The organism is Bradyrhizobium sp. LTSP857, from assembly GCF_000938285.1.
Lineage (GTDB): Bacteria > Pseudomonadota > Alphaproteobacteria > Rhizobiales > Xanthobacteraceae > Bradyrhizobium.
Map to the genome: position 1 here is coordinate 85,542 of NZ_JYMS01000020.1, position 56,706 is coordinate 142,247.

The following is a 56,706-nucleotide window of genomic DNA, read 5'->3' on the forward strand; positions in this document are numbered from 1 at the left end:
CGATCTCAACAACAATGGCGGCCGCTATCCGCAGGCAGCAGTGCCTGCACAGCCGGCCTATCCGCCGGCCCAGCCCGGCTATCCGGCGCCGGCTGCCGGCGGCGGTGTGACGACCCTGCCGCCCTCGGCAACGCCGCGCGACGAGTTCGACCTCGGCATCGGCTACATGCAGCGCAAGGATTATGCGCTGGCCGAGCAGACCATGAAGGGCTTTGCGCAGAAATATCCGAGCGACCCGCTGCTCGGCGACGCGCAATATTGGCTCGGCGAAAGCTATTTCCAGCGCCAGCAATATCGTGACTCGGCGGAAGCCTTCCTCGCCGTCACCACCAAATACGACAAATCCGCCAAGGCGCCGGATGCGCTGTTGCGGCTTGGCCAGTCGCTCGCCGCACTGAAGGAGAAGGAGGCCGCCTGCGCCGCCTTCGGCGAGGTCGGCCGCAAATATCCGCGTGCGTCCGCCGGCGTCAAAGCCGCCGTCGACCGCGAGCAGAAGCGGGTGAAGTGCTGACGAGCCTGACAAGACCGATGGAGCTGCGCTAAACAGGCGGTCCATCCGCGGACGATTGCAGCGTCATGTCAGACGACGACAACTCACCAATCTCGGTGCGCGAGGCGAGGCGGCTCTTCGCCGACCTGAAGCACACGCCCGCGCTGGTGCTCGCAGTCTCCGGCGGACCCGACTCCGTCGCGCTGATGTGGCTTGCTGCGCGCTGGCGGCGCAGCCTCGCGCGCGGCCCGAAGCTCGTCGTCGTCACCGTCGATCACGGCCTGCGGCCGGAGGCAGCGCGCGAGGCACGCGAGGTCAAGCGGCAGGCGACTGCGCTGGCGCTGACGCACCGGACCCTGCGCTGGCGTGGTGCAAAGCCGAAGACGGGTCTGCCCGCCGCGGCGCGCGACGCCCGCTACCGTCTGCTTACGCAGGCCGCGCGCGCCATCGGTGCGACCCATGTGCTGACCGCGCATACCCGCGACGACCAGGCCGAAACCCTGTTGATGCGGCTGTTGCGCGGCAGCGGCATCGCAGGCCTGTCGGCGATGGCGCGCGTCACGATGCGCGACGGCATCGTGCTGGCGCGGCCGCTGCTCGATGTCCCGAAGTCGCAGCTGGTCGCGACCCTGAAGCGGGCCAGGCTCGGCTTTGCCGATGATCCCACCAACCGCGACGCTGCATTTACGCGGCCGCGGCTGCGCGCGCTGTTGCCGCAGCTCGCGAGCGAAGGCGGCGATGCGCGTAATCTGGTGCGGCTCGCAGGCAGGATCGCCAGGGCCAACGCGGCGGTCGACGTGTTGACCGACGGCGCCGAGCGCTTCCTTCGCCTTCGGGATCGTGGTCTTGAGGATCGCGGCGATGCGCCGCATGGCCCGGGCGCACGAAGCTTCGAGGCTAAAGCCTTCGCCACCCTGCCGGAGGAGGTCCGGCTGCGGCTGCTGCTGCGGGCCATCGACGCCCTCGGGCATGAGGGACCGGCGGAACTCGGCAAGGTCGAAACCCTCCTGGCCGCGCTGGATCAGGCCATCCTTGATCAGACCATGGCCGGGACCCGCCGCTCACCCGCAAAGGGCCGTCCCATCCTGAAGCAGACCCTTGCGGGAGCCTTGATCAGCCTTGCCGGGGGGCGTATCCACGTCGTGCCGGCGCCGGCCCGGCGGCGCAAGAAGGCTGATAAGAAGGCTGACAAGGGCGGATCATGACACCGGCCGGCTCAGTGGCGCGCCGTCAGGCCACCTTAACCAGGCGGGAAAAACCCCGAATCCGGCGCCATTATTTCAGCGGGAATCGCTCTAAGATGGGATAAATAGTCCCATCTCGTTCCCTTGGCAGCGACCGGGGCGGCACCTAAATTGTATCCGTCTAACAGAGAGGATTCCTTGGGGATTTCCTCGTACTGCACAAACAACGACCCAAGATAACGACCCAAGGATCAGGCCGCGATCCGCGCGACCACGAAGGAAGATCGATGAACGCCAATCTGCGCAATTTCGCCCTCTGGGTCATCATTGTCTTGTTGCTGCTGGCGTTGTTCACGCTCTTTCAGAATCCGGGTCAGCGCGCCTCCTCGCAGGACATCGCCTTCTCCCAGCTCCTGAGCGAAGTTGACCGCGGCAATGTGCGCGACGTCGTGATCCAGGGGCCGGATATCCACGGCACCTTCACCAACGGCTCCAGCTTCCAGACCTATGCGCCGAGCGACCCGACGCTGGTGAAGCGCCTCTATGACAGCAAGGTCCAGATCACCGCGAAGCCGCCCGGCGACAACGTGCCGTGGTTCGTCTCGCTGCTGGTCTCCTGGCTGCCCTTCATCGCGCTGATCGGCGTCTGGATCTTCCTGTCGCGACAGATGCAGGGCGGCGCCGGCAAGGCGATGGGCTTCGGCAAGTCGCGTGCGAAAATGCTGACTGAAGCGCATGGCCGCGTCACCTTCGAGGACGTCGCCGGCGTCGACGAGGCCAAGCAGGACCTCCAGGAGATCGTCGAATTCCTGCGCGACCCCGGCAAATTCCAGCGCCTCGGCGGTCGTATCCCGCGCGGCGTGCTGCTGGTCGGACCACCCGGCACCGGTAAGACGCTGATCGCACGCGCGGTCGCGGGCGAAGCCAACGTGCCGTTCTTCACCATCTCCGGCTCTGACTTTGTCGAGATGTTCGTCGGTGTCGGCGCCTCGCGCGTGCGCGACATGTTCGAGCAGGCCAAGAAGAACGCGCCCTGCATCATCTTCATCGACGAAATCGACGCCGTCGGTCGTCACCGTGGCGCCGGTCTCGGCGGCGGCAATGACGAGCGCGAGCAGACGCTGAACCAGTTGCTGGTCGAGATGGACGGCTTCGAGGCGAATGAGGGCGTGATCCTGATCGCCGCGACCAACCGTCCCGACGTGCTCGATCCCGCGCTGCTGCGTCCCGGCCGCTTTGACCGTCAGGTCGTGGTGCCCAACCCGGACGTCGTCGGCCGCGAGCAGATCCTCAAGGTCCACGTCCGCAAGGTGCCGCTGGCGCCGGATATCAACCTCAAGACCATCGCGCGCGGTACGCCGGGCTTCTCCGGCGCCGACCTGATGAACCTCGTCAACGAAGCAGCCCTCACCGCCGCCCGCCGCAACAAGCGGATGGTGACGCAGGCCGAGTTCGAAGAGGCCAAGGACAAGGTGATGATGGGCGCCGAGCGCAAGTCGCTCGTCATGACCGAGGAAGAGAAGCTGTTGACGGCCTATCACGAGGGCGGCCACGCCATCGTCGGCCTCAACGTCGTCGCGACCGATCCGATCCACAAGGCGACCATCATTCCGCGCGGCCGTGCGCTCGGCATGGTGATGCAGCTGCCCGAGCGCGACAAGCTGTCGATGTCGCTCGAACAGATGACGTCGCGTCTCGCCATCATGATGGGCGGCCGTGTCGCCGAAGAGCTGATCTTCGGCCGCGAAAAGGTCACCTCGGGTGCGTCCTCCGACATCGAGCAGGCCACGCGCTTGGCCCGCATGATGGTGACGCGCTGGGGCCTGTCCGAGGCGCTCGGCACCGTGTCCTATGGCGAAAACCAGGACGAGGTTTTCCTCGGCATGTCGGTGTCGCGCACCCAGAACGCCTCGGAGGCGACGGTCCAGAAGATCGACACCGAGATCAGGCGTTTCGTCGAAGAGGGCTACAACGAAGCGACGCGCATTCTCACCGAGAAGCGCGCCGATCTTGAAGCGCTCGCCAAGGGCCTGCTCGAGTTCGAGACGCTCTCCGGCGACGAGATCATCGACCTGCTCAAGGGCAAGAAGCCGAACCGCGAGTCCGTGCTCGAGCCGACCACGCCGCGCGCCTCCGCCGTGCCGCCGGCCGGCAAGTCGCGCCCGCGGCCCGATCCGGATCCCGGCCTGGAGCCGCAGCCGCAGGCGTAACATCTCTCGCGCCGTGGCCGGCTATTCCGGCAAACCGTTAGTGCAAAAGCTCGGCATCAAGCCGGGCTTTTGTATTTTTGTGGATGGCCTCTCAATTGCCTATGCCGATGTCGTCGGTCCATTGCCTGACGATGTGAGGATTGCAACCACCGCCAAGGCGCCGCTCGACATGGTGCATGTCTTCGCGACCGAAGCCAAAGGCCTCGCCGCCAAATTGCGCGGCTACCGCAAGGCGATCGCGCCCAATGGGATGATCTGGGCGTCATGGCCAAAGAAGGCTTCAGGCGTTGTGACCGACGTGACGGAAGCCCTGGTGCGCGAGACCGCGCTCGCCAACGGCCTCGTCGATATCAAGATCTGCGCCGTCGACGAGATCTGGTCCGGCCTCAAGCTCGTGATCCCCGTCAAGGACCGCAAGGCAAAGTAGGGTGGGCAAAGGCGCGAAGCGCCGTGCCCACCATCTCACAGCGCGTCCGGGACACGAGACCGTTCGCCGTGCCCGCCATCTCTCGGCAGTCGCGACAGAAGTGGTGGGCACGCTTGCGCTTTGCCCACCCTACGATAGCTGTCACTTATAATGAGTGGAGTCAGTGCCGATGTCGTGGCATGCTTCCCTCAAATAAAGGTGCGGCGCGATCGCACCAGCAAAGGGGAGGGGAAGCCGATGCGTTTGGCATGGAGCGCGCTTGGCGCCGTTTCAATCCTGCTATTACCTGCCGCGTCGCTTGCCGCCGAGATGCGCGGCGTCACCGCGACCGAAATCAGAATAGGCCAGACCATGCCCTATAGCGGGCCGGTGTCCGCCTTTGGCGCGCTCGGCAAGGGCGAGGTCGGCTACTTCAAGATGTTGAACGACAGAGGCGGCATCAACGGCCGCAAGGTCAATTTGATTTCGCTCGACGACAGCTACGCGCCGCCGAAATCGGTCGAGCAGACCCGCAGGCTGGTGGAGAGCGACGAGGTCGCGCTGATCTTCTCCTCGATCGGCACCGCCCACAACACCGCGATCGCGAAATATCTCCAGAGCAAGAACCTGCCGCAGCTCTTCATAGGCTCCGGCGCCTCGAAATTCGCCGATATCGCGCAATATCCGCAGGCGACGATGGGCGTGCAGGCGCCGTTCCGCTACGAGGCGCGGCTCTATGCGCGGTATGCGCTGGCGAAGAACCCGAATGCGAAATTCGCCGTGATCTCGCAGAACGACGATTACGGCCGCGACTATCTCGCGGGCCTCAAGGATGTGCTCGGCGAGAAATACGACGCCCTCGTCACCAATGCGACCTACGAGATCCAGGACCCGACCATCGATTCCCAGATCGTGAAATTGAAAGCATCAGGCGCGGACGTGTTCGTGATCGCGGCGACGCCGAAATTCGCGGCCCAAGCGATCCGCAAATCCTTCGAGATCGGCTGGCGGCCGATGACCTTCCTGTCGAATGTCGCGGTCTGGATCTCGACCGTGATGGAGCCCGCAGGCCTGGAAGCCGGCACCGGCATTCTCTCCACCGCCTACGTGAAGGACCCCGACGATCCCGCCTGGAAGGACGATCCCGGCGTCAAGGACTGGCACGCGTTCATGACGAAATATGTGCCGGAGGCCGACCAGCACGACACCAACTACGTCAATTCCTACAACAGCGCGATGGCGCTGGAGGTGGTGCTGAAAGCCTGCGGCGATGATCTCTCGACCGAGAACATCTTGAAGCAGGCGTTCGCGATCCATGATCTCGAACTGCCGATGCTGTTGCCCGGCATCAGGATCAACACCAGCGCGACCGATCACGTCCCGGTCGACCAGATGCAGTTCATGCGCTTCAACGGCAAGACCTGGGAGCGCTTTGGCGAGTTGCAGACGGGGAATTGATAGCTAACGCGGAGGCCTGCATGGTTCGAGACGCCCGCTTTGGCGGGCTCCTCATGAAAAGTCCATGAACTTGATCAGCTATCCGGAGAGCGGCGCCGTGCGAGGCGCGGATTGGCTGTTGGGGGCATGAGTACGATCTTCGAAACCACCAAAGCCGCCCTCTGGTCGGTGTTTGACTACGAAAGACCTCCTGAGCTTCAGCGATGGATATTCAAACAAGTGCCACGAGATCACGGCTGCCATTAGCGTGAGTGGAAACCCGGCAAAAAATAACGTCCACCATCGGTCACCGATCCAGGCCTCGGGGAAATAGTGGATCAGCAATTGGAGGAACGGCGTATGGTAGAGATATAGCCCGTATGAATAGTCACCGGTCCCGAATCCGGGAAGACGAGGCATCGGCGAAAGCCCAATCATCACAGTCAAATATCCGATGAGCGGAAGCATGATGGAGACGATCGTGGAATTGCTAAGCAAGACCGCAGCATCGCCAAACGCGCTCACCAGGATCGCCACACACACTAAGCCAATCGCGATCGTTCGGGAGAACGGCACGTAGTACCGCAGTTGGTAAAGGACAATTCCGATCAAAAAAGAGGGCCAAAGTAATGACCCGAAGGAAGAGAAGATTTGCATCGCAAGGTTTTCGAGAATCGATACATGATCGCCTACCAGATACGATGTCGCGAGCCTGAGCGGAGTCCCGACGATCAAAACGGCGTAAGTGAACAGTAATACCAATGCTGGGCGTTTGATTGCTCCGGAAATCATCAGTCCGGCGATAATGGCGTAACAACCGATTTCGAAGGGGATCGTCCAAAGCGCCCCATTTACCTCTGGCTTTGGATTGCTCTCAAACACACCCGGAAGGGAGTATTGCATCCAGCCCGTGAGATTGAGGAAGTAGGTAAAGAAATTTGCGTCCGTAAAATACTGCCTTGCAGGCAGTGTCGTCACCAGCGGACCAATTAGAAGTGCTGCGAAAACGATGTCGGCAAAGAGTGCTGGCAAGATGCGCGCCGCACGGTTCAACAGGAAGCTTTTCGTAGAGAGGCGCATGCTGCTTCCCGCTACGAGAAATCCGCTTAAAGCAAAAAACATGGGCACTAGCATGTATTGGGAAAACCAAAAGGCGGAGGCCTTTGCCGTTTCCACATGCCCGGTCAGCCACGCGGTGTGCCAGCCGATGATGCCGGCCGCCAAAAATATGCGCAGGAAATCGAACCCTTGGGCGAAACCTCCTTGCTCGTCCAGGGCGGAACCCAAGGTGCGCATCCAGTACCTTTCCGGGCCAGGGGGCCGCGTAGAAGGGGGGCTTGGTCACAACCTGGACGGGCGCGAACTAAAATTCTCTTAAGGCCTCTGACAAGAGTCGCTGTGGTTGCATCGACGGAGCGAACACGACCAAGCGTGCAGGCGCTGGAGATGGTCCTGAAAGCCTGCGGCGATGGTCTCTCCGCCGAGAACATTTTGAAGCAGGCGTTTTCGATCCGCGATCTCGAACTGCCGATGCTGTTGCCCAGCATCTAGATCAACACCGGCACGACCGACCACATCCCGGTCGATCAGATGCAGTTCATGTGCTTTAACGGCAAGAGTTGGGAGCACTTTGGCGAATTGCAGACGGGGAATTAATGGCTAATGCGGGGTCAGTGACCTCAAGGAAGGCTTCAATGATCCTTGGGCTTCAATGCTCCTCCCCCTTGAAGAGATGCCCGCCAGATCACGAACAGGGTATCGTGGCGGGGCTAAAATGCCTCTTGCTGGCCATGATTTCGAGCGTACATTCGACCGATCTGGGCGATGGCAGGGCAGTTGCAATGACGGCTCAGTCCCACAAGACGGCAGAAGAGGAGTACGAGGAGCAGGTTCGCATCCTCGTCCGTATCGTTTCAGCCTCTACTTTGGGGCTTCTCGCTTTCGCTGGGGGCCTGCTGATCGGGACCTTTCTGTTTTCGTGATCGAAGATGAATGACCGGCTCTCCTTGAGCTGCGTCTCACTTCGACGTCGTAGCGGCCGTGCCTTCCGCATTGCCCGCACATGGATCACCGCGATCTTGTCACCATGGACCCGCTTCCAGCCCTTGATGCGATCCAGGATCTGGGCGGCGGGCGAATCCGCGGTGAGCAGCGTCGCGTCGATCCTGTTGTGGTCGAGCCTGCGCAGCAGGCCGGGCGCGTCGACCGCCGCAACCGGCGTCTGCGCCGCGGTGAGCGCGATGGGCCCGGACGGGCGATTGGAAGGTGTGGTTCGCGCTCTCTTACCTGCGCACGCGCCAGACAATCCAGCCGGGTTTCGACACGGCATGCACTGGCTCCAGATAGTCTGGAGCCTCGCCGCGGCCGAGATGCGCGGCGAGGCCTTCCGGCGCGATGCGGACGAGATCCTCCTGATCGAAGGAGCGGTTGCACGTCAGGATGTAGTCGACCTGTCGTGCGCGGAGCATTTCGCGCGCGGCCTCAGGTGTTCCCGCCATCGTATGCACCATGACGAGGTTGCCGTCATTGTTGCGGTGGTAGGGACCAGCGAAGACGGAGTGTTCCGTCGCGGCCAGGATCGCAGGACCCGAATCGATCGGCGCCATCACTCGCCCGGGCGGCAGGTCGGCGAGCGGCGCGGCGCTGGAGATGGTCTGGCAGGAAGCGGCGGGATCAGCGAGCGCGATCTCTTGTCCGCCCGTGCCGGCGGCGAGCGCCGGCCAGACCGCAAAACCGATGCCGCCAAGTGTGGCGGGCGACACGAGCAGCGCCACACGTACCAGCCGCCAACCGGCTACGACATTCGTGCGAAGCCTGGCAATTCCGACGACGCATAGTGGGGCGGCAACGATGTTAGCGGCAGCGGCGCCGCGCAATTCCCACAGGCTCTCGCCGAACAGCGCTGCGAGCGTGACGGTCGAGACGATCCAGCGAAAGCGCGTTTGCGGCGTGCAGCCGATCATGGCAGCGACACACAGGCCGAGCGTCAGCAATGGAAAAGCATAGTAGCCCAGCAGCTTTTGTGGCTGCATCTGTGTCAGTTCCGTCACCGGCATGGTCTCGGCGACGCGGCCAAGCCAGAAGCTGACGAGCAGGGGATCGACCTGCGCATAGGGCGACGCAACGCAGCTCGGGTATGACTTGAAGAATGCGCCCAGCAGGAGCGCACCGGCGAGCGCGCTCGCCGTCAGCCGCGTCCACAAGCACTCGCGCAGGCGGCTAACACCGGCAACCGCGAGCAGCGCGATGCCGCCGCCCGCGCACAAGAGCAGGATGGGTCCTCCGAAGGCATCACAGACCGGCCTGAGGAGACTGTCTATCGGGAGCAGCAGCAGCGCCAGCAGCAGTGACGACCCGGCAAGGCCTGCACCAAAGGCGCAGGCGGGGCGCAAGACTTCAGTGCCTTTCCACACCAAGAGTCCCACTACGGCCGCGCTCGCCACGGCGATGGCGGGCAGCATTTCCAATCCGACCGACAGCGAAAGCGCCGCGAGGAATCCCGCCAAAGCCGCCTTGGCTGCATGGTGCTCCAGATCGGAGACGCAGAGCACAAAGCCGAGCAACAGCACGATCTGTAGATTGTGATGGTCGATCGCGCCGGCGCGGAAGTGGATCAGGGCAGGAATCGACAACGCCGTAACCAGAATCGTCGCAAGCAGTGTCCGCGGCCGGTCTGCCGGGGCGCTTGCCTGACTTGCGATCGTCGCTGCGAGCCATAGCGCTGCGCCCATCAACAGCGACGGCCACAGCACCAGCGTGAGCGCTTCGGCATGATGCTGGCCGAGCAGCGGCCGGAACAAGAGGATCAGCATGGCCAGGGGCGCATCGACGATGCGGGACCAGTGCATGACAATTCCGGGCGGGTCGAGCCGGTATTGGGTCAGGTCAAACCAGCCTTGGCCGGCCAGAAGATCGCGCACTTCGACCAGACGCATGGCGTCGTCGGTCGACAGCGCGTCGAACACGCCGGTCTTGATCGCAGGAAGTCCGAGCGCCACCACGATCACCGCCCAAGCCATCGTGAGCACGATCGCAGGCTTCGGCCCCGCGGCCGATCGTTGCGCGGTCGGTGGGATGAGCGGCGACATTGTCCGGCGTCTCAATTTGAGTGCGCGGGCATGGGCGTGTTGCCCGTACTCGGCTGGTCATCGCGAACATGGATCACGGCGATGTCGTCGGCGTAGAGCCGCTTCCAACCCTTGATGTGATCGAGCACTTGGGCAGCGGGAGCGTCGGCGACCATCAGCGTGGCGTCGATCTGGTACTCCTCGAGCAGCCGCGTCAGATTGTCGAGCTTCTTGACCTCGACAGCCTTGAAGAAGTCCATCACGAATTTCTCGCCATAGAGCTCGGCGCGGCCGTCGACGAAGACCGGGATGTCGCGCGAGATCAGATAGCCGCCGAATTGGTAGGCGTTGAAGATGCGCTGCGCCTTGCGCTGCTGGAGCAGGTCGACGGCGGCGACCGGTGTCTGGCCCATCGTGAAGGTGAAGCGATGATGCGACATGTAGATCGAGGTCGAGGTCCAGGCCGCGGCCGCGATCATCAGCGCACCCAAAGCGGTGACATAGCGGGCCGGCCAGCTCTCGGTGGCTTGCTCGGTATCTTGCGCGTCAGGTTGCGGCAGGGGCGATTTTTCGCCGAGCGGCTTGGCCAGCACCAGCGGCACCAGGAACGCAAAAGCCTCGATGCTCCTGACATGGGTGAGCCCCATCCAGGTGAAGAGCAGGATCAGGAGAATGCGCGGCGGCGATAGCGTCAGGCCACGAAACAGGCCGATTGCGATCAGGCCGAGCAGCGCGCCTTCGAACGCGGAAAACGTGGCAAAATTCGCCGGCATCCATTCGGAGATGACCGACAACAGCTCGCCGAGATTGAGGATGTTGGTGGCGCCGAGCAGCGTGCGCCAGCCATAGGGCGTGACGCAGGCAGCAAGCATGGCCGCGACGCCGAACAGGAACCAGCGCGCGAGCAGCCGCACCTGCTTGCCGGAGGAATCGAGAGTCCAGATCGCCTCGAGCGCCATCGGGCCGATCAGCGCGAGGCCGAGCACGAAGCCGCCATGCAAATTCGCCCACAGCGACATCAGCGGCAGCCAATACCAGGACGGCGTGCCCTTGCGGTCGGCCGCCGCCATCAGCATACCGACCCACGCGATCATCACGGGCAGCGCCAGGATATGCGGCCGCGCCAGGATGTGATGCAGCGACAATACGACCGCCAGCATCGCGAACAGCACGGAGCGCGGCATCTCGAGATGCGCATCGAGCAGACCAACGAAGATCGCCGCCGACGCTGCAATCGCAAGCGCGGTGAGGATCACCGGCCCGGCCCAGTCCCATTGCGCATAGGAGAAGGCGAACAGCACCTGCGACAGCCATGACGTCGAGATCCAGGGCGCGCCCGGCCGCGTGAAGGAATAGAAGTCGGTGTAGGGCAGGGCGTGGTGATCGAGGATCCACTGCCCGATCTTGATCTGCCAGAACGAGTCTGAGTCCTGCAGCAGCGTGTCGCCGATATAGAGGAAGAAGAGATAGGCGCCCGCGCCGACGCACAGCGGCACCAGCGCGCGCGCGCGGCTCTGTACTGCGATGCTGTTGGTGAAGGAAAGGGACATGCCGCCTCGTCTTGTTCTTGGTCCTGTTGGCCGAGCGGGCGGCATTGGACCACGGCCGGTTATAACTTCCAGTAAATCGGCGGAGCTAGAGCGTTTTCGAGCGAAGTGGATGCCGGTTCGCGTCAAGAAAACGCGTCAAAACCAGAACCCAGAGCCCGTTCCGATTCCATCGGAACGGAAAGGGCTCTGGCACTGCTTGATGTCCTCGCAATTTAACCGATTGTTTTATATTTCGGTTTACCATCGTCGAATACACGCAAACCGCTCTGTGTTTACGCAGCCGAATTAACTGCGGCGCAATTCTTTGCCCCTACGTTCGGTTCCATGGTCGGGCGGCGCTGGGAAGCCGAATAAGACCAGACCAGTTGTAGCCTCGTGTCCTCTTTGGGAGCAGTTTATGAAGAACCTCGTTTCGCGTTTCGTGAAGGATGAATCCGGCGCCACCGCCATCGAATACGGCCTGATCGCTGCCGGCATCGCGCTGGCGATCATCACCGTCGTCAACAACCTCGGCACCACGCTGAACGCCAAGTTCGGCTCGATCTCGTCCAGCCTCAAGTAAGAGCTGACGAACCTGGAATAAAAAGAGCCTCGTCATTGACGGGGCTCTTTTGCTTTGTCCGAAGCGTTTTCGAGCGAAGTGGATACCGGTTCGCGTCAAGAAAACGCGTCAAAACAAAAAGAACGATCGGCGCGCGGCATTCGACAGTCAGGCTTAAGCCTCCTTCAAGTCACTCGGGTGTACGGGTTGGATGCACCTGCGTCACTGCGTTGCGTCAAAGGAAGCCGCAAAGGAAGCCGAATGGCTGAAGTCTCGTCCATCCCGCCTGCTGTCGGCCATCACGGCGCGGTTCCTGCGACGCTCATCAAGATCTCCTTCGTGCTGGCGATCGTCACGCTGGCGTATTTTCCGTCGGCCTATCTCACTCACGTGTGGATCTTCGGCGCGGACGGACGCGGAATCCCGACCGACTTCGTCAACGTCTGGGCGGCCGGAAAATTGGTGCTCGAGGGCCATCCCGCGCAGGCCTGGGATTGGGACATCCAGAAGCAGGTCGAGCTCGACCTGCTCAAGCAGGATTTCGTCGGCCATTTCGCCTGGCACTATCCGCCGCCCTTCCTCTTCGTCGCATCGTTCCTGGCGAAGTTTCCTTATGCCGCGGCGTTCATCGGCTGGGCCGCCTTCAGCATGCTGCCCTATCTCGCGGTGATGCGCGCGATCATCGGGCGCAACGCCGGCCTGGTGCTTGCGATTGGATTTCCTGCGGCGTTCATCAACATCCTGGTCGGGCAGAACGGTTTCCTGACGGCGTCGCTGATCGGCGGCATGCTCTACCTGTTGCCGACGCGGCCGGTGCTGGCCGGAATCTGTCTCGGCCTTCTGAGCTACAAGCCGCAATACGGACTGCTGTTTCCACTGGTCCTGATCGCTGCCGCCGAATGGACGGTGCTCGTCACCGCCGCAATCGTCGCCGCCGCGATCGCTGCGGTGTCGTGGCTGGCCTTCGGTACCGAAAGCTGGCAGGCCTTCTTCCACTGGATTCCGATGTTCTCGCAGGCCTTCCTCACCGAAGGCCGCGCGCCCTGGTTCAAGATGCAAAGCATCTTCTCGTTCGTGCGCTATGTTGGGGGCACCGAGCAGCTCGCGTGGATATTCCAGTGGGTGTTGACGGCCGCGGTTGCCGTCGTGCTGGTCGTGATGTGGCGCAGCAGGCTGCCCTACGCACTGAAGGCCGCGATGCTTGCGGCGGCAACGCTGCTCACGACACCGTATCTCTTCATGTATGACCTCGTGGTGCTGGCCATCGCGATTGCCTTTCTCATCCGCGCCGGACTCGACGAAGGTTTCGCGCGCCACGAGGTGATGGCACTGGTCCTCGTCTTCGCGCTGCTCGCGACCTTCCTGTTTCTCGGTCAGCCGGTGGGCTTCCCGGCGATCCTCATCGTCTTCGGGTTGATCCTCGGCCGTTGCGCAGCGTGGCGCTCGGCCGAGGCCGCATCGATGCAGCTCGCCACTACACGAGCGTGATCAGCAGAGCAGCGTCAGCGCATTTGCTTCTTGTCATCCTCCCTGAATAGTTGTTCAGTCCTTGCGGGACGATTTGCGGCGAAATCGGTGACGAAGCGTTGGTCCGCGGGGGCGTGAGACTGGCGTCGAGTGGGACAGGAAGCGCGCCATGGTCTATCGGCGGACGCATCAAGTGGTTAAGCGTCTTGCGGCTCGGCGCAGCGCCATTCTGGCGGCGGCGAGGGAGGCCGCGGCGGAAGGCGGGATGGCGGCGGTGCAGATCGCGCCGGTCGCAGTCCGGGCCAGTGTGGCGGCCGGCACCGTCTATCGCTACTTCCCCTCCAAGGCCGAGCTGATCTCCGAATTGATTTCCGAGGTGTCCCGCGACGAGCTCGCGGCGATCCGCCGGGCAGCCGATGCCGCACCTGGCCCGTCCTCGGCGCTGGCGGCCGCCGTGACCACCGTGGCCGTCCATACCCTGTCGCAGCGCCGGCTGGCCTGGGGCATTCTGGCCGAGCCGGTCGATGTCGACGTCAGCGCCTCCAGGCTTGCCAGCCGGCGCGAGATCGCCGGCGAAATCGCTGGCCGGATCGACGCCGCCGTGCGCGCCGGCCATCTGCCGGCGCAGGACACCGCGCTCGCCGCGACCGCGCTGCTCGGTGCGCTGCATGAGGCGCTGGTCGGGCCGCTCGCGCCCGACAATCTCGAAGATCCCGCCAAGATGCGCGATGCCGTGCAGACCGTGACGCTGCTCGCACTGCGCGCCGTCGGCGTCATGGACGCCCGCGCCCGCGGCCTGGTGGTGCAGCAGACGCTGTTGCCGGCCGCGAAAGCGCTGGTCGGAGCCTGAGCCGAGCCTGATCTAGGCCCGGTGCGCCTCGCGGTCTGATCGGCCCGACGTATCAACGGCTTCGCTCAATCCACCGCGCATGGCGCCGCCTTTCTGTCGCCTCTGATACGTTTTGCAATTCCATGAGATCGCACGAATGGGCGATCATCCCATTTTTGATGTTTTAGGAAGCTGGCCAGGCCGGGTTCCGACTCAGCGTGCCTTCGAGGCACGTGGCTTCCTGATCCCGGCCGCTTGGCAGAACAGGATGATCGAGTTCTGCGGAGCCAGCCAGGCGGATTTGCTCAATCGTTATTGGGATGAGGTAGCGATGGAGACGATGCGATCTATCGGAAAGGTGCATTCGGACCTCAGGAGATTCCTCATTGAGCCGCGATATCGCTCTGCCTTTCTGGATGATCTGTTTGCTCGGAGGGATTTCGCCGACCCCGCTGTTCCGAATGGGCCTCTCATCAAAGGCTTGCTCGATCATTTCAAAAGAGCATGGAGCGATCGGGAGTTTCGAGATAAAGACATAGCCTTTCGAAAAGAGTTACAGAAGCGCGAGTGCACACGTCTGGGAATCCAGACGACAGGATGGACCGGAAAAAAGCGGGGTATCGTTCCTTTTGTTGATGAGTTCTGTGTTGCGCTCGCATTCAAGCGTCGCCGTAACCGTTGGCATAAGAATCTGGGTTGTGGCCTTATCTTCGAAGTTGGCCTAGACCTCGGCGGCGACCCCCAGCGGGTGGGAGCTCCCCTGGTTTTTCGGATATTCCATGAGAGTGATCCAGAATGTGTTTTTGAAATGGGAGGGAATGAAGCGTTTGACCGGCTCATTTGCGGAAGCCGATTGTATTGGGCATCTGTTGATCCCGACGAATGTATTCTCGGAATCCGGACTTACATTGAGCTATTCGACGCTATCGCTGCATCGTTTGGGGCTTCTCAGCAGGCCCAGAATCTGAAGTAGCTGTGACCTCTGTAAATTGCTGCAAAGCTCTGCAATTAATGCGGAGACAAGCAGTTGGACTGCACCCCGTAAGTGAGACACGGTAATTGCAGTGACAGGCTCATTTTTAGGATGACCTGTGGTAGCAAAAATGAAGATCCGTCGGTTTGCGACGGCGTTCAAATTGAAGGAGATCAAGCGAGCTGAAGGCAGCGAAGGCGTTTCGCCTGTGGCCCCAAGCTTGGGATATCGCGCAGGCTCCGATCGCTACAGGCGGATGACAGAAAGTGCTCTGTGCTCGGGCGACGCCAGGACTAGCGGTCCGACATGGGCAGCCCCGGCAACACTTCCGACGGATTTTCCGAAGATGATACAATGCCCCTGTTTTGCCCGACGAGTCAAACGGCACCGTCACTCGCGTAAGTCATTGATCCCGCAGCCGCGGCTACTGTGCATGGGGTTGTTTTCGACTTTTTTGTCGAAGGGCCTCGCGGGAGATCAGATATCCGGGTTGCCCTCGGGGCCGACGGAGGCGATGCGCACCATGTTGGTGGTGCCGGGGATGCCGAGCGGCACGCCGGCGACGATGATCACGCGCTGGCCGGCGCGGACGAAGCCGTCGCGGAATGCGATCTGGCCGGCGCGGCTCACCATGTCGTCCTGGTCGCGCGCATCTTCGGCCACCACGCAATGCACGCCCCAGACCACCGCGAGGCGACGTCCGGCGGTGATGTTCGGCGTGATTGCCACGATCGGCGGCTTCGGCCGCTCGCGCGCCACGCGCGCCGCGGTCGAGCCCGAGCTGGTCCAGCAGATCAAAGCGGGCAGGTCGAGCGTCTCGGCGATCTGCCGCGCGGCGTCCGCGATGGCATCGCCGGCGGTGGATTCCGGCGCGGGGCGCTGTGCCATGATGACGTCCCGATAAATCGGGTCGCGCTCCACTTCTTCGCCAATACGGTTCATGGTCGAGACTGCCTCGACCGGGAATTTGCCGGCTGCCGATTCCGCCGACAGCATGATGGCGTCGGCGCCTTCATAGACGGCGGTGGCGACGTCGGAGACTTCGGCGCGGGTCGGCACCGGCGACTGGATCATCGATTCCAGCATTTGCGTTGCGATCACCACCGGCTTGCCGGCGCGGCGCGCCATCCGCGTCATCTGCTTCTGGAGGCTCGGCACGCGCTCCAGCGGCATCTCGACGCCAAGGTCGCCGCGCGCCACCATCAGCGCGTCGGAGGCCTCGATGATCTCGGCGAGGCGGTCGATGGCCTGCGGCTTCTCGATCTTGGCCATCACCGCGGCGCGGCCGCGGATTATCTTCTTGGCTTCGATGACGTCGTCGGCGCGCTGCACGAAGGACAGCGCGATCCAGTCGACGCCGGTGACCAGCGCGGCCTCGAGGTCGGCGCGGTCCTTCGATGTCATCGCCGAGACCGGCAGATCGGTGTCCGGCAGGCTGACGCCCTTGCGGTCGGACATCCTGCCGCCGACCACGACACGGGTGACCGCATGCTCTTTCGTGGTCTCTTCCGCAATCAGCCGCACCTTGCCGTCGTCGAGCAGCAGCGCATGGCCGGGCCGCAGCGCGGCCAAAATCTCCGGATGCGGGAGATTGACGCGGGTGGCGTCGCCCGGCGTCTTGTCGGAATCGAGCGTAAAGGACTGGCCGTTCTGGAGCTGGACCGCGCCTTCCGCGAAGGCGCCAAGCCTGAGCTTCGGTCCCTGGAGATCGACCAGAATACCGATCGGGCGGCCGTAGCTGCTTTCGACATTGCGGATCGTCGCCACCAACTCCCGCATCTTGTCATGCGGGGTGTGGCTCATGTTGATGCGGAACAGATCGGCGCCGGCCTCGAACAGGCGGCGGATCATCGCGAGATCTGAAGAAGCGGGTCCCAGGGTCGCGAGAATCTTGATACGGCGAAGGCGCCTCATGGCTTATTTCCAGGCGGGGGTGGCAGGCCGGGCGAGCCCGGGGGCGTAGCACCGGGCGGGCCGTTGGGCAAACCCGGAACGCCACCACCCGGGCCAACCGGGCCGGGCATGCCGGGCACGCGCGACTGCGCGGGTTGCTCGTTGGCGTCGGTGAGCTGGACCGTCCAGGCCCGCTGCTCGCCGGTATCGACCTCGAAATAGCCGGTCCGGTCATAGCCGCGCGCCAGGCAATCCTCGGTGCCACGGATCGTGAATTCCTTGTCGCGCGAGCACATGAAGGCCTGGCCGGACCATTCACCGCCGCGGTCATAGTCGATCGCATAGATGTAATAGTAGCGGGCGACCAGCGTGCCCCTGAGCAGCGTCTCGCAGGAGCGGGACGAGATGTTCCACCAGCCCTCGGTGGTCCAGCCTTCGGCGTCCTTGTAGCCGAGCGCAATGCCGACCCTGCTCGAGGTGTTGTTGCAGAGGCGGAAGTCCGCGGCGGCGGGGCTGCTCGAGAGACAGAACAGGGCAACCACCAGCACCGGGGCGAACCGGGCAAGCAGGCGGAGGGCGAGGCGGGGAGATTCGGCGATCATTGTCGCGGAAGCTATATCAGATCATTGACGATTTGGCGTAGAGGGCAGCGGAACCCGGTCCGGGCCGGCCTCGACTCCGTTTGCGCTGCGATATGGCAAAATCTGTGACGGGACCCCACCTGATCCCGTAAGGGTGACATCGGGTCTGAGCCAAGGGGTCCAGCTATGGCAATCGACGACAAAACCAGAACGGAGCTCGAGGCTGCCGCTTTCCGGCGCCTGGTCGAGCATCTGCGGACGCGGACCGACGTCCAGAACATCGATCTGATGAATCTGGCCGGCTTCTGCCGCAACTGCCTGTCCAACTGGCTCAAGGACGCCGCCGACGCGCAAGGCGTTGCCCTGAGCAAGGACGACAGCCGGGAGGCCGTCTACGGCATGCCCTACGAGACCTGGAAGGCAAAACATCAGGGCGCCGCCACGTCCGAGCAACTCGAAGCGATGAAGAAGGTCCATCCCGGGCACTAATCGGCCTGGGCGTGTTGAGTCGCACCACACAACAGCTTTCTTCAGCTTTCTTGGCTTTCCCGCAGGAAGGTGTGGGCGCGCTGTGGACGAGCGCGATGTTGCCTTGAACGCGGAGGCTGCCAACCCTAAGGGTCAGGCAGCACGCGCGGTGAGGATGCCGGCGTCACCTCGTTTTGCCAGTTCCATTGGGAGTACCAAGATGGCCACCTCCGCCGCCGTTCGCGACGATGAGCCCGCGACGAAATTTGCCAAGGACCAGCTCAAATCCATTATCGAGCGCATCGAGCGGCTGGAGGAAGAGAAGAAGGCGATTTCCGACGACATCCGCGACGTCTTCGCGGAAGCCAAGGGTAACGGCTACGACGTCAAGGCGCTGCGCACCATCGTGCGCATGCGCAAGCAGGACCCCAACGAGCGCGCCGAGGCCGAGACGATTCTCGAGACCTACATGCAGGCGCTGGGAATGATCTGAGGCCAGTGCTGTCGTCCTGCGAAAGCCAGGACGAGCCAGAGTTTGAGTCGGGAGAGACGTCGTGACTGTGCCGCCGCCGCCGCGTGAGGTGAGCCGTGCCTTCGACGCTCTTCCGGCGCCGATCGGCAAGCGGCTGCTTCAAGTGCGTGCGCTGATCTTCGCGACGGCGGCTGCGCATGACGAGGTCGGCCGGCTCACCGAAACCCTGAAATGGGGCGAGCCTGCTTATCTCACCGATGAGACCGGCAGTGGCTCCACGATCCGGCTCGGGCGCGTGAAGGACAGCGAGCACCCCGCCATCCTGTTCAACTGCAAGACGACGCTGGTCGACACTTTTCGCGAGCGCTTTCCCGATCAGTTCGAATATCGGCAGACACGGGCGTTATTGCTGAGCGTCGCCGGCGCGCTGCCGAAGCAGGAGCTCACGGTCTGCCTGTCGCTGGCGCTGACGTATCATCTGGATCGGCGGCGGAAGCGCTAGCAGCGCTTGAAGACGTCAGCGCAGCGCGGCGGTGCGCACGACGAAGGACGTCGTCTCGAGCTTGGCGGTGGCGCTGCCCGAAAAACTGTCGCAGGACAGGCCCTGCATCGGATCGTCGGCAAAGCCCATCGCGACGACGGTCTGCGGCTTGACGAAATAGGCGCGCATCGCCACCATATCGAGCTCGCCCATCAGCGTGACCGACATCGCGCGGCTGGCGCTCGGCGACAGCATCACGATCTTGAGCCAGATGCTCTCGCCCTTGGCCGCGGAGAGCCGGGTTGCGGTCGCGACCACGCCGTCGGTGCTCTTGGCGACCACTGTGTTGATCTCGGTGGCCGGCGCCGAATTGCGCGCTGCGGACACGGGTCGCGGTGCGCGCGGGATCGGCGCGGAGGCGGCGACGACATTGGCCCGGTCAACCGGAGAGGCGGCAGCCGGCGCGTAGGCCAGCGCCTGGTAGGCCGCGTTGGAGACGCTCGCGGTCGGCTGCGGATCGGTGGCGGCTGCGAGCGCCTGGCGCGCCCTCAGGGCTGCGACCTGGGCCGGCGTCGCCTGCTGCGGCGTGGCCGGAGCATCCCAGAAGCCACGAGCATTGATGATGTCGGCCGGGGTCTCTGGCTTGTTGTCGGCAGATTTGCCGGCAGCCGCTTTGTCAGCCACAGGCGCGGGCTTTGGCTTGGGCGGCGCAACCATCTGCATGTCGGCGGACGCGAGCTGGAACGTGGCGGCGACTTGCGGCTTGGCGCGCGGCGTCGGGACCGGATCGGCGGGTTTTGTGGTGGCTGCGACCACGACGGGCGCCGCCGGCTTCTCGGCCACGGCGGGTGCGCCCTCGTCATCCTCGTCGCTGCTGGTGGCGGGGGCCGACTTGCCCTTGAACAAAGCGGCGAGGAAGCTCGGCTTGCCGACGGTTGCGGCGCCATCGCCATCGCCGCGCCGCTCGATGTCGGCCTTGGCGAGTTCATAACCCTTCAGCGGCGTGCCGTCGGTCGGGACATGGACGGTGCGGCCGTCCGGGAACACGCGGGCGAGCTGGTCATGCGTCATGCGCGGCCAGTGCCGGATGCTGCCGGTATCGAGATGCACGAAGGGCGAGCCGGAGGTCGGGTAGAAGCCGACGCCGCCGCGCTGCAGCCGCAGGCCGGCGAAGCGGATCTGCTCCAGCGGCACGTTCGGAATGTAGAAGTCCATCGCATGTCCCAGCATGTGCTGGCTGAAGCGCGCGACGCCCGAGGAGCGGCGGCGGAGCATGGCGTTGGTGGCGGGGGAGCGATAGGAGGAGATGATCTGGATCGGCTGCTTGCCGTCGACGTCGCGATAGACTTCCCAGAGGATGTCGAAGAGGTGACGGTCCATCACCGTCTCGTCCTGGGTGCGCCAGTCGCGCAGGAAGTGATTGAGTGTCTTCAGCGCCGCTTCGTCGTAGCGGCCATCGCGCTTGAACGTGACGGTGAGGTCTTCGCCGGAATGGGTGTGGTGGAACGAGAGCGTCTTGGTTTCGTTCAGCGCCGCGGCGTCATGGACCGAGCCGGCAGCCGCAAGCAACACCAGCGAGGCGAGGCCGATCCGAGATCCGACCTTCACTCCCGCATGGGACAACGACAACGCAGCGAATTGGCGTGCGAAACCAGCCAGCACGTATGAGCCCACCCAGTCGACGAGCGTTCAAATGGACTCTCCCGCCAACCCCGCTAGCGCGCGAAAGAGGATGAACGCTTTGTTAAAGCGAGAAGGTTAATTGGAGGTTTACCTTCCCGCCCCCAAACCAAGTCAGAATACAAACCTAAGCGGTTGAGTGTGGCGAAAAAACGCCCACTGCTCGGGTGCGGGTGGAGAATGGTTAACGTTAAACGATCCCGCCCAGGGGGCGGGGCCGCTGATTTTATTGAAGAATTTCAGGAAACAAGGCGTCCGGTCTGGCTCAGCGGGTGAACACCCGCTGCGGCTTGCGGCCGACCGGAGCCGGCGGCGGGCTCGGCGCTCCGAACAGCCGCTCGAAGAAGTTCGGCCCGGACGAGCCGCCATTGTTGGCCACCGCCACGCCGGCGGGCAGCGTCGTCGAGGGACGCGAATAGCTCGGCTGCGAATGCGCAACGACGTTTTCGAGGTCCTTGCCGCGGCTGTTCTTCAGGATGTTGTTCATGACCGCGTCGCGGCCGTAGACGTCCTTGCGGAATTGCAGCTTGCCGCCGTCATCCACGAACGCGGTCTGGTAGGTGATGTTGACCGGGATCGGGGTCGGGAATTTCAGGTCGACTTCACCCGAGCCGTACATGCTGCGTACGCGCTCCGGCGTATACTTCTCACCCGGCAGGGCGATGTTCAGCAGGACCGAAGCGTACTGATCCGGATACTGAACACGCATGCAGCCATGGCTGAAGGCGCGCTCGTCCTTGGCGAACAGGTTTTTGTCCGGCGTGTCGTGCTGATAGACCAGGAACTTGTTCGGGAAGTTGAAACGGATGCGGCCGAGCGCGTTGGCTTCACCGGGCGGCTGCGAGATGTGCACCGAGCCGTCGCGGTTCTGCTCGAGCTTCAGTCCCATGCGCTGAAGCACGGTCGGGTCCTGCTGCAATGCCGGCAGATATTCGCCATAGACGATCGACGGCGGCACGTTCCAGGTCGGGTTGACCGTGATGTACTTCATCGTCTCGGTCAGTAACGGCGTGGCGTGCTGGCCCGGCTTGCCGGTGACCACGCGGGTGGTCCAGACCTGCTGGCCGCGCTGCATCACCTTCAGCGTGTAGTCGGGAATGTTGAGGATGACATAAGCATCGCCCAGCGAGGGCACGCCGAGGTCGCGCGGCAGCCAGCGCCAGCGCTCCATGTTCACCAGCACCGTGTCGATCTGCTTGTCGCGCTTCGGGCTGTTCAGCGCCTTCACGGTCGGCGCGTCGAGCACACCGGTCGCCTTGATCTCGGCGCCGTCCTGGAATTTTCGCACGGCTTCGGCGACCGTGGCGTCATAGCGGTCGTCGTTGGCGTTCTCGGTGATGCCAAGCTTGGCGCGAAGCTGCGGCACGCGCGGATCTTCCACCACGACCTCAGCCTGCTTCTTGCCCTTGGCGGGGATGTATTTCAGCGCCGGGCCGTCGGTGATCTCGACCACCGGGCCTTCGCCCTGGCCCCGGAGCTGCGCGAGCTTCGCCTTCAGCTCCTTGTAGAGCTTCTGCGGCGGGTTGTAGCTGTCGAGTGCAGCCGACGCGTCGGCCGCGGTCGCGACCTTGGTGAGCACGTCGCTCGGATCGACCGGATGCTCGGGATAGAGGATGTCGGCGCTGACCTGCGACCAGTGCATGCGGCCGCTCTGCGCCTGGCGCGCATAGTCGAACATGCTGGCGGTGAGCTTCAGCTCGGCATCGGAAAGCGCATCGGGTGTGGTGGCGGCGGCGAAATCCGGCACCGGATAGTCGGTGGCATTGAGGCCGTCGGAGGCGGCGTCCTTCAGCCGCGCGATCACGCCCTTGGCCGCAGCGGTGAGGCTGCCGCCTTGCGTCCAGACCGGCGCGTAGTCACGCGAACCATAAAACTTCTCGACGGCGGCGCGCTCGTTCTTGCGGTCGAAATAGCGCGAGGTCTTGGCGCCCAGGGCGTCCTTGAGCTTGTCGGCGACCGGCTGGTCGGCGGCCGGAACGTTGCTCGCGGCCTTCACCGGCTCGGCGGCCGGGGTCGCTGCTGCGGCGGGTGCTGCGGGAGCAGCCGGTGCTGCGGCAGTATCAGCCTTGGCCGGTTCAGATTTGGCCGGCTCGGCTTTCGCGGGCTCCGTCTTGGCCGTCTCGCTCTTCGGCGCGTCGGCTGCGGGCGGCGTGGTGGCGACGTCGGAGGGCTTGGTCTCGACTTTCTCGGGGGCCGGGGCAGCAGCTTCGGCCTTCACGGGCTCCTTGGCTGCATCCTTCGGGGCGTCCTGCACCGTGGCGGTGGTGTCGAGCTTGATGTCTGAGGCGGTCGGGGGCGGAACGTTTGCGGGCTCGGGGCGCGGGATCGCGGCTTCGATCGCGAGCTCGGCGGCATTGCTGCGCGCCTGATCCTGCGCCAGGGCTGAACTGGCCGATACCGTGAGGAAGGTCGCCGCGACCGTCATCAAAACGCGGTCAAAGCCTGCACGGTGGTTCAAACAGTCACGCATTGTGTCACACCCCTCGGGTGAACTGTCCCTCGTGGAACAGCTTTGTTTATCGTCTTCAGCTTCGGCAAAACCGCGCCGGCCTCTCGAAAGTTGCACGCCTGCACGCAACGATTCTTACGCAGACGATATACAGGCCCCGATTTTGCAGCCAGCGCTACCCGGGACAACTCACGACAAACTGACTTCAAGAAGGCCGCTTTGCAACGGATTGTGCGCCTCTCGCACGCGCTTTTCCCCCTCGCTGTCACTTCCAAGTCACGGTTCCCCAACGGCTTGGATTCTTCCGTCATCCGAACGGCTTAAGGGCACATCGCACCGTCAGGCAAACCGCCATTCACAGTGCGGTTCAGTGCGTCTCCTCGCCGCTTTTCCCGCCATGCCCGTGCACGCCGGCTTCGTCGAGTTTGCGATAGAGGGTGGAGCGGCCGATTTTGAGGCGGCGCGCGACTTCGGACATCTGTCCGCGGTAATGCGAGATTGCGAAGCGGATGATCTCGTTCTCCATATCCTCCAGCGAACGGACATCGCCGGTCGCGGTCAGCATGGCGAGGGTTCCTGACGAGGGGAGCGGCGCTATCGGTATTTCATTACCCGAGATCATGGTCGGCGCCGCGATCGGCTCGATCATCAGCGGCGCGGTCGGAATGTCCGTTGCGGAATGCGGATGCGAGGCGAGCAGCGGGAAATCATCGAGGCCGAGCTGGTCGCCTTCGCTCATGACCACGGCGCGGTAGACCGCGTTTTCGAGCTGGCGGATGTTGCCGGGCCAATCGAGCTGGGCAAGGTGCGCCACGGCCTCGCCGCTGATGCCGGTGATCGCGCGGTTCTCCTCGGCGGCAAAGCGCGCCAGGAAATGCCGCAGCAGATGCGGGACGTCTTCCCGCCGGGCCCGCAGCGAGGGGATCGTCAGCGGCAGCACGTGCAAGCGGTAGAACAGGTCCTCGCGGAAATGCCCCTGCTTCACCCGCTCCAGAAGCTTGCGGTTGGTCGCGGAAATGATGCGGACGTCGACCTTCACAGGCTTGCGGCCGCCGACCGCTTCCACTGCGCCCTCCTGGAGCGCGCGCAACAGCTTGACCTGCGCGCTCAGTGGCAGCTCGCTGACCTCGTCCAGGAACAGCGTGCCGCCATGGGCCTCGACGAACTTGCCCATATGCCGCTCGGTCGCACCGGTGAAGGCGCCCTTCTCGTGGCCGAACAGGATCGACTCGACGAGGTTGTCGGGGATCGCGCCGCAATTGACCGCGACGAACGGCTTCGCCTTGCGCTCGCCGCTGCCGTGGATGGCGCGCGCGAACATCTCCTTGCCGACGCCGGACTCGCCTTCGATCAGCACGGGAATTGATGAGTTCGCAGCCTTCTGCGCTGCGCGCATCACCGGCGCCATCGCCTCGGCGCGCGTGATGATGTCGGAGAAGCTCAGCCGGCCCTCGCGGCTGTGACGGATGCGCTGCAATTCGCCCTTGAGCGCGGAGGCGTTGAGGGCGTTGCGCAAGCTGACCTGGAGCCGCTCCACGCCGACCGGCTTGACCACGAAGTCGGCTGCGCCTGCGCGCATCGCCGAGATCACATTGTCGATGCCGCCATGAGCGGTCTGCACGATGACAGGCACGGTCAGGCCGGCTTCGCGGATTTTCGCCAGCACGCCCATGCCGTCGAGGCCGGGCATCACGAGATCGAGGATCACGGCGTCGATTGCCGGTGCATCGGGGGCGGTAAGGACGGTGAGAGCAGCGTCGCCGGACTCCACGACGATCGTCTCATAGCCGCATTTCTGCACCATGTTCTCGACCAGACGGCGTGCCACGGCGTCGTCATCGGCAATCAAAATACTGGCAGCCATGGTGTTCCCCGCACGCTACAACTATCTGTCTCGAATCGGGGCACTCTCGCCGAAGCCGATTAACGCACTCTTAAACCTTGCCGACCCCAGCCATTGCGATCCCCGCCATTGCGATCGTTGAACACAGGTTTCCAACACGATGACTTCGCGCTCCTCCGCTCTCCGCAAGCCGAACACCAAAAAAGCAGTCACCAAGGCAAAACCCTCCAGCAAGCCTGCGAACAAGACCGGCAAGCTTCCGGAGTGGAACCTCGCCGATCTCTATTCCGGGATCGACGCGCCGGAAGTGGCGCGCGATCTCGAAACCATGGATGCCGATTGCGTCGCGTTCGAGACCGACTTCAAGGGCAAGCTCGCAACAGGCACAGCAAACGAAGATGGCGGAAAATGGCTCGCGGCAGCCGTGCGACGCTATGAGGCGATCGACGATCTCGCCGGCCGCCTTGGCTCCTATGCCGGCCTCGTTCATGCCGGCGACAGCGTGGACCCTGCGATTTCAAAGTTTTACGGCGATGTGTCCGAGCGGCTGACGGCGGCATCGACGCATTTGCTGTTCTTCGCCCTCGAACTCAACCGCATCGATGACGATATTTTGACTCGCGCGATGCAGGCGCCGGAGCTCGCGCACTACCGTCCCTGGATCGAGGATTTGCGCAAGGAGAAGCCGTACCAGCTCGACGACAAGCTCGAGCAGCTCTTCCTGGAGAAGTCGCAGACCGGCTATTCCGCCTTCAACCGGCTGTTCGACCAGACCATCTCCGGTCTGCGCTTCAAGGTCGGGGCCAAGGAACTCGCGATCGAGCCGACGCTCAATTTCCTGGCTGACCGCGACGGCGCCAAGCGCAAGGCCGCGGCCGAAGCGCTGGCGAAAACCTTCAAGGCCAATGAGCGCACCTTCGCGCTGATCACCAACACGCTCGCCAAGGACAAGGACATCTCCGACAATTGGCGCGGCTTCAAGGACGTCGCGGATTCCCGTCATCTGAGCAACCGCGTCGAGCGCGAGGTGGTGGATGCGCTGGTCGCCTCCGTGCGCGCGGCCTATCCGAAGCTGTCGCACCGCTATTACGCGCTGAAGGCCAAGTGGTTCAAGAAGAAGCGCCTCGCTTATTGGGACCGCAACGCGCCGCTGCCGTTTGCCGCGACCGACACCATTGCCTGGCCCGAGGCGCGCAACATGGTGCTGTCGGCCTATCGCGGCTTCTCGCCTGACATGGCCGACATCGCCGAGCGTTTCTTCACCGACCGCTGGATCGATGCGCCGGTGCGTCCGGGCAAGGCGCCGGGCGCGTTCTCGCATCCGACCACGCCATCGGCGCACCCCTACGTGCTGATGAACTACCAGGGCAAGCCGCGCGACGTGATGACGCTCGCCCACGAGCTCGGCCACGGCGTGCACCAGGTGCTGGCCGCGAAGAACGGCGCGCTGATGGCGCCGACGCCGCTGACGTTGGCCGAGACCGCGAGCGTGTTCGGCGAGATGCTGACCTTTCGACGGTTGCTGGCGCAGACCAAGAGCGCCAAGCAACGCCAGGCGCTGCTCGCCGGCAAGGTCGAGGACATGACCAACACCGTGGTGCGGCAGATCGCGTTCTATTCGTTCGAGCGCGCCGTCCACACCGAGCGCAAGAACGGCGAGCTCACCGCGACGCGGCTCGGCGAGATCTGGCTGTCGGTGCAGGGCGAGAGCCTTGGGCCCGCGATCGAGATCAAGGCGGGCTATGAGAACTACTGGATGTATATCCCGCACTTCATCCACTCGCCGTTCTACGTCTACGCCTATGCCTTCGGCGATTGTCTCGTGAATTCGCTGTACGCAGTCTACGAGAGCGCGACCGAGGGCTTTGCCGAGCGCTATCTCGACATGCTCGCCGCCGGCGGCACCAAGCATTATTCCGAGCTGCTGCGTCCGTTTGGGCTGGACGCGAAGGATCCCAAATTCTGGGATGGCGGCCTGTCGGTCATCGCCGGCATGATCGACGAGCTGGAGGCGATGGGCTGAGGGCGGCGCTCACGCCGCGTCGCTTCTGGGTCTGGAGACCTGCTACTCGGGATTGAACGTTCACGCGGGTGGCAAGACTAACCGTGTACGGTACTTTATTTTAAGAATGCAATTTTTGATTGTTGATTGTCTGATGCCCTGGCAGGGAGGCGGACATGGTCAGTATTGGGCCTCACGTCCAGCAACCGGATCCGAAACGACCGGATCCGAAACGGGCTGTCGAAGAGCAAAAATCCTGGGGCCAGCAGCACGGCGACATGGTCCGGCAGGAGCTCGAGGCGATTAACACCCGTCGTCGCGCCGAAGGTCTTTCAACCGTCAATTATGCTGGTGACGAGAAGCCGATCGAGACCGTCGGGCTTGCGCTCTCAGGCGGCGGCATCCGGTCCTCCGCCATTTGTCTCGGCGTATTGCAGGCGCTCAATCATCACGATCTGATCAAGCGCATCGACTATCTGTCGACGGTTTCGGGCGGCGGCTATATCGGCTGTTCGCTCACCGCGACGATGACCAGGGCACGTGAGTTCGTCTTTGGCGGCGCCTCCAAGGGAAGGCCTGCCAATGAAATCAGCGACACTCCCGCGGTCGGCCACATCCGCAACTATTCGAACTATCTGATCCCTGCGGGCGCGCGCGATCTCGTCACTGGAATTGCGATTGTCGTGCGCGGCCTGGTCGCAAATCTCAGCCTGACGCTTCCGGCAGTGCTGATCGTCGCGGCGATCACGATCCTTTCCAACGCCGCTCGATCCTCGCTTTACGTGCCGAACCTATTCGGGCTCAGAGTCGATGACGGGCCGGCGCTCGGGTTCTTCGCCTGGCTTGGAGCGGAGCTTGGGTTCATCTTCGCCGGCGTGGCCATCGCTGCTGCCGCCGTGCTTATTGGCTTCTTTTACCGCCGGATATTCAAGGTCGAACGACGCGACTTCTTCTCCTATGTGGCAGGGCTCGCACTGGCGCTGGGATTCGTTTGCACGATCGCACGTCACCTGAAGGTCGATCATTTTGCGCTCACGCTCGCGGCCGCGCTGTTCGGTTTGTTGATCTTTTTTGCCTGGGCGCTGCTGCGATCGGTGATGCCCAGCAGCCGAGGTGAATTCCGCGGCTATCCACCGACGGCCGGCGCCACGTACCTCGTGCTGCTCGCCGTGATCTGCTTCTTTGAGTTCCAGCCCTTCATGATCGCTCAAATGTTCGATGTCGCCGAGGCAAACGCGACGCAGTCGAGCGGCATCGTCACGGGCGTGGCAGTCAAATGGATACAGTCGCTTGCCGCCGTCGCGGCGCCCGTTGCAGCGGCGGTCACGCTGTTCAGGCAGCAATTCGCCGAACTGCTGAAGGGGGCGGGAGCGTCAGACCTTTCGTCGCGACTACTTGCCTATGTCGCAAGAGCCGCCGTGTGGATCGCCGGCCTGGCGTTGCCGCTGCTGATTTGGGTCGGGTATCTCTATCTCTGCTATTGGGGCATCGCCAATGACAAGGTGCTGGCAGATACGGACCGTCAATATTCGATGGTGGAGGAATGGGGTGACAAGGCCGTGCTGCCAACGGCGGCGAAGGCTGCGGCAGGCGTAACGGGCAACGTTCAATTCAACAGCGAGGCTCGAACGCTTTCGGCGGAAATCAACAGCAAGGACGAAGCGAAGCCCGGCATCGCCAAACCCGTCAATGCGGTCTCCCACGTTCCCCAATGGTTGTACTCGATCGGCTGCTGGTGCAAGCCCGTCGCGTTCAAATGGTCGAAGTACGAGTTCGGCAACAACGTCAATTGGGCGATGGCGCCTCTCTACCTCGTTGCGGCCTTCATTCTGTTTGCGTTGTCCTGGATCCTGGGACCCAACGCCAACTCGCTGCACCGCCTCTACCGCGACCGCCTGAGCAAGGCCTTCCTCTTCAATCCGAGATTCTATGCGGATGGCGAACCGTCGCGGAACGAACCCAGCCTGGATCAGGGACGGGACTTCCTGCCGCTCGACGAGGAGAAGCTGAGCGACTTGCTTTACCCGACCGTTTATCCCGCCGACACCGTTCTTGCCGGGCAGGCGATAGCGGGCGTGAAATCTCCTGACCGCCTTTTGGCCTCGCCCTATCACATCGTGAATGCCGCATTGAACATTCAGGGATCGGATTTTGCCAATCGGCGCGGCCGCAATGCCGACTTCTTCATGTTCTCGCCTTTGCACGTTGGCAGTGAGGCGACGGGCTATGCGGCGACCGAGGCTTTCCCGAGCCTGGACCTCGCAACGGTCATGGCGATCTCCGGCGCGGCCGCATCCTCGAACATGGGATCGGGCTCGATCAAAGCTCTAACGCCGACGCTGGCGCTGCTCAATGTGCGTCTCGGCTACTGGCTGAAGAATCCGCGCTACGTCGCGTCGAACGGCAGGCCGCAACATCACTCGACGCCGCTGTTCCTGTGGTCGGAAATCTCGGGCCGCCTCTACGAGAATGCCGACGCGGTCTATCTCACCGATGGCGGTCATATCGAGAATCTGGGCGTCTACGAATTGCTGCGCCGGCGGTGCAGGGTGATCATCGCGGTCGACGCGGAGGCCGACGCGCCAATGAATTTCTCCGCGCTGGTGACCCTGCAGCGATACGCGCGCATCGATCTCGGCATCATCATCGACCTGCCGTGGACGCCGATCCGCAACGCGACGCGGGAATGGATGAAGTGCAACGCCGGCAAGCCTGCGGATCCGCCGCCGCGATCGTCTGCCGGACCGCATGTCGCGGTCGGCAGCATCGACTACGGCGGGGGCGAAACCGGATATCTCGTCTATATCAAGTCGTCCCTGAGCGGTGACGAGAACGACTACATCCGCGACTACGCACGTCGCAACGACACCTTCCCGCACGAGACCACGGGCGACCAGTTCTTCTCGGAGGAGCAGTTCGAGGTCTACCGCGCGCTCGGCTTCCACATGATGCACAGCTCCCTCACCGAGGATGCCGGGGCGGATGCGGTCGTCGTCAACGTCCCGGGCGAGCGCTGCGCCAAGCGAGGCTTCTGCGACAGCAAGGTGGACTCGATCCGGGCGGTTCGCCGCGCGCTCGGCCTGTCGGTCGAGGAGCCGCCGCCGTCCACGGTCACAATGGCGGTCCTGGATATGGGGTAGGGCGGCGCGGGGTGTCCACAGGGGTGTAAAACATCTGTTGAACGACTCTCGCTGGCCTGTTATACAAGTGTATAACGTCGCTTTTGCGAGAAAGCCCATGAAGATCGAAATCAAGAAGATCGGCAATTCGGATGGCCTGCTGCTGCCTCGCGAGTTGATGCAGCGGCTCGACCTGAAGCGCGGGCAGCAATTGCACATCATGGAATTGCCCGGGGGTGGTTTCCAGCTGCTGCCGTACGATCCTGACTTCGAGCGGACGATGGAAATCGCCGACGAGGTGATGGAGAAGTATCGCGACACGCTCGCCGTGCTCGCAAAATAGCCGGCACGCGCGCATGAGCGATCCCCAGGAGCCGCTCTGGATCACCTACGAGCAGGCAGTCGCAATTCACAGCCGACAACTCCGCCGTTTCGGCGGTGCGGCCGGATTGCGCGACGAAGGCATGTTGCGTTCGGCGCTGGAGAGGCCGATCAACAAGTGGCGCTATGAGCAGGCACCGCTCGATGAACTCGCCGCAGCTTATGCATTCGGGCTCGCGAAGAACCATGCATTCGTCGATGGAAACAAGCGTATCGCCTTCATGGCGATGATGGTCTTTCTTCACAAAAACGGCGTGGCCTTCGGTCCCGATCCTGCGGAGGCTACAACCATCATCCTCTCGCTTGCCGCCGGCGAAGTCAGCGAGCAGAGCCTCGCCCGCTGGATCCGCGACAATCTGGATTCCAAATGAGCTGATTTGCCCGAAAACCGCGCCTCCGTGCCGTTGCCCTGCCCGAAGGTTTGCGGTATCCCAACCGTGAAATTCGAGTTTCGACTGGGGACATCCATGGCTGACCATAGCGAAGTGGCGTACACCACCGCCGACGGTAACGACTACGTTGCCCACGAGCAGACCTATGAGGGCTTCATCAAGCTCGTGAAGTACGGCACGGCCTCGGTCGCGCTCATCGTGATCCTGATGGCGATCTTCCTGACCTGATCCATCATCGACCGGCCGCCAACGATGGCGGTTGCTTGGAAAATTTGCATTCAAGCCGGTTCCAAAACCGGTATCCAACGTTGCGGGAGTAACGCTAAGTTCGCGTGCGCGTCTTGTCCCGCGTCGCCGGAGGGCCCATGAAGATCGCCGTTGCCAAGGAAATCGACCCGTCGGAGCCGCGGGTTGCCGCTTCGCCGGACACGGTGAAGAAGTTTAGGGCGTTGGGCGTCGAGATCGCCGTCGAGCCGGGCGCCGGCCTCAAATCGGGCCTTCCGGATTCCGAATTCACCGCCGTGGGCGCCACCGTCAGCACCGACGCGCTGAAGGACGCCGACATCATCATCAAGGTGAAGCGTCCCGAGGCCTCCGAGCTCGCGCAGTACAAGCGCGGTGCGCTCGTCATTGCCATCATGGACCCCTACGGCAACGAAGCCGCGCTGAAGACGATCGCCGATGCCGGCGTTTCCGCTTTCGCGATGGAGCTGATGCCGCGCATCACGCGCGCGCAGGTAATGGACGTGCTGTCGTCGCAGGCGAACCTCGCCGGCTACCGCGCCGTGATCGAGGGCGCCGAGGCCTTCGGCCGTGCCTTCCCGATGATGATGACCGCCGCCGGCACCGTTCCCGCGGCAAAGGTGTTCGTGATGGGCGTCGGCGTGGCCGGCCTCCAGGCGATCGCGACCGCGCGCCGTCTCGGCGCCGTCGTCACTGCGACCGACGTGCGGCCCGCCACCAAGGAGCAGGTGGAATCGCTCGGCGCCAAGTTCCTCGCCGTCGAGGACGAGGAGTTCAAGAACGCTCAGACAGCGGGCGGTTACGCCAAAGAAATGTCCAAGGAGTACCAGGCCAAGCAGGCCGCGCTCACCGCCGAGCACATCAAGAAGCAGGACATCGTCATCACCACTGCGCTCATTCCGGGTCGGCCGGCGCCGAAGCTCGTTTCGGCTGACATGGTCAAGTCGATGAAGCCGGGGTCGGTGCTGGTCGATCTCGCCGTCGAGCGCGGCGGCAATGTCGAAGGCGTGAGGCCGGGCGAGGTCGCCGACGTCGATGGCATCAAGATCGTCGGTTACACCAACGTCGCCGGTCGTGTCGCGGCCTCGGCCTCCAGCCTCTACGCTCGCAATTTGTTCAACTTCATCGAGACCATGATCGACAAGGGCAGCAAGGCCCTCGCCGTGAATTGGGACGACGAACTCGTGAAGGCGACTGCGCTGACCAGGGATGGCGCCGTCATCCACCCGAACTTCCAGCCGAAAGCATAGGAGAGCCGCCATGGAGCATGTTGCACAGGTCGTCGACCCCTTCGTCTTCCGGCTGTCGATTTTCGTTCTCGCCGTCTTCGTCGGCTATTTCGTGGTGTGGTCGGTGACGCCTGCGTTGCATACGCCGCTGATGAGCGTGACCAACGCGATCTCCTCGGTCATCGTGGTCGGCGCACTGCTCGCGGTCGGCGTCGGCATGATCTCGAGCGGCTCGGGCTGGGCGCGCGGCTTCGGCTTCATCGCGCTGATCTTTGCCTGCGTGAATATCTTCGGCGGCTTCCTTGTCACCCAGCGCATGCTGGCGATGTACAAGAAGAAGGTGAAGTGAGCGGCGTGCACCTCGGGGTGACGAAGACAAAGGGGACCTGAGATGAACGCCAATCTGGCTGCAGTTCTTTATCTCGTGGCGGGTGTGCTGTTCATCCTGTCACTGCGGGGGCTGTCCAGTCCCGCCTCATCTCGGCAGGGCAATTTCTTCGGCATGATCGGCATGGCGATCGCGGTCGCCACCACGCTCGCCAGCCATCCGCCGGCGGACGGCCTGGCCTGGGTCCTCGTCATCCTCGGTATCGCCATCGGCGGCGCGATCGGTGCGGTGATCGCCCGCCGCGTGCCAATGACGTCGATGCCGGAACTGGTCGCCGCCTTCCACTCGCTGGTCGGCATGGCCGCGGTGCTGGTTGCCGCCGGCGCGTTCTACGCGCCCGAGGCCTTCGACATCGGCACGCCCGGCAACATCCATCCGCAGAGCCTGGTCGAGATGTCGCTCGGCGTCGCCATCGGCGCGCTGACCTTCACCGGCTCGGTGATCGCATTCTTGAAGCTGTCCGCGCGCATGAGCGGCGCGCCGATCATTCTGCCGTTCCGCCACGCCATCAACATCGCGCTCGCCGTGGCGCTGGTGTTCTTCATCGTCGGGCTGGTGATGTCGGGTAGCGCACTGGACTTCTGGCTGATCGTCATCATCGCGCTGGCGCTCGGCGTGCTCATGATCGTCCCGATCGGCGGCGCCGACATGCCGGTCGTGATCTCGATGCTGAACTCCTATTCCGGGTGGGCCGCGGCCGGTATCGGCTTCACGCTCGGCAACTCCGCGCTGATCATCACCGGCGCACTGGTCGGCTCCTCGGGCGCGATCCTGTCCTACATCATGTGCCACGCGATGAACCGCTCCTTCATCTCGGTCATCCTCGGCGGCTTCGGCGGCGAGACCGCGGCGGCTGGCGGCGGTACGGGCGAGCAGAAGCCCGTGAAACTCGGTTCGGCCGACGATGCCGCTTTCATCATGAAGAACGCGCAGAAGGTCATCATCGTGCCCGGCTATGGCATGGCGGTGGCGCAAGCCCAGCATGCGCTGCGCGAAATGGGCGACATCCTGAAGAAGGAAGGCGTCGAGGTGAAGTACGCCATTCACCCGGTCGCAGGCCGCATGCCCGGCCACATGAACGTGCTGCTGGCCGAAGCCAACGTGCCCTATGACGAGGTGTTCGAGCTCGAGGACATCAACTCCGAATTCGCGCAGGCCGACATCGCCTTCGTGATCGGTGCCAACGACGTCACCAACCCGGCCGCCGAAGATGACAAGACCTCGCCGATCTACGGCATGCCGGTGCTCCAGGTCTGGAAGGCCGGCACCGTGATGTTCATCAAGCGGTCGCTCGCCTCGGGCTATGCCGGTATCGACAATCCGCTGTTCTATCGCGACAACACCATGATGCTGCTCGGCGACGCCAAGAAGGTCACCGAGAACATCGTCAAGGCGATGTAGTGCCGTAGCCGCGGCGTAGCGATGACATTCGTGAAATGGATCGTCATCGTCCTTGCGGCCGGCTATTTCGCGGGTCTCGTCCTGATCTACGTGAAGCAGCGCGACATGCTGTTTCCGATTCCCACCACCGAGCGAACGGCGCCCGCCGCCGCGGGATTTCCGGCGGCCGAGGAACACGTCCTGACCACATCCGATGGCGAGAAGGTCATCGTCTGGCACGTGCCGGCAAAGCCCGGACATCCCGTGGTGCTGTTCTTTCCGGGCAATGGCGATTTTCTCGCCGGGCGCCTCAACCGCTTCAAGGGCATCACAGCCGACGGCACTGGCCTCGTCGCACTGTCTTACCGCGGCTATGCCGGCTCGACCGGCGCGCCGAGCGAGCGGGGCCTCTTGCAGGACGCCGAGGCGGCCTACGCCTTCGCGACAGCGCGCTATGACCCGCAGCGCATCATCGCCTGGGGCTTTTCGCTCGGGACCGGCGTTGCGGTCGCAGCCGCATCCGAGCATCCGGTCGGCAAGCTGATTCTGGAAGCTCCCTACACATCGACAGTCGACGTCGCAGCTTCGCTCTTTCGCTTCATTCCGGTTCGTCTCCTGATGCGCGATCAGTTTCGTTCCGACGAGCGCATCGGGCGCGTTGCGGTGCCGTTGCTGATCATGCACGGTACCAACGATCCGGCGATTCCCATCACATTCGGTGAGCGATTGTTCGCGCTTGCCCGTGAGCCCAAGAAGCTGGTGCGGTTTCCCGGCGGAGGACACGAAAATCTCGACGACTTTGGGGCTCTGGAGACCGCGCGGCAATTCATCAATGGCGCTTGAGGGCTGACGGGCGCGATCTTCTCGCGCATAATCGATCCCCTAATGAAGGAATCGTCTGCATGAGCGCACACGGACCGATGCCGCGGTCATCATGGATATTCCCCGCCTTGGCGGTGCTGCTGTTCCTGATCGTGACCGCGACCGGCTACGGCTTCACCCTGTCGGCGGGCGGCGGCCTGTTCGCGATCGTCCTGCTGGTGATCCTGTTCGGCACCGTGTTCGCGGCCGTTCATCATTCCGAAGTGATCGCGGAACGGATCGGGGAGCCGTTCGGCACGCTGCTGCTCACGCTGGCGGTCACCATCATCGAAGTTGCGCTGATCACCACGATCATGCTGGGTGACAAACCGGCACCGGCTCTGGCGCGCGACACCGTGTTCGCGGTCGTGATGATCGTCTGCAACGGGCTGGTCGGGCTTTGCATCTTCATCGGCGGGCTGCGCTACCGCGAGCAGGGTTTTCAGGTCTCGGGCGCCAACGTCTATCTCAGCGTGCTGATTGCGCTCGCGACCCTCACGTTGATCATGCCCAATTATACGCTGACGACGCCGGGGCCCTTCTTTTCGACGCTGCAGCTCGGCTTCGTCGATCTCGTGACGATCGTGCTCTACGGCGTGTTCCTCTATACCCAGACCGTCCTGCACAAGGATTATTTCGTCCACGAGCGGGCGGACGGCGAGGGCGGCGAGGCTCATTTGTCGGGCAGGATGCTGGGGCTCACCATCGCGCTGCTGCTGGTCTCGCTCCTGGCCGTCGTGCTCCTCGCCAAGAAGTTCTCGCTGGTCGTCGACGCCGTCGCCGACCGGATCGGCGCCCCGCCGGCGTTCGCGGGCCTCCTGGTCGCGCTCCTGATCCTGATGCCGGAGGGCGTCTCGGCGATTGCGGCCGCGCGCAAGAATGACCTCCAGAAGAGCATCAATCTGGCGCTCGGGTCTTCGATTGCGACGATCGGGCTGACGATACCAGCGGTCGGGCTGGCCTCCTATGTGCTCGACAAGGAGCTGCTGCTGGGCCTCAATCCCCAGAACACCACGCTGATGTTCCTGACATTCCTGCTGAGCATGCTGACCTTCGGAACCGGCAGGACGAACATCCTGTTCGGACTGGTCCATATGGTGGTATTCGCGGTCTTCGTGTTTATGGTCTTTGTTCCCTAGAAGAGGTTCCGATGCTTGCCGCCCAGTCCGAGGTCCAAATCGACAACGAAGAAGTCCGGGTGACCGAATGGCGGCTCGCCCCGGGCAGCGCCACCGGGCATCACACCCACGGGATGGACTACGTGATCGTTCCCGTGGCCGCCGGCGAAATGACCATCGTGGCGCCCAATGGTGAGCGCTCCAAGGCGCAGCTTGCGGCCGGAAAATCCTATTTTCGCAAGGCCGGCGTCCAGCATGATGTGCTTAACGAAACCTCAACCGAGATCGTGTTCCTTGAGATCGAGCTGAAGCCCTAGTTGAAGCCTTGCGTGACGCCTTGGGCTGACGTTACCAATTGCCATCGATCCGTCGCAGTTGATCCCTTACTATGCCTCAAAGTTCCCGCATCAGATCGCGCGGGGAGTGGCCGAGAAATGCTGAAATACATCGCTAAAATCTCGATGGATATCTTCCCCTCGGTGCTCGCCACGATCATCGGGGCCTACATCGTTAATCACTACATCAACGCCAGGCCGGCGGCGGATACGCCAGCCGCGTTGGTGGCGCCTGCCCAAGCCGGCAAGAACGGCAAGCCCGCCGATGTCGCCAACCTCCCGGCACCCGGCGTCAAGGCCAAAGGCATTTCCGAGAAGAACGTGACGGACAAGGCGGCGGTCGAGAAGCCTGCCGATAAGCCGGTCGACCAGCCGGGCGCTGAGACCAAGGCCGCGGACGTCAAGGCTGCGGACGTGGCACCGGCCGATGCCGCTCCCGCCAGCCCGCGCAGTCGGTCCTCGGCGCGTGAGAAAGCCGTCGCCAAGTCCACGCCAGCGTCCACCCCGGCCGTTACCGCTCCCGCCAGCGTTCCCGTGGTGGAGGCCAATTCGGCTCCGTCCGCCGCGCCTGCGGCCGCGAGCCCCGATGCCAACGATCTGGCGCGCGCCGCGATCGAGCGCCTGCGTAAGTTCCCTGAGAGCAAGGCGGCCGAGAAGCCGGCTGAAGCTGCGCCGCAGGAGGCCGCTCGCGCGCCCGAAGCGCCGCGTGCTCAGGACGCTCCGCGCGTCGTGACCGCGATGCCCTCGGCCGTGCGCCCGTTGCCGCCGCCGATCACGGTGTCGACCCCGTCTGTCGAGACGCCTGCGAACCCGCCTTACACGGCCTCGGTCGGCAATGACGACCCGAACCGGCTGACGCCGCCGGCCGATATTCCGGTCCCGGTGATTGCACCGCCGCTCGATCTGCGCGCTGACGCAGACGGACCCATGCCGCGGCCGAAGAAGACCAATGTCGCCGACGAGATGTTGTCCGGCGTCAAGTCGATGTTCCACGCCGTCCTGCCCAAGAGCGCGACCGCCGATTAAGACGGCGCCTGCATTGCACCAAATCTCTCAGCCGCCGACCCGGGCAAGACCGCTGCGGGCGGCATCGTCGCGTGGGCGAAGCGAGACTGCCTTGGTGTAGGACGCCGCCGCCTTGGTCTTGTCGCCCAGCCGCTCATAGGCCTGCCCCCGCGCCGTCCAGACCTGGGCGTTGTGCGGATCGGCTTCGGAGGCCTCATCAAGATCGGCTGCCGCCTCCTTGACCTTGCCGGTGGCGAGATAGCTGATCGCGCGGCCGAGCAGCGGTTCGGCCTTCTGGGGATTGAGCCCGCTCGCGGCGCCGAAATCGGCGATCGCGGAATCGTGGTCGTTGGTGCCCTGGTAGACCAAGGCGCGGCCATAGAGGGCCTGTGCATTGTAGGGATCAAGCGCGACGGCGCGATTGAACTCGTCGAGCGCCGCGGCGGTGTCCCCTGACTTTGCCAGGGTCTGGGCTTTGGCCGTGTGGATCTGTGCTTCGCTGACGTTCCCGGCGCTGACAGCGCTCTCGGCGGCGATCGGCTTGGCCTCTTCCCGTGGCTTGTCCTTCTCGGGCATCAGCGAGCTCATGTCGAAGGAGCAGCCGGACAATGCGATCGCCATCAACGCCAAAGCGAGCGGGCGTCGGCACGGTCGAGCTGACCGTGCAAAGCCGGGCTGGGGGAAAGGGTCGGCCATCTACGGTTCGCTCGCGCGCTGGTGCCGCATCTGTAGTGCCCCGTCCCAGAAAGGCACCGCTACAAAATAATAACGCGGGCCCAGGGCCCGCGTCATTGAAAACTAAACTCTTGGAAAACTCAGTGCTGCAGCTTCGGCAAAATCAGCGCGGACCGCGCGGACCTGCACCTGCGCCCGCACCCGGGCCGCCACGACCGCCGCGATCACCGCCCGGACCGGCGCCGAACACCGGCTTCGGCTTCATCGGCAGCAGGCCTTCGCGCTGGAGCTTCTTGCGGGCCAGCTTGCGCGCACGGCGCACGGCTTCGGCCTTTTCGCGGGCCTTCTTCTCAGAGGGCTTTTCGTAATGGCCGCGGAGCTTCATCTCGCGGAAAATGCCCTCGCGCTGCATCTTCTTCTTCAGCGCCTTGAGAGCTTGGTCGACATTGTTATCGCGAACGAGAACCTGCACGCGGCATCCTCTTCAGTGGATCGGATTTGAATTCTGGTAAGTCTAAGGGGATGGCTAAACGCCCGGCCCTTAACCTTGAGGGCGCGGATGTATCAGACAAAACCTGACATGTCCACCTGTGAGGCGGCCTTTCGGGCCAAGTTCAGCCATTAAATGGGGCGAAAACTCCCCTGTGCGGTCCTAATTTGGGTGATTTGGCGCCAAAAGACGGGCCGTTTTTCCGGAGGTTGATCCGGAGATCTTGAAATCAGGGGAGACGCCACATGGATATGAAGAAATATGCCGCCGAGGCCATCGGCACGTTCTGGCTCACATTCGCAGGCTGCGGCAGCGCGGTGATCGCGGCCGGCTTTCCGCAGGTCGGCATCGGCCTGGTCGGCGTGTCCCTGGCTTTCGGCTTAAGCGTCGTCACCATGGCTTACGCGATCGGCCACATCTCGGGCTGCCACCTCAACCCGGCGGTCACAGTCGGGCTTGCCGCCGGCGGGCGCTTTCCGGCAGGTCAGATCCTGCCTTACGTGATCGCGCAGGTCTGCGGTGCGATCGTGGCCGCCCAGCTGCTCTATGTGATCGCAAGCGGCGCCCCGGGTTTCGATGTCACCAAGGGCTTTGCCTCCAACGGCTATGACGCGCATTCGCCCGGCCAGTACAGCATGGTGGTGTGCTTCATTACCGAGGTGGTGATGACCATGATGTTCCTGTTCGTCATCATGGGCTCGACCCATGGCCGCGCGCCTGCGGGCTTTGCACCGCTCGCGATCGGGCTCGCGCTGGTGATGATCCATCTCGTCAGCATCCCCGTCACCAACACGTCGGTGAATCCGGCGCGCAGCACCGGACCCGCGCTGTTCGTCGGCGGCTGGGCGCTGGCGCAGCTCTGGCTGTTCTGGGTCGCGCCCTTGATCGGCGGCGCGCTGGGCGGGGTGATCTATCGCTGGCTCAGCGAGGAGCCCACGGGCGTCGTCGCGGGCGCGAAGACGGCATGATCGGCGAGCGGGATCGCGGCATTTGCCGCGGTCCCCTCACTTGCCCTTCGAAGGCCTGACTTCGGTGACATGACCCATCTTGCGGCCGGGGCGCGGTGCGCCTTTGCCGTAGATGTGCACGGTTGCGCCGGGCACGCTCAGCCATGTCTCGTAATCGTTGATCTCGTCACCGATCAGATTGGTCATGGTGACGATTTCGCCGTGGCGCACGGGCTTGCCGAGCGGCCAGCCGGCGATGGCGCGGATATGCTGCTCGAACTGCGAGACGGACGCGCCGTCGAGCGTCCAGTGGCCAGAATTATGCACGCGCGGTGCGATCTCGTTGACCAGCACCTTTGGTCCGGTGCCGTTGGCGAGCACGAACATCTCCACGGCCAGCACGCCGACATAATCGAGCGCAGTTGCGATCTTGCCGGCGATGCTGCGCGCCTCTTCGGCGAGCGCGTCCGGAATCTGCGCGGGCGCACGGGATATCTTCAGAATATGGTCGCGGTGCTCGTTCTCGGTGACGTCGAAGCATTCGACCTGGCCTGTGGCCGAGCGCGCGGCGATCACGGAGATCTCGCGCTCGAACGGCACGAAGGCTTCCAGGATCGCCGATTTGGTGGCGAGGCTGGTCCATACTTTCGCGATGTCGTCGCCCTCGCGGATGATGGCCTGGCCCTTGCCGTCATAGCCGAAGCGGCGGGTCTTCAGCACGGCGGGAAGGCCGATTTTAACGATCGCCTCGCGCAACGAAGCAACCGAGGTGACGTCAGCGTAGGCAGCAGTGCGGATGCCGAGCCGTGTCACAAAATCCTTTTCGGCGAGCCGGTCCTGGGTGGTCTCCAGGATCTTGCGATTGGGCAGCACCGGGCGGCGCGCGTCCAGCACCATCGCGGCGGCAGACGGCACGTTCTCGAATTCGTAGGTGATGACGTCGACGTCGTTGGCGAACAGCTCCAGCGCCTCGACATCGGCATATTCCGCGCAGGTCGCGTTCAGCACGACGTCGAAGGCCGGCGAATCCGGATCGGGCGAGAACACCTGGCAGCGCAGGCCGAGCCGTGCCGCGGCCATTGCCAGCATCCGGCCCAATTGGCCGCCGCCGAGGATTCCGATGGTGTCGCCGGGCTTCAGCTTCACCTGCTTCGAGTCAGTCACGCCTTATCCTCCGGGCGCTCGGCGACCGCCTCGGTCTGCGCCTTGCGCCAGGCGGCGAGGCGGTCGGACAGAGCCGGATCGGACAGCGCCAGTACGGCTGCTGCAAGCAGCGCCGCGTTGATCGCGCCGGCCTTGCCGATCGCCAGAGTGCCTACCGGGATGCCGGCTGGCATCTGGACGATCGAATAGAGCGAATCAATGCCCTTGAGCGTCCTGGATTCGACAGGCACGCCGAACACTGGCAGTTCCGTCAGTGCCGCGGCCATGCCGGGCAGATGCGCGGCGCCGCCGGCGCCGGCGATAATGACCTTGAAACCGGCCGCCTTGGCGCCCTTGGCGAAGGCAAACAGCCGGTCTGGGGTCCGGTGCGCCGAGACGATGCGGGATTCACAGGCGACGCCGAGCGCTGCAAGCGTGTCGGCGGCATGCCGCATGGTGTCCCAGTCCGACTGGCTTCCCATGATGATGGCGATCGGCGCTGTCATGTCGTCAATTGTGCTCGGGAAAACAGAAACATAGGCCAGATTAACGGTTCCGGCCGGCGGATCGCAAGGCGGTGGCAAGGAGAAGGGAATGGACTATCCTGTCTTGGTGAATCCCCGCAAGCCTTCATTGAGCAGGATGCCCATGAGGAAACCAAAAAGGGCGACCGCCGCGAAGGCCAAAAAGGGCCGGACGACCAGCGGGAGCCAATCCAAAGCTGCACCCAAGCGTTCCGCGCCGGCGCGGCGCCGCGCGTCCGCCGATGACGGCGGCAAGGAAGCGATCAAGGCGACCATCCGTGGCCTGCGGACCAAGCTCAAAGGGGCGCTGCGGCGCGTCTCGGAACTCGAAGCGGCGGCCGACACCGACTTCCTGCTGGACATTCCGAACCGGCGCGGTTTCGAGCGCGAGCTTCAGCGCGCCATCGCCTATATGAAACGCTACCGCGCCAGCGGCGCACTGATCGTGCTCGACGTCGACCGGTTGAAGCCGATCAACGATTCCTTTGGCCATGGCGCCGGCGATGAGGTGCTCAAAGCGATCGCGGCCACGCTGACGCGGCAGATCCGCGCCTCCGATGTGGTCGGCCGGCTCGGCGGCGACGAGTTTGCGCTGCTGTTGTGGAATCTCAGCGAGACCGATGCCAAGGCAAAAGCCGTGATCTTCGAGCAGGCGGTCGACGAATTGTCGTTCGTCTTTCGCGGCCAGCATGTGACGGCGGGCGCCTCTGCGGGTGTTGCGCTGCTCGGCCCGCAATCCGATGCAGCCCGCGCGCTGGAGGAGGCCGATGCTGCCATGTATGTGCGCAAGGCACACCGGCGGCACGAGCCGCGGATCAGGCTTGTGAGCAGTTGAACTTAGAGGGTGGCCAGATCTTCCGGCACGCTGCCGAATTTGCGTAGCAACGTTGCGTCGCCGAATTCGCCGGTCATAGGATCGCCGCTGCGGCTGAACGCGACCGCGCCGATGCAGCCGGCTCCGCGCGACAAAATCTCGGCGCGCCGCAGCGCGGCCGTTGAGGACTGACATTCCTCGGCCGCGCCGGCGACAGGCGATCCGTCGGCATCGATCAGAAAGGGCATTGCAACGTAATAGGTCACATCGGACATGGCGTTGCTCCAGGGATGGTGGAGTTAAGCGGCGCTGCTCCGCGCCTTGCTGCGTGAAGTCTCCGGAATGCAGCCGGCCGAGATCGCCGCCTGCAATTCCTCGAGCTCGGCTTCGAGATATTCGTTGGCCATGATCAGCGCCTTGATGGTGCTGCGCAGATTGCCGTCGCACATCGCGATGGCCTGATCGCAGGCCTGTTCATAGTGGCTGTTGTCGAAGAGGGCGGTTGCTGACATCTGCGTTTTCCTGGGCCGGTTGGGTCCAAATGTTCCCTCTTTGTTCTAGTTGAGTCAAGAGGATTCAAATGCCGCAGCTTGGTCGCGACGCAACGGCTGTGGATCAGGCGATGATGTCGGGTGTGATCTGGTCTTCGATGAAGGCGATACGGTCGCGCAACAACAGCTTGCGTTTCTTCAACCGCTGTAACCGCAACAGGTCGGGGGCGGGCGATTGATGCAGTGCATCGATCGCCGCATCGAGATCTCGGTGTTCCTGGTGCAACCGGGCGAGTTCGGTTTCGAGCTCGCGCTCGTCTTCATTGGTCATGTCTGCGGTGGCCGAAAACCGATAAGCTTGAGATTAAGGCTGTGGATGCCCTGTGGAAATTATCGTCCTTGCGCGTCGTGATCGCAAGCGATCTGGGTCGTCGGGTACCGTTCTCTCGCAAGATATTTCGGTGGATCGTTTAACACGGCTTGCGCAAGTGCATTGATATCATGGATTTTTCGCCGCGTGGTTCCTTACTCACGCTTCGTTACATATGAATTTTCAAAAATGACATTGCGACGACGGATACCCATCGACAGAACGAATCGGTGATGTACACTTCCTCGTCCGGATCGAATCCAAGGTTCACCCCTACCGAGGAGGTTTCGAATGACAATTCAGGCACATCTGGTTGAATTGGAACGGAAGCATAAGACTCTCGAAAACGAATTGCACGACGCTCTCGTGCACCTTTCAACAGACGACCTGCAAATTGTTGAGTTGAAGCGCCGGAAGTTGATGGTCAAGGACCAGATCGAGCGACTGAAGCACACCGGCGACACGCTTCACTAGTAACCCCCGTAACAGCGTAGAGTTTGATCGTACCCTTTCATGCAGGGATGGGAGCTCTTGCGCTCATCCCTGCTGTAAGTGCGCGTTGCGCAATCATCGTTGCGCGGCGTTTGCGGCGTTTAGAGTCCTGCGAGCTCGGCGACGTGGTCCGCGATCGCAAGCGACGACGTCAATCCCGGCGATTCGATGCCGAACAGATTGACCAGGCCCTCGACGCCGTGGTCGCGCGGACCCTGCATCAGAAAATCCTGCGTGGCGACAGCGGGCGGCACGATCTTCGGGCGAATGCCTGAATAGCTCGGCATCAGCGCGCCATCAGGCAGCGTCGGCCAGTATTTGCGGATCGCCGGATAGAAGCGCTCGGCGCGCGACGGATCGACCTCATAGTCGATCGTCTCGATCCACTCGACGTCGGGACCGAAACGCGCCTGACCCGCCATGTCCAGCGTCAGATGCACGCCGAGCCCGCCGGGCTCGGGCACCGGATAGATCAGGTGCGAGAACGGCGCTCTCGCGTTGCAACTGAAGTAATTGCCCTTGGCGAGATAGGCCGGTGGAATCCGATCCAGCGGCATGCCGTCGATGTGGCGCGCGACGGTCGTCGCCGAAAGCCCGGCGGCGTTGACGAGCAGGCTGCATTGCAGCGTCATCGGCGCTTCGCCGCCGGCGTCGATCTCGATGACGCCGCCCGCGACCTTGGCGCGGATCAGGGGCGTGTGAAACGCAAAAGCCGCGCCTGCCGCCTCGGCCTCGCCGCGCAGCGAGAGCATGTAGGCATGGCTGTCGATGATGCCCGTCGACGGCGAGAGCAGTGCGGCGTCGCAGGCAAGCGCCGGCTCCAGCGCGCGCGCGGCGTCCCCCGAGAGCAACTGCATGTCGAGCACGCCATTTGCCTCGGCATGCGCCTTGATCGATTGCAGCTTCTCGGTCTCTTTCGCGCTGGTCGCGACGATCAGCTTGCCGCAATTCTTGTGCGGGATACCGCGTTCGCCGCAATAGCGGTAGAGCGCGTGCTTGCCGCTGACGCACATGCGCGCCATCCAGCTCCCGGCGCGGTAGTAGATCCCGGCATGGATCACCTCGCTGTTGCGCGAGGAGGTGACGGTGCCGATGGCCTCGGCTTCTTCGAGCACGATCACCTCGTGCCCGGCCTGGGCAAGCTTCCGGGCCACCGCGAGCCCGACCACGCCGGCTCCGATGACGACGCTATCGACCCTATCCATGGTTGTGCAGAATTCTCGCTGAAGGTGCCGATGGAGCCGGTCTGCCCCGGAAACGCGCTTTGAAGCCGTTCTCCATTAACGAAGCGTTTATCATGTCAGGGCAATTGCCGTATTTCGGGACACATTTTTCTGTTGGGCGTACAGGCGTTTACCCGATCCAAACCCGTGAAGCCAGACAATCCGCAGTTGAAATCGCGGGTGGCTGATGGCTGAGAAGAACTGGCACGCTGGCAGCACTGTTCTGATTGCTGTGCAGGCCGTCGTGTGCCTGGGCGCCGCGATCACGCCCGCGCGCGCCTATGCGTTGTCCGAACAATTTGCCCCGAGCGCCTATCTGGACGGGCTCGATCCCAGCCTGGTCTGGGAAGGCCTGATCGGCGGCATTGTCGTGTGTTCGCTTCTGGCCGCTGTCGCGCTGTGGATTCATTCCGCGTTGCGCCGCGCCAAGCGGTCCCAGTTGCGGCGCAACGCTTTCGTCTCCTCCGCCATGAACAATCTCAACCAGGGCGTGATGATGACGGATGCGCAGCGGAGCATCATCTTCTGCAACGACCGCTATCTCGAGATCTACGGGCTGTCACGGTCGGATCTCTGGGCCAACATGAACGGCTATGACATCCTGGAGCTCCGGCGCAAGCGCGGGGTCATCGGTGGTGTCTCCAACGACGACTTTTACGAGAAGGCGGCAAGCCCCAACGGCCTGATCACCGAACTGCCGGACGGGCGGGCCATCATGGTGAAGCATTTCGTCCTGCCCAACGGCGGTTCGGTGACCACCCATCTTGACGTCAGCGAGCAGCGCAGGCTGTCGCGACAGCTCGCCTCCACCAAGCAGTTCCTGGAATCGGTGCTGGACAACGTGCCGGGCTGCGTCGCCGCCAAGACCATCGAGGATGGCCGTTACATCTTCGCCAACAGCGCCTATGAGCGCTTCTGGGGTTTCTCGCGGGACCATGCCGTCGGCAAGAACGCGCGGGAGCTGTTCCCGCTCGCCACGGCGGCGAGTATCGAGGCTGCCGACCGGTCTGCGCTCGTGGCGCCAGCCGGCCAGTATCGCAATGAATTCGAGGTCGAGCTCGGCGGGACGCGCCGCATGGTCGCCTCGATCCGGATCGTGGTCCGCAACGAAAGCAACCGGCCCGAATTTCTGCTGCTCCTGTTCGAGGACATCACCGATCGCCGCTCGCTCTCGCAGGAGCTCGAGAGCACCAAGAAATTCCTCGAGCTCGTGGTCGACAACATACCGGTGGCGCTGATCGTGGAGCAGGTCAAGGATGGCCGCTATCTGCTCGCCAATCGCAGCGCGGAGACGATCCTCAACCGCAGGCGCGAGGAAGCCACCGGATTGACCGCGTCCGACATCTTCAATCCCAAGGAAGCGAAACTGATCATCGCGCGCGACGAGGCCGCGATCAAGAAGCGCGGGATGGTCACCGAGGAGCATCCGATTTCCACCAAGGATGGGCTGCGACTGTTCCTCACCCGCCGCGCCACCGTGCTGAACGATGCCGGCGAGCCGCAATATCTGATCAAGACCCACGAGGACGTCACCGACCGGCGGCAGACCGAGTCGCGCATGGCGCACATGGCCTATCATGACGGCCTCACCGACCTGCCGAACCGCGCCGCCTTCCTGCAGGCCCTGACCCAGATGATCGAGGCGTGCGAGGGCACCGACGAGGAGTTCGCCGTCCTCTGCATCGATCTCGACGGGTTGAAGGAGGTCAATGACGTCTTCGGTCATGCGCTCGGCGACAAGCTCCTCGTTGAGGTGGCCCAGCGGCTCCAGGACGCCGCGCGCGGCGGCGTGGTGGCGCGCCTCTCCGGCGACGAGTTCGGCCTGATCATCGACGGCAAGCAGCCTGATGCGGGCCTCGCGCTGGCGCAGCAGCTTGGCGACGCCATCGCCCAGGAATTCCAGATCGACGGCCGCGCGGTTCGCGCCGGCGTCACCACCGGCATGTCGATCTTCCCGCATAATGGCGCCGACGGTGCCTCGCTGCTCGCCAATGCCGGTGCTGCCCTGTTCCGCGCCAAGCAGAAGTCGCGCGGCACGATCAGCCTCTACCAGCCGGAGATGGACCAGCAGATCCGCGACCGCCGCGTGCTGCATCAGGACCTCTCGAAGGCGATCAAGAATGGCGAGCTGTCGCTCGCGTTCCAGCCGCAGGGCATCGCGCGCCACAGCGTCGCCGAGAGCGAGATCATCGGCTTCGAGGCGCTGGCGCGCTGGGCGCATCCGGTGCGTGGCCAGGTCTCGCCGGCCGAATTCATCCCGATCGCGGAGGAAAGCGGCCTGATCGTCGAGATGGGCGAGTGGATTTTGCGCCAGGCCTGCCGCGAGGCGGCGTCGTGGCCGAAACCGCTCCAGGTCGCTGTCAATCTATCGCCGGCGCAATTCATGCACGGCGACCTGGTCGGGCTGGTGCATTCCATCCTGCTTGAGACCGGGCTTGCGCCCGGCCGGCTCGAGCTCGAAATCACCGAGGGCGTCCTGATCGAGGATTTCGATCGCGGCCTGGCGCTGCTGCGCCGGCTGAAGGCGCTCGGCGTGCGCATCTCCATGGACGATTTCGGCAGCGGCTACTCCTCGCTGAGCTATCTCCAGGCGTTCCCGTTCGACAAGATCAAGATCGACCGCGCCTTCATCATGAATCTTGGCCGCAACCCGCAATCGGCGGCGATCGTCTGCGCCGTGATCGATCTCGGCCACGGCCTGGAAATGTCGATCATCGCCGAGGGCGTCGAGACCGTCGAGCAGCTCACCTTCCTTGCCAAGGAAGGCTGCGACGGCGTGCAGGGCTATCTGCTCGGCAAGCCGCTGCCGATCGGGCAATATGCCGGCCTCGTCGGCCGTACCGAGGCCATGGAGCTTGCGCTCAAGACCGGCTAGAGCGTTTTCAAGCGAAGTGGATCCCGGTCCGCCTAAAGAAAACCCGTCAAAACAAGAATCTAGAGCCCCGTTCCGATTTCATCGGAATGGAAATGGCTCTAGTGATGGCGAGAGCTTATCTCGCTCCTTCTCGACGGCTTCATGGCGGATTACGACCTCGCGATTATCGGCGGCGGCCTGAACGGTGTCAGCCTCGCGCGCGATGCTGCGGGCCGCGGCCTCCGGGTGATTTTGGTCGAGCAGGGTGATCTCGGCGGTGCCGCTTCGTCGGCGACGCCGCGGTTGATCCACGGCGATCTGTCGGTGCTGGAGCGGCGCGGCTTCTGGCGCGTGCGCCGGGCGCTCTCCGAGCGCCGGACCTGGCTCCGGATCGCGCCGCATCTGGTCCGGCCGATGCGTTTCGTGATCCCCGCCCATTCCGACGAACGTCCGCCCTGGCTGCTGCGTGCCGGCCTGTTCGTCTATGACAGCCTCGCGAGCCGGAGCGGCCTGCCGGGATCGGCCACACTCGACATCACGCATCATCCGGTCGGCAATGCCCTGAAGCGTCCGTTCGGCATCGCCTTCGAATATGCCGACTGCGTCGTCGACGATTCCCGCCTGGTGGTGCTCACGGCGCTGGACGCCACTGAGCACGGCGCCGAGATCCGGACCGGGGCACGCTGCGTGCGCGCCGACAGGGCCGATATCTGGCGGCTAGCGGTGATCGATCGCGGTCATCGCCGGGTGATCACCACGCGCGCGCTGGCCAATGCCACCGGCGGCTGGACCTCGATGGTCGCGGACACCGTGCTTCGGCAGCCGCAACCCGCCATGGCGGCCATGCAGATGAGCCAGATCATCGTGCCGCGGCTGTTCGAATCTGACAACGTCTATGTCTTCCAGAACAATGATGGGCGGCTGATCTTCGCGAGCCCCTTCGAGCGCGACTTCACGCTGATCGGCACGATCACGCGTGCCTTTACAGGCGATCCCGCGATCGTGGCGATACCGGGTGCCGATGTCGGCTATCTCTGCGAGGCGGCGAGCCGTTATTTTCGCGAGCGCGTCGCGCCGACGGATGTGGTGAGGACGGTCTCCGGCGTCAACCTGACGCCGGCATCCGCGCGACGCGACGGGACAACGCTGTTCCACGCCCGACGGCGCAAGGCGCCGCTGCTCACGATGTTCGGCGGCGACGTCACCACATCGCGCCTGCGCGCGGAGTGGGCGGTAACGAAGCTGACGCCGTTCTATCCGATGTCGCCGCGCTGGACGGCAGGCGCGGCATTGCCCGGCGGAGATTTTGCCTGGGATCGTTTCGAGACCGAGGTCGACCTCGCGCGCGACCGTTGGCGCTTCCTCGCGGAGACGCAGGCCCAGCGGCTGGTCGCGGCCTATGGCTCGCGGCTATCGGCTGTGCTCGGCGAGGCGAAGACACGTGACGAGCTTGGCCCGGCCTTCGGCCCCGAGCTCACCGGCGCCGAGGTGCGTTATCTGATGAGCCACGAATGGGCGCGCTTTCCGGACGATATCCTGTGGCGCCGCTCCAAGCTCGGGTTGACGATGCCTGCGGCGGACCGCGACGCGCTGGCCGCGTTCATGGCGAATGTGATGTGAACGATCCGTCTCGAACCGGTTGAGCAAAGGCCGATCCGCCGCTAGCGTGCGGCGGCATTGGGGTTGGCAGGGAATATGGCTGGAGAGTTGCCTAAGACGGACGGCGCGGTCGATACGGCCGGCGGAGACGCGCATCCGGCGGCCGACCAGCCGCTGCTGCGCATCGAGGGTGTGGCGAAGACGTTTGGGACGTTCCGCGCGGTGGACGGCGTGTCGCTGGACATCAAGGCCGGCGAGTTCTTTGCGCTGTTGGGTCCGAGCGGTTGCGGCAAAACCACGCTGTTGCGCATGCTCGCCGGCTTCGAGGCGCCGGACGAGGGGCGCATCCTGCTCGGCGGCAAGGACATCGCACAGGCGCTGCCGCATGAGCGCCCGATCAACATGATGTTCCAGAACTATGCGCTGTTTCCGCATTTGTCAGTGCGCGACAACATCGCCTTCGGCCTGAAGCGCGCCGGGATGGCGCGCGTCGAAATCGCCACTCGCGTCGCGGAGATGGTCGCGCTGGTGAAGCTCGAAGGACTGGAGAGGCGCAAGCCGGACCAGCTCTCCGGCGGCCAGCGGCAGCGCGTCGCGCTGGCCCGTGCGCTGGCGCGCCGGCCACAGCTGCTGCTGCTCGACGAGCCGCTCGCAGCGCTGGACAAGAAGCTGCGCGAGAGCACGCAAGGCGAGCTGATGGAGCTCCAGCGCCGGCTCGGCATGACCTTCATCATCGTCACCCACGACCAGGAAGAGGCGATGACGATGGCAAGCCGGATCGGCGTGATGAACGCCGGCAAGCTTGCTCAGGTCGCAACTCCGCGCGAGCTCTACGAGGCGCCGCGCTCGCGCTGGATCGCGGAATTCGTCGGCGACATCAATTTGTTCGACGGCGAGTCCAAATTGCGCGACGGTCATCGTCTGGTCATTGGCACGCGTGATGCGGGTGCGCTGGTGGTGACCGAGCCGCGCGAGCCGGTCGGCGCGGGAAAATTTTCGGTCGCGATCCGCCCTGAGAAGGTCAAGCTGTCGCGCCGCGGCCCGGTGAGCGAGGCCGGTCATGAAACGGCGATCAACCGGCTGGAGGGCGTGGTCGCGGACATCTGCTATCTCGGCGGCACCACCACCTACAAGGTGAAGCTCGATTCCGGCGGGATGGTGCAGGCCTCGGTGGCCAATAGCGCGCGCCTCGATGTCGATGCCTATAGCGTGAACCAGCACGTCGTGGCCTGGTTCACGCCTGATGATTGCGTGGTGCTGCCGTCATGAGCGCGCGCCGCATCTTTGCCCGACCGGCGCGCTTCGCCGCGATCGCGCCTTATGTCTGGATGGTGCTGTTCTTCCTGGTGCCGTTCGGCTTCGTGCTGAAGATCAGCCTGTCGCAGACCGCGATCGCGCAGCCGCCTTACGAGCCGGTGTTCGACCTGACGGCGGGATGGACGGCGATCAGGGTGGCCTTTGCCGCGCTGTCTCTCGACAATTTCAGGCTGCTCGCCTCCGACGACATTTATGTGTTCGCCTATGTGCGCAGCCTGACCGTTGCTCTCACGGCGACCGCGCTGTTGCTCCTGATCGGCTACCCCATCGCATACGGCATGGCGCGATTGCCGACGCGCTGGCAGGCGGTGGCGATGGTGCTGGTCATCGTGCCGTTCTGGACCTCGTTCCTGATCCGCATCTATGCATGGATCAACATCCTCCAGCACGACGGCCTGCTCAACCAGATCCTGCTGGCGCTGCATCTGGTCATCCGACCGGTGGTGTGGCTCTCGACCGACAGCGCAATGTATCTCGGCATCGTCTATTCCTATCTGCCGTTCATGATCCTGCCGCTCTACGCCACGCTCGCCAAGATGGAGCCGGTGCTGGAGGAGGCGGCTTCCGATCTCGGTGCGCCGCCCTGGCAGGTGTTCTGGCTCGTGACTTTCCCGCTGTCGCTGCCTGGCGTCGGCGCCGGCGTGTTGCTCTGCTTTATCCCGATCGTCGGCGAGTTCGTGATCCCAGACCTTTTGGCCGGGTCCAATTCGCTGATGATCGGCCAGACGCTGTGGCTTGAATTCTTCACCAACAAGGATTGGCCTGTCGCTTCCGCAGCGGCGATCGTGCTGCTCGTGGTGCTGCTGTTGCCGCTCTTGCTCTACGAGCGGCTCCAGCGCCGGCAGCTGGAGGAGCGGTGAGATGCGCAAACTCTCTCGCCTGTCCCGTTTCAACATCGCCTCGCTGGCGCTGGGGCTGGCGTTCCTCTATCTGCCGATCCTCATTCTCGTCATCTATTCCTTCAACGCCTCGCGGCTGGTGACGGTGTGGGGCGGCTGGTCGCTGCGCTGGTACCACGAGTTCTTCAACGACCGCGCCATGATCGAGGCGTCCTGGATGAGCCTCAAGGTCGCGGTCTCCTCCGCGAGCATCGCCACGCTGATCGGCACGCTCGCCGCGGTGGCGTTGTCGCGCGGCGAGCGATTCCGCGGTCGCACGCTGTTCTCGGGCATGCTCTACGCTCCGCTGGTGATGCCGGAGGTGATCTCCGGCCTCTCGCTGCTGCTGCTGTTCGTGGCGCTGAACGCCGAGCGCGGCTTCTGGACGGTGACGATCGCACACACCACGCTGACGATGTGCTTCGTCGCCGTTGTCGTACAGTCCCGCCTCGGCTCGCTCGATCGCTCGCTGGAGGAGGCTGCGATGGACCTCGGTTGCGATCCGGTTCGCGCGTTCGTGGCCGTCACGCTGCCGCTGATCGCGCCCGCGATCGTCGCGGGCTGGATGCTCGCCTTCACCCTGTCGCTCGACGATCTCGTGATCGCGAGTTTTACCACCGGCCCGGGCTCGGCGACCTTGCCGATCCGGATCTATTCGGAGGTTCGGCTGGGCGTGAAGCCCGAGATCAACGCGATCTGCACGCTGGTGATCGGCCTGATCGCGGTGGTCATCGTCGTCGCCTCGCTTGCCTCAAAACTATCGAGCTCGCAGGGCGAGAGCGCAGCGCCATTATGAATCGGGGGCGATTATGACATTCGCCTACCAGATCCTGACCCACACGCCGCTCTGGGTTTTCGTCCTGTTTGCCTATCTCGTCTGGCAGGGCATCCAGGCGATGCAGCCGCGTACGACGCCGATCTGGCGTGCGCTGATCGTCCCGGTCGTGTTCATCGTCTGGGGGATATCGCGGATCGGCTTCGGGCACCAGGACGGCGCATGGCCGCTGGTCGCCTGGATCGTGGCGGCTTTGGCGCTGTTTCCCCTTGGGGTGCTGACGCCGCGCCCGTTTGAGGTCGATCACACCACCGGACAAATCATCCGCCCGGGCAGCGCATTCGCCCTGGTCCGCAACCTCATCGTGTTTGTCCTGCAATATGCCGTCGGCGTGATCTCCGCGATCGACGCCAGCGACCGTGCGCTGGCGCTGATCGTCGGCCGTGCTATCTCCGGCGCGACAGCCGGCTATTTCATCGGCTCGACAATCGCATTGCTGATCGCATATCGACGCAAACGCGCAGTGGAGTGATCGGCGCGACCGGGGCGCCCGTATTGAGGCTTCCGGGGTATCTAGGTTAACCGTTCGTATAGCTTATCTGGTTATCGTCGCATCGCTTGGGGAAGTGGGGACGATGAAGCGGCGTTATATTGGTGTGGCCAGCACTGCGCTGGCGTTATTTTGTTTCGCTGTTCGGCCATCGGTTGGCGCGACGCAAATGGTGTCGCTGCTGTACAACGGCTCGCCGCAGTCGCCGCAGCAGATTGGCTCGGACGAATTTCGCCGCAAGCTCGCCGAGATCGCACAGGGCCGCATCATCGTCGATGAACGCGCCGGCAACGCGTTGGGCAGCGAGACGGCGCTCCTTGCCGCTATGCGTAATGGTGTGGTCGACATGGCGACGCTGTCTGGCTCGGTCGTCAGCTCCGCTGTGCCGGAATTCGGTGTCTTCGACGTGCCGTTCCTGTTCCGCGATGCCGCGCAGGCCAAAGCGGTCGCGGACGGGCCGGTCGGGGCTCTGTTCGCCAAACCTTTCGCCGATAAGGGATTGGTGCTGCTCGCGATCGGCAAACAGGGCTTTCGCAACGTCACCAATTCGAAACGGCCGATTCGTTCGCCCGCGGACCTCCAAGGGTTGAAAATCCGCGTCCTGCCGAACGAGGTCTATCAGATGACCTTCAAGGCGCTGGGCGCCGAGGTCGTGCCGATGGAGTTCACGCTGGTGTATTCCGCACTCAAGGACGGCCGCATCGACGGGCAAGAGAATCCGGTCATGACGATTGCCACCAGCCATCTCGAAGAAGTGCAAAAATATGCCAGCCTGACCGGGCATTTCTTTGCCCCTATCGCCTTCGTCGCCAATCGCGATGTGTTCCAGGCCCTTAAGCCCGCCGACCAGGCCGCCCTCATTGCCGCAGCCAAGGCCGGCGCGGAGGCGACCTGGCAGAGTGGTGCCGCGGACGAGACGAAGAAGATCGAGGAGCTGCGCAAGGCCGGCATGGAGATCATCGAGAAGGTCGATCGCCAGCCCTTCATCGATGCCGTGAAGCCCTTGGAGCCGGAATTCGAGAAGCGCTTCGGCAAGGATCTGCTCGCCCGGATCCGGGCTACGCCGTAATTCTCCAGGAAACATCATGAACCTGTCATTGCTCCTGTCGCGCATCGGTATCCGCCCGCGCATCTTCGGCGGCTTCGCGCTGGTCCTGGGTTTCCTCTGCGTGTTGGCGCTGCTCGCCGTGCTGCGGCTGTCCGAGATCGGCGGCACCGTCGGGGAGCTCGTCACTAGCGCTGATGGTGATGCCGGCATGGCGAGGGTGCATGCCGCGCTGCTCTCGTCGAACGTCGCCGTCGAAAAATTCATCCGTACGCGCAATCTCGGCGACCGCGATAGCGCCACGAAGGCGATCGACGGCTTTGGCCAGACCTTTGACCAGGTCGACCAGCAATTCGCGCGCCTGCCGGCTATTGCCGCGGGCCGAAGCGCGCTGGTGGATGCGCTTGGTACCTATCGAAAATCCTTCACGGCGGTCGCCGGCGCGGTCGATCGTCTGCGCAACGCGAGCACCAAAGGCGAGGCGCTCGGCGCCTCGGCAGGCCTCGACGTCGGCGCGATCAATGTGACGCTCGCCAACCAGCCCGACCGTCTGCTCCAGCCGCTGCGTCTGGCCGGCACGGTGGATGCGATGCGCGTCGCGGTGCTGCGTTTCACCATCACCCAGGCCCAGGTCGACGCCGATGACGTTTCGCTGACGATCGGCTATGCGCTGGCCGCGGCTGCCGATAGCGAGGCAGAGATCGCCGATGTCGAGGCGCCGCGACTGAAGAGCCTGATCGCAGCCTTGAAGAAGGTGCTCGCCGATCAATCGGCGACGCTGACGGAGCTGTCTGCCGCGATAGGCGAGCTGCGCAAGGCGCAAGCCGATCTCGTCAAATCCAGCGGTGCGATCGATGCCAAGGCGGCTGAGATCAGCCGGGCCCTCGGCGCGACGCGCACCGAGCAGAGCCGGCTGACGGCTGAATCGGTCGATCAGACCCGCAATCTCGTGTTCACGGTCGCCGCATCCGCGCTCGTCCTGGGCGCATTGCTGGCCTGGCTGATCGGACGCAGCGTGTCGCGGCCAATCGGCCAGATGACCCTGCGCATGCAGAGTCTCGCGGCGGGCGAGCTCGATGAGGCGATCCCGGGTGGCGAGCGCGGCGACGAAATTGGCCATATCGCCGGTGCGGTCGAAGTGTTCCGCCAGAATGCGCAGACGGTCCGGCGCATGGAGCAGGAGGCTGCCGCGCAGCGTGCCGCGGCCGAGACCGAACGTGCATCGATGATGGCTCAGCTTGCCGATCGCTTCGATCGCGGCATGGAGGGCGTCATTGGCGGCGTCTCAAGCCGTGCCGAGGAGATGGGGCAGAGCGCCCAAAGTCTCGCCCGTGTTGCCGAGCGCGGTCGCTCGCTCGCCGAGCAGGTCGCCGCGACATCGGCCCAGGCTTCGTCGAATGTGCAGACCGTTGCGGCCGCGACGCATCAACTCGCCGCCTCCATCAAGGAGATTTCGAGCCAGGTCTCGCGCTCCGTATCGGTGTCGGACAAGGCCAAGGAAGAGGCGTCCCGTACCGAGACGCTGATGCGTGCGCTGTCGGATTCCGCCGAGCGGATCGGCACGGTGGTCCAACTGATCCAGGCGATCGCAAGCCAGACCAATCTCTTGGCTCTCAATGCCACGATTGAATCGGCGCGAGCCGGCGACGCCGGCAAGGGCTTTGCCGTGGTCGCAAACGAAGTGAAGAGCCTTGCAACCCAGACCGCGCGCGCCACCGAAGAGATCGCAGGGCTCGTCGCCGAGATCCAGGGTTCGACCGGACAGTCCGTCGCCGCGATCGGCCAGATCGGCAAAACCATCGCCGAGATGACGGAGATCGCGACGACGATTGCCTCCGCCGTCGAGGAGCAGGGTGCGGCAACCAGCGAGATCGCCCGCAATGTCGAGCAGGCAGCGAACGGCACGGCGGCCGTGACCGACCAGGTCGACGACGTCCGCACCGTGGCCGGAGAGACCGATGCCGGCGCTGAAGCGACGCTCACAGCGGCTTCGGCGTTGCAAGATCAGGCACGCGCGCTCAAGAAAGACGTCGCAGAGTTTCTGCAGACTGTGCGCAAGGCGGGGTAATCAGCGCGACCGGGGTGCCCGTTTCGACGCCTTTGCGCCGGTCATGCGCGACCGCGTTGCGGAGGTCGCGACGGGCCCGGCATATCGCGCGCGCACTGCGCCCTGGACGGCGGCGCCGAGCTGCCGCAGCGCGAGGCCGTTGAGTGGAAACTCGAGCAGGATGTGGATCAGGCTCAGCGCCAGCAGGAACGTGAAGCCGAACGCGTAGTCGTAGAAGTACAGCGCCGTGGACGCGGCACTGGCGGCGATCATGGTTGCGAGCCGTGCCTTCGGCACCTCCGCCCAACGGATCACGTCGGCTTTGATGAACCAGTTGAGGTAGTGATAGGTGTAGACGAAGGCGAGCAGGCTCGTCAGCCTGGTGTCGAGCACGAGGCCGGGCATGCCGAACAGCCGGCCCAGCGCCGGGCCGACATTGCCGAAATAATCCTGTCCGACGCGGGCAAAGCTTGCGATGCGGATTTCGGCCGTCGGCGGCAGCAGCAGGATCGTTGCGATCGCGAGCAGGTAGACGACCACCAGTGCGGCCTGTACCCGGCTGCCGGACCGGTAGGCGCCGAGCACCATGAAGATCAGCGTGAACAGGCAGACGTGGATCAGGGTCGGGATCAGGACGCCGATGACGGCGAGCGACGATCCGCTCGAATACATGATCGCAGACAGCGCGATCGCCACCATGAACAGCAGCATGCTTTCGATGGCCGAGGTGGTCGCCGCCAGCATGGCGCAGACGATCAGCGCGCCCCACATCGCGAAGCCGAACCACGAGGCGTTGTCGATCAGGGCCGCGACCACGGCGACGATCGCGAGCCCAGCCGCGATACCGCGGTGAGGCAGATAATAGCTGCGGTCATGCAGCCAGGAGATCTCGGTGAAATAATGCGCCGGGCCGAGCACGACATAGGCCAACAGCAGCAGCTCGAACGGGACCAGATAGGCGGCTCCGAGTGCCAGCAGCATCAGGCCGAGGTGGAGTG

At 63.8% G+C, this 56,706-nt stretch carries 53 protein-coding genes (1 of these 53 cut by a window edge); 36 read left to right on the forward strand and 17 right to left on the reverse strand.

Annotated elements, in window-relative coordinates:
* The 5 genes from ybgF to UP06_RS11700 form a co-directional block, all read left to right on the forward strand.
* Positions 1–511 (forward strand): tol-pal system protein YbgF (gene ybgF / locus UP06_RS42005; protein WP_045002724.1); only part of this gene is annotated, 511 nt, incomplete at its 5' end.
* A gap of 65 nt (positions 512–576) precedes the next feature.
* On the forward strand, positions 577–1,695 hold the full coding sequence (tilS, locus tag UP06_RS11685; protein WP_045002725.1) for a tRNA lysidine(34) synthetase TilS: 1,119 nt from the start codon (positions 577–579) through the stop codon (positions 1,693–1,695).
* A gap of 266 nt (positions 1,696–1,961) precedes the next feature.
* A complete protein-coding gene (ftsH, locus tag UP06_RS11690; protein WP_007596301.1) occupies positions 1,962–3,884 on the forward strand; it encodes an ATP-dependent zinc metalloprotease FtsH in 1,923 nt (640 codons plus the stop codon).
* A 40-nt stretch (positions 3,885–3,924) separates the two neighbouring features.
* On the forward strand, positions 3,925–4,311 hold the full coding sequence (locus tag UP06_RS11695) for a DUF3052 domain-containing protein (protein ID WP_245305454.1): 387 nt from the start codon (positions 3,925–3,927) through the stop codon (positions 4,309–4,311).
* A 237-nt stretch (positions 4,312–4,548) separates the two neighbouring features.
* Positions 4,549–5,748: an ABC transporter substrate-binding protein gene (locus UP06_RS11700; protein WP_045002727.1), complete on the forward strand. Its 1,200-nt coding sequence runs from the start codon at positions 4,549–4,551 to the stop codon at positions 5,746–5,748.
* Between the two features lie 78 nt (positions 5,749–5,826).
* On the opposite strand, the gene UP06_RS11705 is transcribed toward UP06_RS11700, so the two are convergent.
* A complete protein-coding gene (locus UP06_RS11705) occupies positions 5,827–7,014 on the reverse strand; it encodes an acyltransferase family protein (protein ID WP_197087188.1) in 1,188 nt (395 codons plus the stop codon).
* A 111-nt stretch (positions 7,015–7,125) separates the two neighbouring features.
* On the opposite strand from UP06_RS11705, the gene UP06_RS42010 reads away from it, so the two are divergent.
* On the forward strand, positions 7,126–7,278 hold the full coding sequence (locus UP06_RS42010; protein WP_245305455.1) for a hypothetical protein: 153 nt from the start codon (positions 7,126–7,128) through the stop codon (positions 7,276–7,278).
* Between the two features lie 731 nt (positions 7,279–8,009).
* Here the strand turns inward: UP06_RS42010 and UP06_RS11715 are convergent.
* Together UP06_RS11715 and UP06_RS11720 are read right to left on the reverse strand one after the other, a co-directional pair.
* Complete coding sequence (locus UP06_RS11715; protein ID WP_045002729.1) at positions 8,010–9,815, reverse strand: hypothetical protein; 1,806 nt, start codon at positions 9,813–9,815, stop codon at positions 8,010–8,012.
* An 11-nt stretch (positions 9,816–9,826) separates the two neighbouring features.
* Positions 9,827–11,344, reverse strand: a complete 1,518-nt coding sequence (locus UP06_RS11720; RefSeq protein ID WP_045002730.1) for a hypothetical protein — start codon at positions 11,342–11,344, stop codon at positions 9,827–9,829.
* 397 nt (positions 11,345–11,741) lie between these two features.
* Here UP06_RS11720 and UP06_RS11725 point away from each other — a divergent pair, with 397 nt between their 5' ends.
* From UP06_RS11725 to UP06_RS11740, 4 genes are all read left to right on the forward strand, one after another.
* Positions 11,742–11,906 (forward strand): Flp family type IVb pilin, encoded by a 165-nt coding sequence (locus tag UP06_RS11725; RefSeq protein WP_045002731.1) that lies wholly within the window; start codon positions 11,742–11,744, stop codon positions 11,904–11,906.
* Positions 11,907–12,146: 240 nt separating this feature from the next.
* Positions 12,147–13,373 carry a glycosyltransferase family 87 protein gene (locus UP06_RS11730; protein ID WP_045002732.1) on the forward strand — a complete coding sequence of 409 codons (1,227 nt, stop codon included), beginning with the start codon at positions 12,147–12,149 and terminating at the stop codon, positions 13,371–13,373.
* 148 nt (positions 13,374–13,521) lie between these two features.
* On the forward strand, positions 13,522–14,202 hold the full coding sequence (locus UP06_RS11735) for a TetR family transcriptional regulator (protein ID WP_045002733.1): 681 nt from the start codon (positions 13,522–13,524) through the stop codon (positions 14,200–14,202).
* Positions 14,203–14,338: 136 nt separating this feature from the next.
* The gene (locus UP06_RS11740; protein WP_045002734.1) at positions 14,339–15,154 is read left to right on the forward strand and encodes a hypothetical protein; all 816 of its coding nucleotides are present in this window, start codon (positions 14,339–14,341) and stop codon (positions 15,152–15,154) included.
* A gap of 477 nt (positions 15,155–15,631) precedes the next feature.
* On the opposite strand, the gene pyk is transcribed toward UP06_RS11740, so the two are convergent.
* On the reverse strand, positions 15,632–17,068 hold the full coding sequence (gene pyk, locus UP06_RS11745; RefSeq protein ID WP_045002735.1) for a pyruvate kinase: 1,437 nt from the start codon (positions 17,066–17,068) through the stop codon (positions 15,632–15,634).
* Positions 17,065–17,649 (reverse strand): DUF1036 domain-containing protein, encoded by a 585-nt coding sequence (locus tag UP06_RS11750; RefSeq protein ID WP_045002736.1) that lies wholly within the window; start codon positions 17,647–17,649, stop codon positions 17,065–17,067. Before UP06_RS11750 ends, pyk begins: the two co-directional genes overlap by 4 nt.
* Before the next feature lie 165 nt (positions 17,650–17,814).
* Here UP06_RS11750 and UP06_RS11755 point away from each other — a divergent pair, with 165 nt between their 5' ends.
* The 3 genes from UP06_RS11755 to UP06_RS11765 all read left to right on the forward strand — a co-directional run bounded on the left by UP06_RS11755 (position 17,815) and on the right by UP06_RS11765 (position 19,070).
* The gene (locus tag UP06_RS11755; RefSeq protein WP_045002737.1) at positions 17,815–18,117 is read left to right on the forward strand and encodes a DUF1244 domain-containing protein; all 303 of its coding nucleotides are present in this window, start codon (positions 17,815–17,817) and stop codon (positions 18,115–18,117) included.
* A gap of 199 nt (positions 18,118–18,316) precedes the next feature.
* Positions 18,317–18,589 carry a DUF2312 domain-containing protein gene (locus tag UP06_RS11760; protein WP_007596286.1) on the forward strand — a complete coding sequence of 91 codons (273 nt, stop codon included), beginning with the start codon at positions 18,317–18,319 and terminating at the stop codon, positions 18,587–18,589.
* Between the two features lie 61 nt (positions 18,590–18,650).
* Positions 18,651–19,070, forward strand: coding sequence for a hypothetical protein (locus UP06_RS11765; RefSeq protein ID WP_050031604.1), 420 nt, complete (start codon positions 18,651–18,653; stop codon positions 19,068–19,070).
* 15 nt (positions 19,071–19,085) lie between these two features.
* Here the strand turns inward: UP06_RS11765 and UP06_RS11770 are convergent, their stop codons facing one another.
* From UP06_RS11770 to UP06_RS11780, 3 genes are all read right to left on the reverse strand, one after another.
* Positions 19,086–20,723 carry a peptidoglycan L,D-endopeptidase MepK gene (locus UP06_RS11770; RefSeq protein ID WP_045002738.1) on the reverse strand — a complete coding sequence of 546 codons (1,638 nt, stop codon included), beginning with the start codon at positions 20,721–20,723 and terminating at the stop codon, positions 19,086–19,088.
* Between the two features lie 271 nt (positions 20,724–20,994).
* Complete coding sequence (locus tag UP06_RS11775) at positions 20,995–23,199, reverse strand: L,D-transpeptidase family protein (RefSeq protein ID WP_045002739.1); 2,205 nt, start codon at positions 23,197–23,199, stop codon at positions 20,995–20,997.
* Positions 23,200–23,545: 346 nt separating this feature from the next.
* Entirely contained in the window at positions 23,546–25,042 is a 1,497-nt protein-coding gene (locus UP06_RS11780) for a sigma-54-dependent transcriptional regulator (RefSeq protein WP_045002740.1), read from the reverse strand.
* A 139-nt stretch (positions 25,043–25,181) separates the two neighbouring features.
* Between UP06_RS11780 and UP06_RS11785 the strand changes: the two genes are divergently transcribed.
* The 12 genes from UP06_RS11785 (at position 25,182) to UP06_RS11840 (ending at position 37,495) form a co-directional block, all read left to right on the forward strand.
* Entirely contained in the window at positions 25,182–27,044 is a 1,863-nt protein-coding gene (locus tag UP06_RS11785) for a M3 family oligoendopeptidase (protein WP_045002741.1), read from the forward strand.
* A gap of 155 nt (positions 27,045–27,199) precedes the next feature.
* Positions 27,200–30,163: a patatin-like phospholipase family protein gene (locus UP06_RS11790; protein WP_045002742.1), complete on the forward strand. Its 2,964-nt coding sequence runs from the start codon at positions 27,200–27,202 to the stop codon at positions 30,161–30,163.
* A gap of 97 nt (positions 30,164–30,260) precedes the next feature.
* Positions 30,261–30,485 (forward strand): AbrB/MazE/SpoVT family DNA-binding domain-containing protein, encoded by a 225-nt coding sequence (locus UP06_RS11795; RefSeq protein ID WP_045002743.1) that lies wholly within the window; start codon positions 30,261–30,263, stop codon positions 30,483–30,485.
* 13 nt (positions 30,486–30,498) lie between these two features.
* Entirely contained in the window at positions 30,499–30,894 is a 396-nt protein-coding gene (locus UP06_RS11800) for a type II toxin-antitoxin system death-on-curing family toxin (protein ID WP_082078709.1), read from the forward strand.
* A gap of 96 nt (positions 30,895–30,990) precedes the next feature.
* The gene (locus UP06_RS11805; protein WP_008136857.1) at positions 30,991–31,143 is read left to right on the forward strand and encodes an aa3-type cytochrome c oxidase subunit IV; all 153 of its coding nucleotides are present in this window, start codon (positions 30,991–30,993) and stop codon (positions 31,141–31,143) included.
* A 137-nt stretch (positions 31,144–31,280) separates the two neighbouring features.
* Entirely contained in the window at positions 31,281–32,408 is a 1,128-nt protein-coding gene (locus tag UP06_RS11810) for a Re/Si-specific NAD(P)(+) transhydrogenase subunit alpha (protein ID WP_045002744.1), read from the forward strand.
* 10 nt (positions 32,409–32,418) lie between these two features.
* Positions 32,419–32,736 carry a proton-translocating transhydrogenase family protein gene (locus UP06_RS11815; RefSeq protein ID WP_018453812.1) on the forward strand — a complete coding sequence of 106 codons (318 nt, stop codon included), beginning with the start codon at positions 32,419–32,421 and terminating at the stop codon, positions 32,734–32,736.
* Positions 32,737–32,778: 42 nt separating this feature from the next.
* Positions 32,779–34,176 (forward strand): NAD(P)(+) transhydrogenase (Re/Si-specific) subunit beta, encoded by a 1,398-nt coding sequence (locus UP06_RS11820; protein ID WP_045002745.1) that lies wholly within the window; start codon positions 32,779–32,781, stop codon positions 34,174–34,176.
* A 21-nt stretch (positions 34,177–34,197) separates the two neighbouring features.
* Positions 34,198–34,998 carry an alpha/beta hydrolase gene (locus tag UP06_RS11825; protein WP_045002746.1) on the forward strand — a complete coding sequence of 267 codons (801 nt, stop codon included), beginning with the start codon at positions 34,198–34,200 and terminating at the stop codon, positions 34,996–34,998.
* A gap of 59 nt (positions 34,999–35,057) precedes the next feature.
* Positions 35,058–36,155: a calcium:cation antiporter gene (locus tag UP06_RS11830; RefSeq protein ID WP_045002747.1), complete on the forward strand. Its 1,098-nt coding sequence runs from the start codon at positions 35,058–35,060 to the stop codon at positions 36,153–36,155.
* Positions 36,156–36,166: 11 nt separating this feature from the next.
* Entirely contained in the window at positions 36,167–36,451 is a 285-nt protein-coding gene (locus UP06_RS11835) for a cupin domain-containing protein (protein WP_045002748.1), read from the forward strand.
* A gap of 117 nt (positions 36,452–36,568) precedes the next feature.
* Positions 36,569–37,495: a hypothetical protein gene (locus UP06_RS11840; protein ID WP_045002749.1), complete on the forward strand. Its 927-nt coding sequence runs from the start codon at positions 36,569–36,571 to the stop codon at positions 37,493–37,495.
* A gap of 27 nt (positions 37,496–37,522) precedes the next feature.
* Here UP06_RS11840 and UP06_RS11845 read toward each other — a convergent pair whose 3' ends face one another.
* Positions 37,523–38,170 (reverse strand): tetratricopeptide repeat protein, encoded by a 648-nt coding sequence (locus UP06_RS11845; RefSeq protein WP_045002750.1) that lies wholly within the window; start codon positions 38,168–38,170, stop codon positions 37,523–37,525.
* A gap of 142 nt (positions 38,171–38,312) precedes the next feature.
* Positions 38,313–38,621 (reverse strand): 30S ribosomal protein S21, encoded by a 309-nt coding sequence (gene rpsU / locus UP06_RS11850; RefSeq protein ID WP_014439827.1) that lies wholly within the window; start codon positions 38,619–38,621, stop codon positions 38,313–38,315.
* A gap of 263 nt (positions 38,622–38,884) precedes the next feature.
* On the opposite strand from rpsU, the gene aqpZ reads away from it, so the two are divergent.
* Positions 38,885–39,607, forward strand: coding sequence for an aquaporin Z (gene aqpZ / locus UP06_RS11855; RefSeq protein WP_045002751.1), 723 nt, complete (start codon positions 38,885–38,887; stop codon positions 39,605–39,607).
* Positions 39,608–39,643: 36 nt separating this feature from the next.
* Here the strand turns inward: aqpZ and UP06_RS11860 are convergent, their stop codons facing one another.
* Positions 39,644–40,750, reverse strand: a complete 1,107-nt coding sequence (locus UP06_RS11860) for a 5-(carboxyamino)imidazole ribonucleotide synthase (RefSeq protein WP_045002752.1) — start codon at positions 40,748–40,750, stop codon at positions 39,644–39,646.
* On the reverse strand, positions 40,747–41,235 hold the full coding sequence (purE, locus tag UP06_RS11865; RefSeq protein WP_045002753.1) for a 5-(carboxyamino)imidazole ribonucleotide mutase: 489 nt from the start codon (positions 41,233–41,235) through the stop codon (positions 40,747–40,749). Before purE ends, UP06_RS11860 begins: the two co-directional genes overlap by 4 nt.
* A 142-nt stretch (positions 41,236–41,377) precedes the next feature.
* Between purE and UP06_RS11870 the strand changes: the two genes are divergently transcribed.
* Positions 41,378–42,088: a GGDEF domain-containing protein gene (locus tag UP06_RS11870; RefSeq protein WP_082081366.1), complete on the forward strand. Its 711-nt coding sequence runs from the start codon at positions 41,378–41,380 to the stop codon at positions 42,086–42,088.
* Between the two features lie 2 nt (positions 42,089–42,090).
* On the opposite strand, the gene UP06_RS11875 is transcribed toward UP06_RS11870, so the two are convergent.
* The 3 genes from UP06_RS11875 to UP06_RS11885 form a co-directional block, all read right to left on the reverse strand.
* Positions 42,091–42,342 carry a hypothetical protein gene (locus tag UP06_RS11875; RefSeq protein WP_045002755.1) on the reverse strand — a complete coding sequence of 84 codons (252 nt, stop codon included), beginning with the start codon at positions 42,340–42,342 and terminating at the stop codon, positions 42,091–42,093.
* 24 nt (positions 42,343–42,366) lie between these two features.
* On the reverse strand, positions 42,367–42,579 hold the full coding sequence (locus UP06_RS11880; RefSeq protein ID WP_045002756.1) for a hypothetical protein: 213 nt from the start codon (positions 42,577–42,579) through the stop codon (positions 42,367–42,369).
* A 103-nt stretch (positions 42,580–42,682) separates the two neighbouring features.
* Positions 42,683–42,889, reverse strand: coding sequence for a YdcH family protein (locus UP06_RS11885; protein ID WP_045002757.1), 207 nt, complete (start codon positions 42,887–42,889; stop codon positions 42,683–42,685).
* Between the two features lie 330 nt (positions 42,890–43,219).
* Here UP06_RS11885 and UP06_RS11890 point away from each other — a divergent pair, with 330 nt between their 5' ends.
* On the forward strand, positions 43,220–43,402 hold the full coding sequence (locus UP06_RS11890; protein WP_027532476.1) for a YdcH family protein: 183 nt from the start codon (positions 43,220–43,222) through the stop codon (positions 43,400–43,402).
* Positions 43,403–43,521: 119 nt separating this feature from the next.
* Here the strand turns inward: UP06_RS11890 and UP06_RS11895 are convergent, their stop codons facing one another.
* Positions 43,522–44,625 (reverse strand): NAD(P)/FAD-dependent oxidoreductase, encoded by a 1,104-nt coding sequence (locus UP06_RS11895; RefSeq protein WP_045002758.1) that lies wholly within the window; start codon positions 44,623–44,625, stop codon positions 43,522–43,524.
* Between the two features lie 205 nt (positions 44,626–44,830).
* Here UP06_RS11895 and UP06_RS11900 point away from each other — a divergent pair, with 205 nt between their 5' ends.
* From UP06_RS11900 to UP06_RS11935, 8 genes are all read left to right on the forward strand, one after another.
* Positions 44,831–47,518: a sensor domain-containing protein gene (locus tag UP06_RS11900; protein WP_045002759.1), complete on the forward strand. Its 2,688-nt coding sequence runs from the start codon at positions 44,831–44,833 to the stop codon at positions 47,516–47,518.
* Between the two features lie 141 nt (positions 47,519–47,659).
* On the forward strand, positions 47,660–49,117 hold the full coding sequence (locus tag UP06_RS11905) for a glycerol-3-phosphate dehydrogenase (RefSeq protein ID WP_045002760.1): 1,458 nt from the start codon (positions 47,660–47,662) through the stop codon (positions 49,115–49,117).
* Between the two features lie 75 nt (positions 49,118–49,192).
* Positions 49,193–50,365, forward strand: coding sequence for an ABC transporter ATP-binding protein (locus tag UP06_RS11910; RefSeq protein ID WP_045002761.1), 1,173 nt, complete (start codon positions 49,193–49,195; stop codon positions 50,363–50,365).
* Entirely contained in the window at positions 50,362–51,273 is a 912-nt protein-coding gene (locus UP06_RS11915) for an ABC transporter permease (protein ID WP_045002762.1), read from the forward strand. Before UP06_RS11910 ends, UP06_RS11915 begins: the two co-directional genes overlap by 4 nt.
* Position 51,274: 1 nt before the next feature.
* The gene (locus UP06_RS11920) at positions 51,275–52,087 is read left to right on the forward strand and encodes an ABC transporter permease (RefSeq protein WP_045002763.1); all 813 of its coding nucleotides are present in this window, start codon (positions 51,275–51,277) and stop codon (positions 52,085–52,087) included.
* 13 nt (positions 52,088–52,100) lie between these two features.
* Complete coding sequence (locus UP06_RS11925) at positions 52,101–52,598, forward strand: DUF6622 family protein (protein ID WP_045002764.1); 498 nt, start codon at positions 52,101–52,103, stop codon at positions 52,596–52,598.
* 103 nt (positions 52,599–52,701) lie between these two features.
* Entirely contained in the window at positions 52,702–53,685 is a 984-nt protein-coding gene (locus UP06_RS11930) for a TRAP transporter substrate-binding protein (protein ID WP_045002765.1), read from the forward strand.
* Positions 53,686–53,701: 16 nt separating this feature from the next.
* Positions 53,702–55,729: a methyl-accepting chemotaxis protein gene (locus UP06_RS11935; protein ID WP_045002766.1), complete on the forward strand. Its 2,028-nt coding sequence runs from the start codon at positions 53,702–53,704 to the stop codon at positions 55,727–55,729.
* Here UP06_RS11935 and UP06_RS11940 read toward each other — a convergent pair whose 3' ends face one another.
* A protein-coding gene (locus tag UP06_RS11940; RefSeq protein ID WP_045002808.1) for a hypothetical protein crosses the window boundary here: on the reverse strand, positions 55,730–56,706 show its 3' portion. 16 nt of this gene lie beyond the right edge of the window; 977 of the gene's 993 nt are visible here — the last part of the coding sequence; the start codon falls outside the window, past its right edge — the gene reads right to left on this strand; its stop codon occupies positions 55,730–55,732.

Coding starts and splice junctions, on each gene's coding strand:
- tilS (WP_045002725.1), top strand. CDS start 577: ATGTCAGACGACGACAACTCACCAATCTCGGTGCGCGAGGCGAGGCGG.
- ftsH (WP_007596301.1), top strand. CDS start 1,962: ATGAACGCCAATCTGCGCAATTTCGCCCTCTGGGTCATCATTGTCTTG.
- UP06_RS11700 (WP_045002727.1), top strand. CDS start 4,549: ATGCGTTTGGCATGGAGCGCGCTTGGCGCCGTTTCAATCCTGCTATTA.
- UP06_RS11715 (WP_045002729.1), bottom strand. CDS start 9,815: ATGTCGCCGCTCATCCCACCGACCGCGCAACGATCGGCCGCGGGGCCG.
- UP06_RS11720 (WP_045002730.1), bottom strand. CDS start 11,344: ATGTCCCTTTCCTTCACCAACAGCATCGCAGTACAGAGCCGCGCGCGC.
- UP06_RS11725 (WP_045002731.1), top strand. CDS start 11,742: ATGAAGAACCTCGTTTCGCGTTTCGTGAAGGATGAATCCGGCGCCACC.
- UP06_RS11730 (WP_045002732.1), top strand. CDS start 12,147: ATGGCTGAAGTCTCGTCCATCCCGCCTGCTGTCGGCCATCACGGCGCG.
- UP06_RS11735 (WP_045002733.1), top strand. CDS start 13,522: ATGGTCTATCGGCGGACGCATCAAGTGGTTAAGCGTCTTGCGGCTCGG.
- UP06_RS11740 (WP_045002734.1), top strand. CDS start 14,339: ATGGGCGATCATCCCATTTTTGATGTTTTAGGAAGCTGGCCAGGCCGG.
- pyk (WP_045002735.1), bottom strand. CDS start 17,068: ATGAGGCGCCTTCGCCGTATCAAGATTCTCGCGACCCTGGGACCCGCT.
- UP06_RS11750 (WP_045002736.1), bottom strand. CDS start 17,649: ATGATCGCCGAATCTCCCCGCCTCGCCCTCCGCCTGCTTGCCCGGTTC.
- UP06_RS11755 (WP_045002737.1), top strand. CDS start 17,815: ATGGCAATCGACGACAAAACCAGAACGGAGCTCGAGGCTGCCGCTTTC.
- UP06_RS11760 (WP_007596286.1), top strand. CDS start 18,317: ATGGCCACCTCCGCCGCCGTTCGCGACGATGAGCCCGCGACGAAATTT.
- UP06_RS11775 (WP_045002739.1), bottom strand. CDS start 23,199: ATGCGTGACTGTTTGAACCACCGTGCAGGCTTTGACCGCGTTTTGATG.
- UP06_RS11780 (WP_045002740.1), bottom strand. CDS start 25,042: ATGGCTGCCAGTATTTTGATTGCCGATGACGACGCCGTGGCACGCCGT.
- UP06_RS11785 (WP_045002741.1), top strand. CDS start 25,182: ATGACTTCGCGCTCCTCCGCTCTCCGCAAGCCGAACACCAAAAAAGCA.
- UP06_RS11790 (WP_045002742.1), top strand. CDS start 27,200: ATGGTCAGTATTGGGCCTCACGTCCAGCAACCGGATCCGAAACGACCG.
- UP06_RS11795 (WP_045002743.1), top strand. CDS start 30,261: ATGAAGATCGAAATCAAGAAGATCGGCAATTCGGATGGCCTGCTGCTG.
- UP06_RS11800 (WP_082078709.1), top strand. CDS start 30,499: ATGAGCGATCCCCAGGAGCCGCTCTGGATCACCTACGAGCAGGCAGTC.
- UP06_RS11805 (WP_008136857.1), top strand. CDS start 30,991: ATGGCTGACCATAGCGAAGTGGCGTACACCACCGCCGACGGTAACGAC.
- UP06_RS11810 (WP_045002744.1), top strand. CDS start 31,281: ATGAAGATCGCCGTTGCCAAGGAAATCGACCCGTCGGAGCCGCGGGTT.
- UP06_RS11815 (WP_018453812.1), top strand. CDS start 32,419: ATGGAGCATGTTGCACAGGTCGTCGACCCCTTCGTCTTCCGGCTGTCG.
- UP06_RS11820 (WP_045002745.1), top strand. CDS start 32,779: ATGAACGCCAATCTGGCTGCAGTTCTTTATCTCGTGGCGGGTGTGCTG.
- UP06_RS11825 (WP_045002746.1), top strand. CDS start 34,198: ATGACATTCGTGAAATGGATCGTCATCGTCCTTGCGGCCGGCTATTTC.
- UP06_RS11830 (WP_045002747.1), top strand. CDS start 35,058: ATGAGCGCACACGGACCGATGCCGCGGTCATCATGGATATTCCCCGCC.
- UP06_RS11835 (WP_045002748.1), top strand. CDS start 36,167: ATGCTTGCCGCCCAGTCCGAGGTCCAAATCGACAACGAAGAAGTCCGG.
- UP06_RS11840 (WP_045002749.1), top strand. CDS start 36,569: ATGCTGAAATACATCGCTAAAATCTCGATGGATATCTTCCCCTCGGTG.
- UP06_RS11845 (WP_045002750.1), bottom strand. CDS start 38,170: ATGGCCGACCCTTTCCCCCAGCCCGGCTTTGCACGGTCAGCTCGACCG.
- aqpZ (WP_045002751.1), top strand. CDS start 38,885: ATGGATATGAAGAAATATGCCGCCGAGGCCATCGGCACGTTCTGGCTC.
- purE (WP_045002753.1), bottom strand. CDS start 41,235: ATGACAGCGCCGATCGCCATCATCATGGGAAGCCAGTCGGACTGGGAC.
- UP06_RS11870 (WP_082081366.1), top strand. CDS start 41,378: ATGAGGAAACCAAAAAGGGCGACCGCCGCGAAGGCCAAAAAGGGCCGG.
- UP06_RS11875 (WP_045002755.1), bottom strand. CDS start 42,342: ATGTCCGATGTGACCTATTACGTTGCAATGCCCTTTCTGATCGATGCC.
- UP06_RS11880 (WP_045002756.1), bottom strand. CDS start 42,579: ATGTCAGCAACCGCCCTCTTCGACAACAGCCACTATGAACAGGCCTGC.
- UP06_RS11885 (WP_045002757.1), bottom strand. CDS start 42,889: ATGACCAATGAAGACGAGCGCGAGCTCGAAACCGAACTCGCCCGGTTG.
- UP06_RS11890 (WP_027532476.1), top strand. CDS start 43,220: ATGACAATTCAGGCACATCTGGTTGAATTGGAACGGAAGCATAAGACT.
- UP06_RS11895 (WP_045002758.1), bottom strand. CDS start 44,625: ATGGATAGGGTCGATAGCGTCGTCATCGGAGCCGGCGTGGTCGGGCTC.
- UP06_RS11900 (WP_045002759.1), top strand. CDS start 44,831: ATGGCTGAGAAGAACTGGCACGCTGGCAGCACTGTTCTGATTGCTGTG.
- UP06_RS11905 (WP_045002760.1), top strand. CDS start 47,660: ATGGCGGATTACGACCTCGCGATTATCGGCGGCGGCCTGAACGGTGTC.
- UP06_RS11910 (WP_045002761.1), top strand. CDS start 49,193: ATGGCTGGAGAGTTGCCTAAGACGGACGGCGCGGTCGATACGGCCGGC.
- UP06_RS11915 (WP_045002762.1), top strand. CDS start 50,362: ATGAGCGCGCGCCGCATCTTTGCCCGACCGGCGCGCTTCGCCGCGATC.
- UP06_RS11920 (WP_045002763.1), top strand. CDS start 51,275: ATGCGCAAACTCTCTCGCCTGTCCCGTTTCAACATCGCCTCGCTGGCG.
- UP06_RS11925 (WP_045002764.1), top strand. CDS start 52,101: ATGACATTCGCCTACCAGATCCTGACCCACACGCCGCTCTGGGTTTTC.
- UP06_RS11930 (WP_045002765.1), top strand. CDS start 52,702: ATGAAGCGGCGTTATATTGGTGTGGCCAGCACTGCGCTGGCGTTATTT.
- UP06_RS11935 (WP_045002766.1), top strand. CDS start 53,702: ATGAACCTGTCATTGCTCCTGTCGCGCATCGGTATCCGCCCGCGCATC.